General features: G+C 73.2%; 46 protein-coding genes (1 of these 46 running past the window's edge). 28 read left to right on the forward strand and 18 right to left on the reverse strand.

Translation table 11 applies throughout. From position 1 onward, the window contains the following. Both ACZ7GZ_RS05670 and ACZ7GZ_RS05675 read left to right on the forward strand, forming a co-directional pair. Positions 1-694: cytochrome c oxidase subunit I (locus ACZ7GZ_RS05670; RefSeq protein ID WP_471021262.1), on the forward strand; the 694-nt coding region annotated here is incomplete at its 5' end. Then, on the forward strand, positions 691-1,026 hold the full coding sequence (locus ACZ7GZ_RS05675; protein WP_471021264.1) for a hypothetical protein: 336 nt from the start codon (positions 691-693) through the stop codon (positions 1,024-1,026). The genes ACZ7GZ_RS05670 and ACZ7GZ_RS05675, both read left to right, overlap by 4 nt. Here ACZ7GZ_RS05675 and ACZ7GZ_RS05680 read toward each other — a convergent pair. Beyond that, the gene (locus ACZ7GZ_RS05680) at positions 1,023-1,211 is read right to left on the reverse strand and encodes a hypothetical protein (protein ID WP_471021265.1); all 189 of its coding nucleotides are present in this window, start codon (positions 1,209-1,211) and stop codon (positions 1,023-1,025) included. The two genes, ACZ7GZ_RS05675 and ACZ7GZ_RS05680, sit on opposite strands and share 4 nt — an antisense overlap. 25 nt (positions 1,212-1,236) lie before the next feature. Between ACZ7GZ_RS05680 and ACZ7GZ_RS05685 the strand changes: the two genes are divergently transcribed. The 3 genes from ACZ7GZ_RS05685 (at position 1,237) to ACZ7GZ_RS05695 (ending at position 4,929) form a co-directional block, all read left to right on the forward strand. After that, on the forward strand, positions 1,237-2,466 hold the full coding sequence (locus ACZ7GZ_RS05685; protein ID WP_471021720.1) for a glycosyltransferase: 1,230 nt from the start codon (positions 1,237-1,239) through the stop codon (positions 2,464-2,466). 180 nt (positions 2,467-2,646) lie between these two features. Further along, positions 2,647-3,372 (forward strand): dienelactone hydrolase family protein, encoded by a 726-nt coding sequence (locus ACZ7GZ_RS05690; RefSeq protein WP_471021266.1) that lies wholly within the window; start codon positions 2,647-2,649, stop codon positions 3,370-3,372. A gap of 456 nt (positions 3,373-3,828) precedes the next feature. Continuing rightward, on the forward strand, positions 3,829-4,929 hold the full coding sequence (locus ACZ7GZ_RS05695; RefSeq protein ID WP_471021268.1) for an FAD-dependent oxidoreductase: 1,101 nt from the start codon (positions 3,829-3,831) through the stop codon (positions 4,927-4,929). 40 nt (positions 4,930-4,969) lie between these two features. Here the strand turns inward: ACZ7GZ_RS05695 and ACZ7GZ_RS05700 are convergent, their stop codons facing one another. Both ACZ7GZ_RS05700 and ACZ7GZ_RS05705 read right to left on the reverse strand, forming a co-directional pair. Then, complete coding sequence (locus ACZ7GZ_RS05700; RefSeq protein WP_471021270.1) at positions 4,970-5,995, reverse strand: alcohol dehydrogenase; 1,026 nt, start codon at positions 5,993-5,995, stop codon at positions 4,970-4,972. Positions 5,996-6,138: 143 nt separating this feature from the next. Beyond that, entirely contained in the window at positions 6,139-6,801 is a 663-nt protein-coding gene (locus tag ACZ7GZ_RS05705; protein WP_471021271.1) for a TetR/AcrR family transcriptional regulator, read from the reverse strand. A 164-nt stretch (positions 6,802-6,965) separates the two neighbouring features. Between ACZ7GZ_RS05705 and ACZ7GZ_RS05710 the strand changes: the two genes are divergently transcribed. Then, positions 6,966-8,219, forward strand: coding sequence for a YncE family protein (locus tag ACZ7GZ_RS05710; RefSeq protein ID WP_471021272.1), 1,254 nt, complete (start codon positions 6,966-6,968; stop codon positions 8,217-8,219). 73 nt (positions 8,220-8,292) lie between these two features. On the opposite strand, the gene ACZ7GZ_RS05715 is transcribed toward ACZ7GZ_RS05710, so the two are convergent. Next, entirely contained in the window at positions 8,293-10,251 is a 1,959-nt protein-coding gene (locus tag ACZ7GZ_RS05715; RefSeq protein WP_471021274.1) for a cellulase family glycosylhydrolase, read from the reverse strand. An 84-nt stretch (positions 10,252-10,335) separates the two neighbouring features. After that, positions 10,336-12,591, reverse strand: coding sequence for a GTP-binding protein (locus tag ACZ7GZ_RS05720; RefSeq protein WP_471021275.1), 2,256 nt, complete (start codon positions 12,589-12,591; stop codon positions 10,336-10,338). 249 nt (positions 12,592-12,840) lie between these two features. On the opposite strand from ACZ7GZ_RS05720, the gene ACZ7GZ_RS05725 reads away from it, so the two are divergent. The 7 genes from ACZ7GZ_RS05725 (at position 12,841) to ACZ7GZ_RS05755 (ending at position 20,635) form a co-directional block, all read left to right on the forward strand. After that, positions 12,841-13,359: a (2Fe-2S)-binding protein gene (locus tag ACZ7GZ_RS05725; protein WP_471021276.1), complete on the forward strand. Its 519-nt coding sequence runs from the start codon at positions 12,841-12,843 to the stop codon at positions 13,357-13,359. Further along, on the forward strand, positions 13,356-15,842 hold the full coding sequence (locus ACZ7GZ_RS05730) for a xanthine dehydrogenase family protein molybdopterin-binding subunit (protein ID WP_471021277.1): 2,487 nt from the start codon (positions 13,356-13,358) through the stop codon (positions 15,840-15,842). The genes ACZ7GZ_RS05725 and ACZ7GZ_RS05730 overlap by 4 nt, the downstream gene beginning before the upstream one ends. After that, positions 15,839-16,693 carry an FAD binding domain-containing protein gene (locus ACZ7GZ_RS05735; RefSeq protein ID WP_471021278.1) on the forward strand — a complete coding sequence of 285 codons (855 nt, stop codon included), beginning with the start codon at positions 15,839-15,841 and terminating at the stop codon, positions 16,691-16,693. Before ACZ7GZ_RS05730 ends, ACZ7GZ_RS05735 begins: the two co-directional genes overlap by 4 nt. A 144-nt stretch (positions 16,694-16,837) precedes the next feature. After that, entirely contained in the window at positions 16,838-17,584 is a 747-nt protein-coding gene (locus ACZ7GZ_RS05740) for an AAA family ATPase (protein ID WP_471021280.1), read from the forward strand. Between the two features lie 104 nt (positions 17,585-17,688). Next, positions 17,689-18,879: a vWA domain-containing protein gene (locus tag ACZ7GZ_RS05745; protein WP_471021281.1), complete on the forward strand. Its 1,191-nt coding sequence runs from the start codon at positions 17,689-17,691 to the stop codon at positions 18,877-18,879. Beyond that, positions 18,872-19,975, forward strand: coding sequence for an XdhC family protein (locus ACZ7GZ_RS05750; RefSeq protein WP_471021721.1), 1,104 nt, complete (start codon positions 18,872-18,874; stop codon positions 19,973-19,975). The genes ACZ7GZ_RS05745 and ACZ7GZ_RS05750 overlap by 8 nt, the downstream gene beginning before the upstream one ends. Before the next feature lie 21 nt (positions 19,976-19,996). After that, positions 19,997-20,635 (forward strand): SRPBCC family protein, encoded by a 639-nt coding sequence (locus ACZ7GZ_RS05755; protein WP_471021282.1) that lies wholly within the window; start codon positions 19,997-19,999, stop codon positions 20,633-20,635. A gap of 109 nt (positions 20,636-20,744) precedes the next feature. Here the strand turns inward: ACZ7GZ_RS05755 and ACZ7GZ_RS05760 are convergent, their stop codons facing one another. Genes ACZ7GZ_RS05760 through ACZ7GZ_RS05780 form a run of 5 tightly spaced genes read right to left on the reverse strand, consistent with a single transcriptional unit; the run spans position 20,745 to position 27,937 of the window. Next, entirely contained in the window at positions 20,745-22,175 is a 1,431-nt protein-coding gene (locus ACZ7GZ_RS05760) for an MFS transporter (protein ID WP_471021285.1), read from the reverse strand. A 57-nt stretch (positions 22,176-22,232) separates the two neighbouring features. Beyond that, entirely contained in the window at positions 22,233-22,742 is a 510-nt protein-coding gene (locus tag ACZ7GZ_RS05765) for a metallophosphoesterase family protein (protein ID WP_471021286.1), read from the reverse strand. 9 nt (positions 22,743-22,751) lie between these two features. Continuing rightward, on the reverse strand, positions 22,752-23,762 hold the full coding sequence (locus ACZ7GZ_RS05770; RefSeq protein WP_471021287.1) for an SDR family oxidoreductase: 1,011 nt from the start codon (positions 23,760-23,762) through the stop codon (positions 22,752-22,754). A gap of 14 nt (positions 23,763-23,776) precedes the next feature. Next, positions 23,777-24,886, reverse strand: a complete 1,110-nt coding sequence (locus tag ACZ7GZ_RS05775; RefSeq protein ID WP_471021288.1) for an enolase C-terminal domain-like protein — start codon at positions 24,884-24,886, stop codon at positions 23,777-23,779. A gap of 9 nt (positions 24,887-24,895) precedes the next feature. Beyond that, entirely contained in the window at positions 24,896-27,937 is a 3,042-nt protein-coding gene (locus ACZ7GZ_RS05780; RefSeq protein WP_471021290.1) for an FAD-binding and (Fe-S)-binding domain-containing protein, read from the reverse strand. 126 nt (positions 27,938-28,063) lie between these two features. Between ACZ7GZ_RS05780 and ACZ7GZ_RS05785 the strand changes: the two genes are divergently transcribed. Together ACZ7GZ_RS05785 and ACZ7GZ_RS05790 are read left to right on the forward strand one after the other, a co-directional pair. Then, complete coding sequence (locus ACZ7GZ_RS05785) at positions 28,064-28,501, forward strand: MarR family winged helix-turn-helix transcriptional regulator (protein WP_471021291.1); 438 nt, start codon at positions 28,064-28,066, stop codon at positions 28,499-28,501. Between the two features lie 600 nt (positions 28,502-29,101). Further along, positions 29,102-29,686 carry a hydrolase gene (locus tag ACZ7GZ_RS05790; protein ID WP_471021293.1) on the forward strand — a complete coding sequence of 195 codons (585 nt, stop codon included), beginning with the start codon at positions 29,102-29,104 and terminating at the stop codon, positions 29,684-29,686. A gap of 159 nt (positions 29,687-29,845) precedes the next feature. On the opposite strand, the gene ACZ7GZ_RS05795 is transcribed toward ACZ7GZ_RS05790, so the two are convergent. Together ACZ7GZ_RS05795 and ACZ7GZ_RS05800 are read right to left on the reverse strand one after the other, a co-directional pair. Then, entirely contained in the window at positions 29,846-30,046 is a 201-nt protein-coding gene (locus tag ACZ7GZ_RS05795) for a hypothetical protein (RefSeq protein WP_471021294.1), read from the reverse strand. Positions 30,047-30,190: 144 nt separating this feature from the next. Next, on the reverse strand, positions 30,191-30,559 hold the full coding sequence (locus tag ACZ7GZ_RS05800) for a DUF6479 family protein (protein WP_471021297.1): 369 nt from the start codon (positions 30,557-30,559) through the stop codon (positions 30,191-30,193). 114 nt (positions 30,560-30,673) lie between these two features. Here ACZ7GZ_RS05800 and ctaD point away from each other — a divergent pair, with 114 nt between their 5' ends. Further along, entirely contained in the window at positions 30,674-32,338 is a 1,665-nt protein-coding gene (ctaD, locus tag ACZ7GZ_RS05805) for an aa3-type cytochrome oxidase subunit I (RefSeq protein ID WP_471021722.1), read from the forward strand. Further along, complete coding sequence (gene ctaF, locus ACZ7GZ_RS05810) at positions 32,335-32,718, forward strand: aa3-type cytochrome oxidase subunit IV (RefSeq protein WP_471021298.1); 384 nt, start codon at positions 32,335-32,337, stop codon at positions 32,716-32,718. The genes ctaD and ctaF overlap by 4 nt, the downstream gene beginning before the upstream one ends. On the opposite strand, the gene qcrB is transcribed toward ctaF, so the two are convergent. The 3 genes from qcrB to ACZ7GZ_RS05825 form a co-directional block, all read right to left on the reverse strand. Continuing rightward, entirely contained in the window at positions 32,654-34,147 is a 1,494-nt protein-coding gene (gene qcrB, locus ACZ7GZ_RS05815; RefSeq protein WP_471021300.1) for a cytochrome bc1 complex cytochrome b subunit, read from the reverse strand. The two genes, ctaF and qcrB, sit on opposite strands and share 65 nt — an antisense overlap. Next, a complete protein-coding gene (locus tag ACZ7GZ_RS05820) occupies positions 34,144-34,419 on the reverse strand; it encodes a hypothetical protein (RefSeq protein WP_471021301.1) in 276 nt (91 codons plus the stop codon). The genes qcrB and ACZ7GZ_RS05820 overlap by 4 nt, the downstream gene beginning before the upstream one ends. 434 nt (positions 34,420-34,853) lie before the next feature. Beyond that, positions 34,854-37,316: a SpoIIE family protein phosphatase gene (locus ACZ7GZ_RS05825; protein ID WP_471021302.1), complete on the reverse strand. Its 2,463-nt coding sequence runs from the start codon at positions 37,314-37,316 to the stop codon at positions 34,854-34,856. A gap of 199 nt (positions 37,317-37,515) precedes the next feature. Here ACZ7GZ_RS05825 and lanKC point away from each other — a divergent pair, with 199 nt between their 5' ends. The 4 genes from lanKC to ACZ7GZ_RS05845 all read left to right on the forward strand — a co-directional run bounded on the left by lanKC (position 37,516) and on the right by ACZ7GZ_RS05845 (position 44,316). Further along, entirely contained in the window at positions 37,516-40,128 is a 2,613-nt protein-coding gene (gene lanKC, locus ACZ7GZ_RS05830) for a class III lanthionine synthetase LanKC (protein WP_471021304.1), read from the forward strand. Between the two features lie 38 nt (positions 40,129-40,166). After that, positions 40,167-40,280, forward strand: coding sequence for a SapB/AmfS family lanthipeptide (locus tag ACZ7GZ_RS05835; RefSeq protein WP_471021305.1), 114 nt, complete (start codon positions 40,167-40,169; stop codon positions 40,278-40,280). Positions 40,281-40,379: 99 nt separating this feature from the next. Further along, a complete protein-coding gene (locus ACZ7GZ_RS05840; RefSeq protein ID WP_471021306.1) occupies positions 40,380-42,206 on the forward strand; it encodes an ATP-binding cassette domain-containing protein in 1,827 nt (608 codons plus the stop codon). A 265-nt stretch (positions 42,207-42,471) separates the two neighbouring features. After that, positions 42,472-44,316 (forward strand): ATP-binding cassette domain-containing protein, encoded by a 1,845-nt coding sequence (locus ACZ7GZ_RS05845; RefSeq protein WP_471021725.1) that lies wholly within the window; start codon positions 42,472-42,474, stop codon positions 44,314-44,316. A 32-nt stretch (positions 44,317-44,348) separates the two neighbouring features. Here ACZ7GZ_RS05845 and ACZ7GZ_RS05850 read toward each other — a convergent pair whose 3' ends face one another. Beyond that, on the reverse strand, positions 44,349-44,957 hold the full coding sequence (locus ACZ7GZ_RS05850; protein WP_471021308.1) for a LuxR C-terminal-related transcriptional regulator: 609 nt from the start codon (positions 44,955-44,957) through the stop codon (positions 44,349-44,351). 325 nt (positions 44,958-45,282) lie between these two features. On the opposite strand from ACZ7GZ_RS05850, the gene ACZ7GZ_RS05855 reads away from it, so the two are divergent. Then, complete coding sequence (locus ACZ7GZ_RS05855; RefSeq protein ID WP_471021727.1) at positions 45,283-47,433, forward strand: SpoIIE family protein phosphatase; 2,151 nt, start codon at positions 45,283-45,285, stop codon at positions 47,431-47,433. Positions 47,434-47,522: 89 nt separating this feature from the next. Here ACZ7GZ_RS05855 and ACZ7GZ_RS05860 read toward each other — a convergent pair whose 3' ends face one another. Then, positions 47,523-49,043 carry a S1 family peptidase gene (locus tag ACZ7GZ_RS05860; protein WP_471021728.1) on the reverse strand — a complete coding sequence of 507 codons (1,521 nt, stop codon included), beginning with the start codon at positions 49,041-49,043 and terminating at the stop codon, positions 47,523-47,525. Between the two features lie 201 nt (positions 49,044-49,244). On the opposite strand from ACZ7GZ_RS05860, the gene ACZ7GZ_RS05865 reads away from it, so the two are divergent. The 5 genes from ACZ7GZ_RS05865 (at position 49,245) to ACZ7GZ_RS05885 (ending at position 56,300) form a co-directional block, all read left to right on the forward strand. Beyond that, a complete protein-coding gene (locus ACZ7GZ_RS05865) occupies positions 49,245-49,658 on the forward strand; it encodes a PaaI family thioesterase (RefSeq protein WP_471021310.1) in 414 nt (137 codons plus the stop codon). 455 nt (positions 49,659-50,113) lie between these two features. Continuing rightward, the gene (locus tag ACZ7GZ_RS05870) at positions 50,114-50,329 is read left to right on the forward strand and encodes a type A2 lantipeptide (RefSeq protein WP_471021312.1); all 216 of its coding nucleotides are present in this window, start codon (positions 50,114-50,116) and stop codon (positions 50,327-50,329) included. Between the two features lie 103 nt (positions 50,330-50,432). Further along, on the forward strand, positions 50,433-51,239 hold the full coding sequence (locus ACZ7GZ_RS05875; RefSeq protein ID WP_471021314.1) for a hypothetical protein: 807 nt from the start codon (positions 50,433-50,435) through the stop codon (positions 51,237-51,239). Further along, complete coding sequence (locus ACZ7GZ_RS05880; RefSeq protein WP_471021316.1) at positions 51,236-53,473, forward strand: NHLP family bacteriocin export ABC transporter peptidase/permease/ATPase subunit; 2,238 nt, start codon at positions 51,236-51,238, stop codon at positions 53,471-53,473. Before ACZ7GZ_RS05875 ends, ACZ7GZ_RS05880 begins: the two co-directional genes overlap by 4 nt. Before the next feature lies 1 nt (position 53,474). Next, positions 53,475-56,300 (forward strand): NHLP bacteriocin export ABC transporter permease/ATPase subunit, encoded by a 2,826-nt coding sequence (locus tag ACZ7GZ_RS05885; protein WP_471021318.1) that lies wholly within the window; start codon positions 53,475-53,477, stop codon positions 56,298-56,300. Here the strand turns inward: ACZ7GZ_RS05885 and ACZ7GZ_RS05890 are convergent. Then, positions 56,297-57,115, reverse strand: a complete 819-nt coding sequence (locus tag ACZ7GZ_RS05890) for a ribonuclease BN (RefSeq protein ID WP_471021320.1) — start codon at positions 57,113-57,115, stop codon at positions 56,297-56,299. The two genes, ACZ7GZ_RS05885 and ACZ7GZ_RS05890, sit on opposite strands and share 4 nt — an antisense overlap. A gap of 237 nt (positions 57,116-57,352) precedes the next feature. On the opposite strand from ACZ7GZ_RS05890, the gene ACZ7GZ_RS05895 reads away from it, so the two are divergent. After that, positions 57,353-57,671: the start of an MGDG synthase family glycosyltransferase gene (locus ACZ7GZ_RS05895; protein WP_471021730.1), read on the forward strand. Its footprint extends 728 nt past the window's final position; 319 of the gene's 1,047 nt are visible here — the first part of the coding sequence; its start codon is at positions 57,353-57,355; its stop codon lies beyond the right edge, outside the window.

A 57,671-nucleotide genomic window follows, 5' to 3' on the forward strand; every position in this document is an offset into this window, starting at 1 on the left:
CTTCCTGATCGCCGTACCGACCGGTGTGAAGTTCTTCAACTGGATCGGCACCATGTGGAAGGGCTCGCTGTCCTTCGAGACACCGATGCTGTGGGTGATGGGTTTCCTGGTCACGTTCGTCTTCGGCGGGCTGACCGGTGTCATGCTCGCCTCGCCGCCGATCGACTTCGCGATCTCCGACTCCTACTTCGTGGTGGCCCACTTCCACTACGTCGTCTTCGGGACCGTGGTGTTCGCGATGTTCGCGGGGTTCCATTTCTGGTGGCCGAAGTGGACCGGCAAGATGCTGGACGAGCGCCTCGGCAAGATCACCTTCTGGATGCTGTTCGTCGGCTTCCACGGCACCTTCCTGGTCCAGCACTGGCTGGGCACGAACGGGATGCAGCGCCGGATTCCCGACTATCTCGCGGCCGAGGGACTCACCACGCTCAACACGGTCTCGACGATCTTCTCGTTCCTGCTCGGCTCCTCCATGCTCCCGTTCTTCTACAACGTCTGGAAGACGGCCAGGTACGGCGAGCGGGTCGGGAGCGACGATCCGTGGGGTTACGGCCGTTCGCTGGAGTGGGCGACGTCCTGCCCGCCGCCGCGGCACAACTTCGTCACCCTGCCGCGGATCCGCAGCGAATCCCCGGCGTTCGACCTGCACCACCCCGGAACACCGGCCCTCGACAAGGAGGTGAGCGCGCGATGACCGCGAAGGAGGAGTCGGCCCTCGTCCGGGAGATCGAGGGCCATCTGCTGCTGGCCGCCGCGCGCGCGGAGGGCCGTACGGCGGCGGCCCGGGTCGCCTCCCGGCTCGGCTGGCTCACCGACACCCAGCGCGCGGACCTGGTGGGGCAGTTCGAGGCGGAGTACCTGGCGCTGACCCGTGCGTCGTGGTGCCGTACCGCCGAACGCGCCGCGGAGCTGCAGCGGACGTACGAGCGGAGATACCGGGCGCTGCGCCTGCGGCTGGTGGCCTGGTGCGTGCTGGGCTGTGCCCTGCCGGCGGCGACGGGCCTGCTGGTGCTCGCCGCCGCCTAGAGGTGTAGAGGTGTCAGGTGCGGGAACTTCTGGTGGTCGCCGCCGTTGTAGCTCCACAGCACCAGCGACGTGCCGTTGCCAGGGGCGGCGTGGTAGGCGTCCGGGCACAGGCCGGCGTGCACGTTGGTCGTGAACCCGCCGTCGTGGGCGGTTCGTTGGGCGCGCGAGGGGCGGGATGCGGCCATACTGGCCGTCGTGCGCGTTGCGATCATGACGGCCGGATCCCGTGGGGATGTGGCCCCCTACACCGGGCTGGGACACCGGCTGGCCCAGGCCGGACACGAGGTCACCCTGGTCACCCACGCCCGCTTCGAGCCGCTGGTGGCGGGCTCCGGCATACGGTTCCATCCGCTGCCGGTCGATCCGCGGGCCGAGTTGGAATCCCCGCGCGGCCGGGGTCTGCACCGCAGCGCCAGCGGCGCCGGGAAGCTGCTGCGGGTGGTGGACCTGGCGCGGCGGCTGGTCGGGCTGATGACCGATGACCTCCTCTCGGCGGCCCGGGGCGCCGAAGTGCTGCTGCTGTCCGCCTCACTGGCCCCGCTCGGGCACGCGATCGCCGAGGGACTGCGGGTGCCGAGCATGGGCGTCTATCTCCAGCCCATCACGCCCACGCGGGAGTTCGCGCCGGCCGTGCTCGGCGGCGGCCTGTGGGGAGGGGCGGCCAACCGGCTCGCCGGACACGGGGTGAGCCTCGCCGTGGAGCATGTCTTCGCCGCGACCGTGCCCGTGGTGCGCGACCGGCTGGGGCTGCCCCCGCTGCGGGCCGGTGCGGCGCGGCGGACCCGGGAGCGGCGGCACTGGCCGGTGCACCACGGCTTCAGCCCCCTGGTGGTGCCCCGGCCCCGGGACTGGCGGCCGGGCCTCACGGTGAGCGGCTACTGGTGGCCGTACGCCCCGCAGACACAACTTCCCGACCACATCCGGGAGTTCATCGACGCCGGCCCGGCCCCGGTCTTCGTCGGCCTGGGCAGCGCCACCGTGCCGGACGCCGGCCGGCTCAGCGCCCAGGTGGTCGCGGCGCTGCGGCGGGCGGGGCTGCGCGGGGTGATCCAGCGCGGCTGGGGCGGGCTCGCGGCGGACGGCGACGACATGCTGACCATCGGCGACGTGCCGCACGCGCTGCTCTTCCCGCGGATGGCCGCCGTGGTCCATCACGCGGGTGCGGGGACGACGGCGGCGGGGCTGCGCGCCGGGGTGCCGGCCGTGCCGGTGCCGGTGCAGTTCGACGCCGGGTTCTGGTCCGCCCGGCTGGTCGCGCTGGGGGTCGCCCCGGACGTCGTGCCGTTGCGCCGGGTGACCGTGGACGCCCTGGCCTCCGCCCTGGTACGCGCCACCCGTGAGCCGGTGTACGGGGAGCGGGCGCGCTCGCTGGGCACCCGCATCCGCGAGGAGGACGGCGCCGCCCCGGTGGTGGCGGCACTGGACCGACTCGGCGGCTGACGAACGTCCACCTCCTGACCGACGACCAGAGCGCGGACAGGACCACCCGGGCCGGCAACCACCGGATGGGCGTGTGACGGCTCTTGTGAGCCATCGCCGCATCAGAGGCACACCCGCGGTGTTCTGCGGGCGGCAGAACACCGTGCCGACCGGGCTCGACGATCACTACCGTCCCGTCTCATGACGACGATCACAACGCGCACGGTCGAGTACCGGGCCGACGGCCTGACGATGATCGGGCACCTCGCGCTCCCGGCCGGTGTCGGCCGCCGGTCCGCGGTACTGCTCGGACCGGAGGGCATGGGGCTCGGCGACGTCGAGCGCCGTCGGGCCGATGCGCTCGCCGAGCTGGGACACGTGGCGCTGGCCTTCGACCTCCACGGCGGGCGCTATCTGAGCGACCCCGGGGACATGCTGGCCCGTTGTATGCCGCTGCTCGCCGACCCCGACCGGATGCGGGGCGTCGGCCATGCGGCGCTCGACGTGCTGCGCGCCGAACCGCGGACCGACCCCGACCGGATCGCCGCCGTCGGCTACGGCACCGGCGGCGCGATCGTGCTGGAACTCGGGCGCGGCGGCGCCGACCTGCGCGCGATCGGGACAGTCAACGCACTGACCACGGGCCGACCGGGCGAGGCGGCGCGCATTCGCTGCCCGGTGTGGGCCGGGGTCGGGTCGGAAGACCCGATCATGCCGACCGCGCAACGGGACGCGTTCACCGCCGAGATGCAGGCCGCGGGCGTCGACTGGCGCCTCGTGGTCTACGGCGGCGCCCTGCACGCCTTCCACCACCCGCCGGTCGACCACACCGTCCGCCCCGGCGTCGGCTACCACCCACGGCACGCGCAGCGAGCCTGGCGCGACATCGTCGACCTGCTCGCCGAGTGCCTGCCCGGGACGGTGTGACCTGGTCGGCGACCGCGATTCCGGGCCGAGCCCGATCAGCCGGCCATGGCGAGCTGGGCGCCGTGTCCGGGGATCAGCAGGGGACGTCCCCCCTGCAGCGCCACCGCACATCGTGCGGGTACGCGTGCGCGTTGGGTGAGAGCTGGTGCGCCACCCAGTTCTGCGTGTCCCCCAGCGCGAGGAGACCGTCGGCCTGATAGGCAGCTTGCGTACGGTGGACCGAGAAGTGCGGCTGCAAGTGCCACGAGGTGTCGGCGAAGCCGCCCCTCCCCCCGCAGCGCCCCTACGGGGCATCGGTGTAGACGGCACGCAAGCGGCACTGCGCACACCGGCCCCGTCCGCGATTCGCGGACGGGGCCGGTGTCGGCGGGCTGTCGGCGGCGGTCGGTGGTCTGTCGGTGAACTGTCGGTGGGCGCTGGGACATTGAGCTGGTCCACGCTCAGGAAGGAAGTCCCATGACCACTGACGTCACGATCATCGGTGCCGGGCTCGGCGGCCTCACGCTCGCCCGCGTCCTGCACGTCCATGGCATACCGGCCACGGTCTACGAGGCGGAGCCCTCAGCGGCTGCGCGTTCGCAGGGCGGGATGCTCGACATCCACGACTACAACGGGCAGCTCGCCCTCCAGGCGGCCGGCCTGATGGACGAGTTCCGGGACATCGTCCTGGAGGGTCGTCAGGCGATGCGGGTCCTCTCCCCGGACGGGACCGTCCTGCTCGACGAAGCCGACGACGGCACGGGCGGCCGCCCCGAGGTGCAGCGCGGCGAGCTGCGGCAGATCCTGCTCGACTCGCTCCCGGCCGGCACCGTCCGGTGGGGGCACAAGGCCAGGAGCATCCGTCCCCTCGGCGCGGGGCGCCACGAGGTGACGTTCGCAGGCGGCGGCACCGTCGTCACCAGCCTGCTGGTCGGCGCGGACGGCGCGTGGTCACGGGTGAGGCCGCTGCTGTCCACCGCCACACCCGAGTACGTCGGCAAGTCGGTCGTCGAGACGTACCTGTTCGACGCCGGCACCCGGCACCCGGCCGCCGCCAAAGCGGTCGGCGGCGGGTCGTTGATCGTGCCCTCGCCGGACAGGGAGATCTTCGCCCACCGGGAAAGGGACGACACCCTGCACGCCTACGTGGGGCTGTCCGAGCCGCTGGACTGGTTCGCCGCCATCGACTTCACCGATGCCGCCGTGGCCACCGGGCGGATCGCGGCAGAGTTCGACGGCTGGGCGCCGGAGCTCACCGCGCTGATCACCGACAGCGACACCGCACCGGTCCTGCGCCCCCTCTACGCACTGCCGGCCGGGCTCCGCTGGGACCGGGTGCCTGGGGTGACCCTGCTCGGCGACGCCGCCCACCTCTCGGCCCCCAACGGCGAAGGCGCCAACCTGGCCATGCTCGACGGCGCCGAACTCGGCAGGGCCCTCGCCGCGCGCCCCGACGACGTCGAGGCCGCGCTCACCGAGTACGAGCAGGCCATGTTCCCGCGCAGCACCGAGGCTGCCCATCTCACCGTGCCATGGGTCACGGAACCGGCTCCGGCAACGGCACGGCCCACAGTCTGATCACAGCGTTCGCCGTCCACCGGTACCTCCCCCGGCCGAGTCAGCCGTTGGCCAGCACCATGCGGAAGCGGGCCTTGCCGGCGAGCATCTTCTGATAGGCCTCGTTCGCGTCGCCCAGCGGGGCGGTCTCGGTCATCGGGCGGATGCCGTGCAGGGCGCTGAAGGCCATGGTGTCCTCCACGTCCTGCGAGGTGCCGGACGGGTGGCCGCGCACGACCCGGCCGGCCATGAGCAGCTGGGCCGGATTGATGCCCATCGGCTCGGCGTCCGCTCCGATGACCACCAGCTCGCCGCGCGGCGCCAGGCCGTCCACGGTGGCGGTGATGGCCTCGGAGTTGCCGGCGGTGGCCAGCACGACGTTCACACCGCCGAGGGACTGCAGGGCCTCGGCGACCGGAGTGCCGGAGGTGCTGTCGACATAGTGGTGGGCGCCCAACTGCTTGGCGAAGTCGGCCTTTTCCGCACCCCGGGCGATCCCCACGGTCTCGAAGCCCAGCGCCACCGCGTACTGCACCCCGAGGTGCCCCAGGCCGCCGAGGCCGAGCACCGCGACCCGGTCGCCGGACCGGGCGGAGCTGCGCCGCAGCCCGTTGAAGACGGTCACGCCCGCGCAGGCCATGGGTCCGGCGTCGCTCGCCGCCAGCGCGTCGGGAATCCTGGCCAGGGCGCCGACCGGCACGATCACCTTCTCGCCGAAGCCGCCGTCGTAGGCCCAGCCGGGGACCTTCAGCTCGGGGCACACGATGAAGTCGCCCTTGCGGCAGGACGTGCAGTGGCCGCAGCTGCCGCCGAACCAGCCGACCGCCACCCGGTCGCCGACCTGCCGGCCCCACTCCTGCGTGCCCTCGCCGAGCGCCTCCACGCGTCCGGCGATCTCGTGCCCGGGGACCTCCGGGAAGGTCACGCCGGGCAGGCCCCCGTTCACGAAGAACGCGTCGCTGTGGCAGATGCCGCAGGCCTCCACGGCGATCCGCACCTGACCGGGACCCGGCTCGGGCACCTCCCGCTCGACCAGCTCGAACGGGCCGCCCGCGGCCGTGACCTGCGCGACTCGATAGGTACTCATCTGGTTCTCCCGTAGGTGTCGGCCGGATACCGGAACACGGGTACGACGCCCCCGCACCAGCAGACCAGCTCCCGGCCCATCGCGCGCGCCGAGCCGCCCGGAACCGCCCTGACCTGCGCCGACGGGCTCGACAAGCCGCCCTGTCAGCCGGTCGCGGGACGCCAGCCCGCCGGCCGGAGCATGCCGAGCAGCAGCCGCACCAGTTCGTCCACCACCTCGTCCAGCGTGGCGTCCACCCAACCGGCGCTCCAGTCGTGCAGCAGGCCGTTGACGCTGCCGATGAACGCCGCCGCCGCGACCCGGTAGTCACGGGGGGCCGCCTCCCCGCGCACCACGGCCGCGTCCGCCTCGGCGCGGATCAGGTCGATCCAGCGGGCCCGGCGGGCCAGGCGCTGCTCCTCCAGGCGCGGGCTGACACCGACGATCTCCATGAAGGCGATGCGTACACGGCGCGGGTCGCAGGTGACGTCGCGGGCGTAGGCGTGGAAGAGCACGGCGGCCCGCTCGGCCAGCGGCAGCCCGTCCGCCGTGGCGAGGGCGTCCAGAACCGCCTGTTCCGCCCAGCCGTTGACCTCCAGGTGCAGCGCGGCGAGGACGTCCTCCAGGGTGCGGAACTCCTCGTAGAACTGGCGGGTCGACAGGGCGGCGGCCTGGCACAGCGCGGCGATCGTCGTCCCCCGGTAGCCCGGGCTGCCGCCGAACAGTTCCAGGGCCGCGGCCAGGAAACGGCGGCGCCGCTCGGCCTGTCGTTCCTCGGCGGACCGGCCGCCGTAACGTCCCGTCGGCGCCCTGAGCCTGCCCGTCATGCTTCCCCCCACTGTCACCCGCCGGTGACCCAATCTTGTCGTGCACACATCTTGTCGAGAAGGCGGCCCCGTCCTTACTTTTCAGTAAGTTCACTGTGAACGCGCCCGTGTTCAGATTCCCCGGCACTCCCCCGCCCCCGGTCCTCCGAGGAAAGAGAGCAGTCATGCCTGCCTCCAGAACCAGGCACCTGTGCTCCGTGGCCGCCGCCCTCGCCCTGACCGTCGCCGGTCCGGCGACCGCCGCCTCCGCCGCGGGCGGTGCCGCCGACGGCCTGCGCGAGGTGCTGTTCGTCGGCAACAACTGGGACGGCACCGCCGACGTCATCCACTCCTCCGGCGACTTCGCGAGGGTCGGCCGGATCAACGTCATCCCGGACAAGGCCGAGCGGCTCGCGGAGATCAACGCCGACCCGATCAAGTGGATCTACTACACGTCCGTCCGCAACGAGGTCGGCGAGGGACACGACCAGTACGCGGACGACATGTACTCCACGCCCGACGGCAGGTCCGTGGTCGTCTCCCGGCCCAGCTTCGCCGACGTGGTCTCCATCGACCTGGCCACCGGCAAGGTCAACTGGCGCTTCCCGGTGGCCGGTTACCGCGCCGACCACATGGCGGTCTCACCCGACGGCACGCGGGTCGCGGTCTCGGCCTCGACCGCGGACAAGGTGCAGGTGCTGGACATCGGCACCGGGAGGGAACTGGGTGAGTTCGGCACCGGCGACAAGCCGCACGAGAACTTCTTCACGAACGGCGGGAAGTACATCTGGAACATGTCCATCGGCGAGGTGACCACCTCCCTCGACGCCCCGGGCTGGGACTGGACCAAGGGCGACCGCCACATCACCGTCGTCGACGCCACCACGTTCAAGCAGGTCAGGACCATCGACATGCGGCAACGGCTGGACGCCGCCGGACTGAAGGACTTCTCCGACGCGGTCCGGCCCGCCGCCTTCACACCGGACTGGTCCAAGCTGTACTTCCAGGTGTCCTTCTTCAACGGCTTCCTGGAGTACGACGTGGCCACGGACAGGATCACCCGGGTGAAGACCCTGCCGGAGAACCCGGCGACGAATCCGGACCGCACCACCTGGCTGCTGGACTCGCGCCACCACGGCATCTCGATGAACCCCGAGGGCACCAAGCTGTGTGTCGCCGGGACGATGGACAACTACGCGACCGTCGTCGACCGGGCGTCCTTCGGCGTCGGCCCGCTCGTCACCGCGTCCACGCCGTACTGGGCGACCGTGAGCGGCGACGGCAGGGACTGCGTCATCTCAGAGGCCGGCGCCGACCAGGTCACGGCCATCGACTTCGCCACCGGCCAGAAGGTGCTGTCCGTACCGGTCGGCGACCATCCGCAGCGCGTCCGGCTGGGACATGTCCAGGCCGACTGGACGGGTCCGACCGGGAGTTGAGCGCCGTACGGTCTCCGGGGTGACCCCACTCTTCCCGGGGGCCGTACGGCTCCTGCCGCAAGGGCCCGGCCCTTCAGAAGTGCGCCGCCGCCCACGCGGCCAGCTCGGACCGGGCCGCGGCCAGCAGGTCCGCCGAGGGCGCCGTGGCCCCGTTGGTCACCAGCGCGAAGTGCCGGGCGCCGGAGTCCTGGTCGGTGAGCAGCAGGCGGCGGCTGCCCGTGCCGCCCGGTTCGGGGGCGACGGCGACCGGGGTGGAGGCACTGTAGGCGGGCGGGGCGAAGGCCGTGCCCAGGTCGGAGACGACGGTGGTCGACGATGCGGGGAAGGACGCCGGCAGGTGCAGTTCGGTGGGCGCGGTGCCGTCGCCGGAGCGCCAGACCAGCAGCCCGTACCGGCCGGAGCCCACCAGTCGGGAAACGTTCGGCAGGGAACTCGGCACCGGGTTCCAGGTGAGGGTCGTCGAGCCGTCGCGGGAGCGGTCCTCGTAGGTGAAGGCGAGGGTCGTGCCGGCCGTGGCGCTCGGGTAGAGGCGGTCCAGCAGCCGGGCGTCCTGGCGCAGTGTGACGTTCCCCGAGTCGTCCAGCCGTACGGCGGACAGGTCCTCGCCGTTCCAGGCGTCACCGGAGGTGAGCGCCTTGTCGGGGTTGCCGTTCATCAGCTCGTGGTGCCGGCCGTTGTAGAGGTCCCACTGCCACTGGGTAGCGGACAGCACCGGACCGGAGGCCGACGGGTTGCTCCACCAACTCGCGCCCGCGAGCCGGGAGTCGAGCGCCTGGTACATGGCCTTGAGGACGGTCGGGGCCTTGTCGGAGACCGTGCCGGACAGCGGATGGCCGAACTCGCTGACCACGGCGGCGGTACCGGCGGTCGCGGCGCGGTCGCGGACGGCGGCGAAGTCGGAGGCGTACTGGCCGTCGGCGGCCTTGCCCCACATCAGGATGCCGGAGATGGCCTTCTGGTCGTAGAAGTGGGTGTTGAAGGCATAGCCCGGACCGAGCGTGCCCGCGTCCAGCAGGCCGCCCTCCTGTTTCTGGGTGGAGATGTTGGCGTTCCAGAAGAGGTTGGGCTCCACGAAGGCGGGCTTGTCCTGCCAGCCGGCGGCGTCCATGCGGGCGCGGAACCTCTCGTAGAACGGCCACAGCAGGTCCTTCTCCCAGCTGCGGGAGGTCTGGCCGGAGTCGTAGCTGCCCGCGTAGGGCTCGTTGTACGGGTCGAAGCCGGCGATGTTCGCGAACTCCGCGCCGGTCAGGCTCTGGCGAAGGTAGGCCATGGCCGTCCGGGCGGTGGCGAGGAAGGCGTCCTGGAGACCGTGGGCGTTGTGCCAGAAGTCGTCCTGCGCCTGCCGCACGGCCGCGTTCTGGGTGATGTTCTGGCCCCAGAACAGGCAGATGCCGCAGGACTCGGCCGGGTAACTCCCGGCGTCGACCGCCCACTTGGGGGCACCGTCACCCGTGTACCAGCTGCCGCCGGTGAACAGGTGGCGGGAGTACAGGTCCTGGTGGAAGTCCGGGAAGACGCGGATGCCCGCGTCCAGGAAGGCACGCATCTGCGCGGTGACGGCGGCGAGGTAACCGGTGTCCACCTGGCCGCGTGCGGGTTCGGCGTGCGCCCAGGAGAGCAGGAAGCGGACCGTGTTCGCGCCACCGAGGGCGCGCAGCGCGGTCGCGGACTTCCGGGCGTCGGCGACCGAGGCGAAGGGCAGGCCGCCGTTCTCCTCCAGCTTGGTCTCGCCGGAGACGTTGTAGCCGCGCAGGACGACCTCGCGTCCTTGACCGTCGGTGAAACGGCCGCCCTGCACGGTGAGCGGGGCGCCGTCGAACCAGAGGGAGTCGGCGGGGACGGCGGTGGGGAGGGCCGGGGTGGCGGCGGAAAGGGCCGGGGTGGGGGGGGGGGGGGGGGGGGGGGGGGGGGGGGGGGTGGGGGGGGGGGAGGGGGGGGCGGGGGGGGGGGGGGGGGGGGGAACCCCCCCCACCGCCAGGAATCCGCAGAGGACGACCAGGACAACCAGCAGACGCACCCGGATATTCGGCATGTCCACCACAGTCCGGCCCCGGCCCGGACAGCGTCAATACCACCCGACTCGCAGGTAAGTTGACTATCAGTCATCCCACCGCGCTCAGTCGCTCACTCTGCGTGTCACATTGAGCAGGTACTCCTTCCGGTTCAGCGGGTTGTGGTCGGTACGCGGCCGCTCGGGGACCGTGCCGCGGGTGACCGGCGCGTAGTGGTCGAAGGCCGTCTCCAGCTCCCCCTCACCCCGGGTGAGACCGGGCAGCCGCTGCTCCAGCCCGTGCACCCGGGCGGCCGGCACCGTGCCCTCCAGCACGACGGCCGCGCCGAGTGCGGCGGTGGTCTCCGCTACGCCACCCAGCCGGGCGAGCACCGGGAGCAGCGCGCCGAGCGTGTCGGCCGGGGCCTCGAGCCGGAAGCGGTGCAGGGGCTCGTGCACCAGGGTGCCGGCCCGGCGCAGCGCCTCGGTCAGGACCAGCGGGGTCAGGCCCCGGAAGTCGTAACCGGTGCTCGACATGCTCTTGTCGAAGCCCTGGTGGGCGTGGCTCTGCCGGGGCGAGTAGCCGGAGTGGGTCATGGTGACCGTGCAGTCGGGGACCTGCCAGCCGTGCAGTCCCTGGCCGAGCGTCTCGCGGACGGTGTCCTCGACGGCCTTGAAGAAGGCGTACGGCATCGAGCCGAGCTCCACCTCCAGCCGGAACCGCACGCCGGAGCCGGGCGGTGCGGGTTCGACGCGCAGGCCGACGGTGGCCAGGAACGGGTTGGCGTCCTTCTTGTTGAACTCCACGGCGTGCCCGGTTCCGGCCGGCCGTTCGATGCACAGGGTCGTCGTCTCACGGAAGGTGACGTCCAGGCCGTACTCCTCGGCGAGGGTGGCCTGGATGACCTCCTTCTGCACCTCGCCGTACAGCGACACGGCGGTCTCCCCGCGCAGGTCGTCGTGCCGGACCGCGATGAGCGGGTCCTGTTCGGCGAGCTGGGTGAGGGCGAGGTGCAGGGAGCGCCGGTCCGTGCCGGCGCCGGGGACGACGACCGTCTCCAGCGTGGGCGGCGCGAAGTGGTGCACGTACGCCGTGCCGGGCCGGCCGAGCGCATCACCGATGCGGATTTCACCGAGACCCCACACCTTGACGATCCGCCCGGCCCCGGCCCTGTCCCGCCGCACGTGCCCACCCCGCTCGAAGACACTGATCCCGGTGACCCGCCCCTCCGCCCGTCCCCGGGCAGCCCGGCCCGCCGGGTCCGTGTCGAGGCGCCGGCCGCTCCCACGGCCACCGAGGGCCGGCGCGGGCGAGTCGCCGTCGATGCCACGGGCCTCCGGCCCCCTGTCGCGGCCTCGGCCGCCACCGGCCTCCGCCGCCGGGCGACCGTTGGGGGCCTGCGCCTCCACCCGGCTGCCGCCGACCCGGCCCTGCGCCTCCACCCGGCTGCCGCCGACCCGGCCCAGCGCCCCGCCCCCGCCGCCCCGGCGCCTGTCGTCGGCCGTGGTGTCCTCCTCGCCCGCGCCCCCGAACGGGATCCGGGCGCGGACGTGCAGGGTGCCCGAGAAGATGCGGGCATAGGCCACCTTCTCTCCGGACGGGCCGCGTTCGACCTTGAAGACCGTGGCCGACAGGGGGCCGGCCGGGTCGCCGCCGGCGGTGGGCAGCAGGTGTTCGATGCCGCAGATCAGCTCCGGTACGCCTGCGCCGGTGACGGCGGAGCCGAAGTACACCGGATGGACCAGTGCCCGCCGGGTCTGGGCGGCCAGCGCGGCGCGCAGGCGGGCCGCGGGCACACCGCCGTCGAGGTACGCGGCGAGCAGGTCGTCGTCGTGGTCGGTGAGAGCGTCCAGCGCTGCCGGGCCGAGGCCGGGCGCGAAGCCGGCGGCGGGGGTGCCGAGACCGGCGGTCCGGCCCATCGGCACGAGAGGTACGGCCAGCCGGTGGGCCATCTGGCGGAGTACCGCCTCCTCGCGGGCGCCCCGCCGGTCGATCTTGTTGACGAAGACCAGGGTGGGGATGCGCAGCCGGCGCAGGGTACGCATCAGCACCCGCGTCTGCGCCTGGACGCCCTCGACGGCCGAGACGACCAGGACGGCGCCGTCGAGCACACCGAGCACCCGCTCGACCTCGGCGATGAAGTCCGGGTGACCGGGGGTGTCGAGGAGGTTGACGGTGACGCCGTCGAGCGGGAACGACACGACGGCGGACTTGATGGTGATACCGCGCTGCCGCTCCAGCGCGAGGGTGTCGGTGGTGGTGCTGCCGGCGTCTACGCTGCCGACCTCGTCGATCACTCCGGCGGTGTGCAGCAGCCGTTCGGTCAGGCTGGTCTTACCGGCGTCGACATGCGCGAGAATTCCGAGGTTGAGCAGATGCACTGAGCGTGATGTCCTTCGGCACGGGGTGGGTTCCTTCCTGGGCGGACATGCACGCAGCGCGCATCGCTGGTCCTCTCTGTGTGACGACGGGTACCGCGCAGTGCATCAGACACCGGCACCCGCCAGCAATGGATTAACGCTCAACAGAAGCCGGGGCGCAGCACTCGCCGCACCCAGAGCACGGTCGTAGGGTGACGTACATCACGCCAGGTGGCTGAAAAACCCTCTTCCGCACGGCCTGGAGGGCCCATGACCCGCATCTCGGTGAACGTGGACGGCACGACGTACGAGGACGACGTGGAACCCCGTCTCCTCCTGGCCCACTACCTCCGCGACCGCCTCGGCCTGACCGGCACCCCGATCGGCTGCGACACCTCCAACTGCGGAGCGTGCACGGTCGACCTGGACGGGGCGAGCGTGAAGAGCTGCTCGGTGCTCGCCGTCCAGGCGGACGGGTGCGAGGTGACGACGATCCAGGGGCTCGCGCGGGACGGTGAGTGGACGCCGCTGCAGCGCGCCTTCCACGAGCATCACGGCCTGCAGTGCGGCTACTGCACCCCGGGCATGATCATGGCGGCGCGCGATCTGCTCCGCGAGAACCCGCACCCCGGCCCGGATGAGGTCCGCAAGGCCCTGGAGGGGAACCTCTGCCGTTGCACCGGCTACCAGAACATCGTCCGCGCGGTCCTCGCCGCGTCCGGACAGCAGGACGCTTCCGGGCGGCAGGACACCTCCGGGCGCCAGGTCGACGAGGAGGTCACGGCATGACCGACCAGGCCGTCGAACACGAGGTCGGCCGCGCCCGCCTGCGCAAGGAGGACGCCCGGCTGATCACCGGCCAGACCAACTGGACCGACAACATCCAGGTGGCAGGGCTCCTGCACCTGGCGATCCTGCGCAGCCCCATGGCCCACGCCCGCCTCACCCGCGTCGACGTCTCCCCCGCCCTCGAACGGCCCGGTGTCGTCGCGGCGTTCAGCGGCGCCGACCTCGCCGAGGGGCTGGGCTCACTGCCGTGCGCCTGGCCCGTGACCGAGGACATCGTGCTGCCCGACCATCCGCCCGTCGCCGTCGACGAGGTCCGCTACGCCGGCGACCCGGTGGCGGTCGTGGTGGCCCGCGACCGGTACGCCGCCGCCGACGCGCTGGAGGCGGTCGAGGTCGACTACGACCCGCTGCCCCCGGTCCTCGATCCGGAGGCCGCGCTCGCGAAGGACGCCCCGCTGGTCCACGCGGACAAGGGCACCAACCGCTGCTACACCTGGCCGCTCGCGACCGGCGAGAACTTCGACGCGGTGCGGGAACGCGCCGAGGTGACGCTGAAGCGCCGCTACCACCAGCAGAGGCTGATCCCCAACGCGATGGAGCCGCGCGCGGTGGTCGTCACCCCGCTCGCCGCCTCCGGCGAGTACACGGTCTACTCGGCGACCCAGATCCCGCACATCCTGCGGATCATGCTCGCCACGGTCACCGGGATCCCGGAGCACAAGCTGCGGGTGATCGCCCCGGACGTGGGCGGCGGATTCGGCTCCAAGCTCCAGGTGTACGGCGAGGAGGCCCTCGCGCTCGCGGTCGCCCGGAAGCTCGGGCGGCCGGTGAAGTGGACCGAGTCCCGCTCCGAGGGCGCGCTCGCCACCCACCATGGCCGCGGCGTGATCCAGGACATCGAGATCGCCGCCACCCGGGAGGGAAAGCTGCTCGGCCTGAAAGTGGACCTCATCGCGGACATGGGCGCCTACCTGATGCTCGTCACCCCGGGCATCCCGATCCTCGGCGCCTTCATGTACCCGGCGATCTACAAGATGGACGCCTACGCGTTCACCTGCACCGGCGTGTTCACCACCCGCACCCCCACCGACGCCTACCGCGGTGCCGGACGCCCCGAGGCGACCTTCGCCATCGAGCGGATCATGGACGAGCTTGCGGTCGAACTCGCGCTGGACCCGGTCGAGTTGAGGCGCCGCAACTGGATCCGGCACGAGGAGTTCCCGTACACCTCGATCGCCGGACTGACCTACGACAGCGGCAACTACGAGGCGGCCACCGAGAAGGCGCTCGCCCTGTTCGACTACGACGGCCTGCGCGCCGAGCAGCGAGAGCGCAACGAGCGCGGCGACCCCGTGCGGCTCGGCATCGGCGTGTCGACGTACACCGAGATGTGCGGTCTCGCGCCCAGCCGGGTGCTGCGCGACCTCCGGTACGGGGCCGGCGGCTGGGAGGCGGCGAGCATCCGCATGCTGCCCACCGGCAAGGTCGAGGTCGTCACCGGCACCAGCCCGCACGGGCAGGGCCACGAGACCTGCTGGAGCCAGATCGCGGCCGACGTGCTGGGCGTGCCCTTCGAGGACATCGAAGTCCTGCACGGCGACACCAAGGCGGCCCCGCAGGGCATGGACACCTACGGCTCACGGTCGCTGGCCGTCGGCGGCGAGGCCGTGCACCGGGCCGCGAGGACGGTCGTCGACAAGGCCCGGAAGGTCGCCGCCCACCTGTTGGAGGCCAGCGAGCAGGACCTGGAGTTCAGCGGCGGCGTGTTCTCCGTGAAGGGCTCGCCCGAGGCGCGGAAGACCATCCAGGAGATCGCCTTCGAGGCGTTCACCAACCACGACCTGCCCGACGGCGTCGAACCCACCATCAACGCCGAGCACGTCGTGGACCCGGAGAACTTCTCCTACCCGCACGGCACCCACCTGTGCGCGGTCGAGGTCGACACGGAGACCGGGAAGACGAGGATCCGGTCGTACGTCTGCGTCGACGACGTGGGCCGTGTCGTCAACCCGATGATCGTCGAGGGACAGGTGCACGGCGGGCTCGCGCAGGGCATCGCACAGGCGCTGTACGAGGAGGCCGTGTACGACGCCGACGGCAACCTCGTCTCCGGCACCCTGGCCGACTACCTCGTGCCGTCGGCGGCCGACCTGCCGGACTTCACGACCGACCGGACGGAGACACCGGCGACCTCGAACGCCCTGGGCGTCAAGGGAGTCGGGGAGGCGGGGACGATCGCGTCGACGCCCGCCGTGGTCAACGCCGTCGTGGACGCGCTCAGGCCGCTCGGCGTACGGGACGTACGGATGCCGTGCTCGCCGCACCGGGTGTGGCAGGCCGTTCAGGAGGCACGGTCCGGAGGGACCGGCACGGCCGGCGCGCCCGGCGGCACGGGTCAGGCACGGTCCGGGCAGTCGGGACAGGCCGCACAGTCCGGCGAGCTGGGCCAGTACGGTCAGCCGGGTGAGGAGGGTTCGGCATGATTCCCCCCGCGTTCGAGTACACCCGTCCCACGAGCGTGGACGAGGCGGTCCGCGCGCTCGCCGACGCGGGCGAGGAGGCGAAGGTGCTGGCCGGCGGGCAGAGCCTGCTGCCGCTGCTGCGGCTCAGGCTGGCCTTCCCGGAACTCGTCGTCGACGTCGGCCGGATCCCCGAGCTGCGCGGGGTCCGCGAGGACGGCGACACGCTCGTCATCGGCGCGCTGACCACGCACCACGAGGTGGTCCACGACCCGCTGGTGCGCGAGCACGCCGGGCTGCTGGCCGAGGCGACGGCCACGGTCGCCGACCCGGCCGTCCGGCACCGGGGCACCCTCGGCGGCTCGCTCGCGCACGCCGACCCGGCCGGGGACCTGCCCGCCGTGGCCCTGGCCCTGGACGCCGAACTGGTCGTCACCGGTCCGGGCGGCCGGCGCACGATCCCGGCCCGGGAGTTCTTCGTCGACTACCTCCAGTCCGCACTCGCCCCCGACGAGCTGCTGACGGAGGTCCGGATCCCGAAGACCGGCGGCTGGGGCTTCCACTACGAGAAGTTCCACCCGGTCGCCCAGTCCTGGGCCATCGTCGGCGTCGCCGCGCTGGTACGGCGCGACGGCGGGCGCGTCGGAGAGGCCCGGATCGGGCTGACCAACATGGGCTCGACCCCGCTGCGGGCCACGGCGGCCGAGGAGGCGCTGTCCGGCGCCGACGGTCCCGAGGCCGTGGCACGGGCCGCCGAGGCGGCGGCCGAGGGCACCCGGCCGTCCCAGGACCTGTCCGCCTCGCCCGAGTACCGGCGGCACCTGGCGCGGGTGCTGACCCGGCGGGCGGTGCTGACCGCCACCGGAATGGGGTGAGCGCCGATCATCCGGACCGACGACCCGGAGCAGGTACGGGCCCGCCTGGAGGAGACGGGGTATCTCGTCGACGAAGGGCTGGCCGTCACCTGTTACCTGGCCCTGAGGCTGCACCGGCCGCTGTTCTGCGAGGGCGACGCCGGTGTGGGCAAGACCGCGCTCGCCGCCGCCCTGGCCCAGGCGCTGGGGGCACCGCTGATCCGGCTGCAGTGCCACGAGGGCATCGACGCCTCGCAGGCCCTGTACGACTGGGACTTCCCCCGTCAGCTGCTGCACCTGAGAGCCGCCGAGGCGGCCGGGGTCACGGACGCGGACCGGCTGGAGAGCGAGCTGTACGACCGGCGCTTCCTGATCGCCCGGCCGCTGCTGCGTGCGCTGCAGACGCAGCCGTCGGTGCTGCTGGTCGACGAGATCGACCGGGCCGACGACGAGTTCGAGGCGTTCCTGCTGGAGCTGCTGTCCGAGTACTCGGTCACGATCCCGGAGCTGGGCACGCTGCGCGCCGAGGATCCGCCGGTCGTCGTCCTGACCTCGAACCGCACCCGCGAGGTGCACGACGCGCTGAAGCGGCGGTGCCTGTACCACTGGTTCGACCATCCCTCCTTCGCCCGCGAACTCGCCATCGTGCGGCGCCGGCTGCCCGGTGTGTCGGCGCGGCTGGCCGAGCAGGTCACGGCGCTGGTGCAGGCGCTGCGGGGCGCCGCCCTGCTCAAGCCGCCCGGCGTGGCCGAGACCCTGGACTGGGCCGAGGCCCTGGACGCGCTGGGGGCGAGCGAGGTGGACGCGGAGCTGGCGGTGGCGACGCTGGGTTCGGTACTGAAGTACCGGGAGGACACGGACCGGGCAAGGGGGCTCGATCTCGCGGCGGTCCTCGCGGCCCGGGGCGGGTGAGGGCGATGGATACGACCGGCAGCGGCGCGAACCCACCACCGGGAGGGGACGCCGTACCGCACGACGGTGGCTCAGGACCGCACCCCGCCCCTGCGGATCTGCGCGTGACGGACGCGGAGCGGCCTGGGGCGGGCGCCGAACCGCTCGGGGCGGACGCCGTGTTGCTGGGCTTTGTGCGCGCGCTGCGGGCGGCGGGCGTCGACGCGGGCAGTGAGCGTCTGTACGCGTTCCTGCGTGCCGTGAGCGCCCTGCGGCCCGGGGTGCGCGCGGACGTGTACTGGGCGGGGCGGGCGACGCTGTGCGGCGGCCACGACGATCTGGAGCGGTACGAGCGGGTGTTCGCCGCGTACTTCGGCCCCCGCGGCGCGCGGGCTCCGCACCCGGTGCACGCCGCTCCCCCGCCCCGCCTCCGGCTCGTCGCCCGTCAGGCACCCCACGGCCCGCCCGCACCGGGCGAGCGGGAACCGCCGGGGCCGCCGGTCGCCGCGCTCGCCAGCTCGGCGGAGGTGCTGCGGCACCGCGACGTGGGCGAGCTGGACGCCGCCGAACGTGCCCAACTGCGCCGTCTTCTGGCCGCGTTCGCGCTGCACGGGCAGACCCGGCGCTCGGCGCGACGCGGGCCGGCCCGGCGCGGCGAGGTCGATCCGCGCCGTACCGTACGGGAGTTGCTGCGGCGGGGCGGGGAGCCGGCCCGGCTGCGGCGGCACACGCGGGTGCAGCGGCCCCGCCGGGTGGTGCTGCTCGTCGACGTGAGCGGTTCGATGGCGCCGTACGCCGACGCGTTGCTGCGGTTCGCGCACGCGGCGGTGCGCGGGGGCCGTACGGAGGTGTTCACCATCGGCACCCGGCTGACCCGGGTGACCCGGGAACTCTCGCACCGCGACCCCGACCTGGCGATGGCGGCCGTCGCGGCGGCCGTGCCCGACTGGCGCGGCGGCACGCGGCTCGGTGAGCTGGTGCGCGAGTTCCTGAACCGCTGGGGGCAGCGCGGGATGGCGCGCGGGGCGATCGTCGTGCTGCTCTCGGACGGCTGGGAGCGCGGCGATCCGGAGCTGCTCGGGCAGCAGATGCGCCGTCTGCACGCCCTGGCCCACCAGGTGGTCTGGGCGAACCCGCGCAAGGCGCGCCCCGGTTACGCGCCGCTGGCCGCCGGGATGGCGGCGGCCCTGCCCAGCGTGGACGCGTTCGTCGACGGGCACAGCCTGGCGGCGCTGGAGCGGCTGGCGGCGGTGGTGCGCGGCGCTCAGGCCGGTGCGGTCCCGGTGGTCCCGGTGAGAGGAGCGGATGGTGCGTGAGATCCTGCCGGCGCTGGCGCGCTGGCACGCCTGCGGTGTTCCGTTCGGGCTGGCCACGGTCGTCGCGGTCAGCCGCAGCGCGCCGCGCGGCCCCGGTGCCGCCATGGCGGTGGGCCCGGACGACGAAGTCGTGGGAAGCGTGTCCGGGGGCTGTGTGGAGGGCGCGGTGTTCGAGCTCGCCCAGGAGGTGGTGGCGAGCGGCGAGGCCCGCCTGGAGACGTTCGGCTACAGCGACGAGGACGCCTTCGCGGTCGGGCTCACCTGCGGCGGTGAGATCACTCTGCTGGTACGGCCGGTGACATCGCGGTCGGACCCGGAGTTCGGCGCGGTCGCCGCGTCGGTCGCCGGGGGCGAGCCGGTAACGGTGGCCACGGTGGTGGACGGACCCGCGCCGCGCGGCGCCACGCGCGCCGTCTGGCCGGACCGGGCGGCGGGCACGCTCGGCACGAGCGGCCTCGACGTCGCCGTCACCGCCGACGCGCGCGGCGAACTCGCGCTCGGCGCCTCCCTCCTGCGGCACTACGGTCCGCACGGCGAGCGCCGCGAGGACGCCGTGACCGTGTTCCTCCAGTCGTTCGCGCCGCCGCCGCGCATGCTGGTCTTCGGCGCGATCGACTACGCCGCCGCCGTGGCCCGGATCGGCGACTTCCTCGGCTACCGGGTGACCGTGTGCGACGCCCGCCCGGTCTTCGCCACGCCCAAGCGTTTCCCGGCGGGCGTCGAGGTCGTGGTCGACTGGCCGCACCGGTATCTCGCCGGCACGCAGACCGACGACCGCACGGTGGTCTGCGTCCTGACCCACGACCCGAAGTTCGACGTGCCGCTGCTGGAGGAGGCGCTGCGCCGCCCGGCCGCCTATATCGGGGCGATGGGCAGCCGGCACACCCACGAAGAGCGCCGCGAACGGCTTACAGAGGCCGGTCTGACCGAGGCCGAGCTGTCCCGGCTGCGCTCCCCGCTCGGGCTCGACCTCGGGGCCCGTACGCCCGAGGAGGTCGCCGTCTCCGTCGCCGCCGAGATCGTCGCCCTGCGCTGGGGCGGCAGCGGCGCGCCGCTGACGACGACCGCCGGGGCCATCCACCCGACCCCCGTCTGACGGGTCCGGAAGGAGCAGGTCATGGAACTGCACCACGAGTTCACCGTCCCCGTCCCGGTCGACGGCGCCTGGCACGCGCTCCTCGACATCGAACGGGTCGCGCCCTGTCTGCCGGGCGCGGTGGTGGAGGACTACGACGGCAGGACCGTGACCGGATCGGTGAAGGTCAAGGTCGGCCCGGTCACGGTCGCCTACCGGGGCACGGCGGTCTTCGAGGAACAGGACGCGGTGGCACACCGGATGGTGCTGGTGGCGAACGGCCGGGAAACCCGGGGCCAGGGCACGGCCCGCGCGAAGGTCACCGGCACCCTCACCGAACGCGACGGCGCCACGACGGTGTCGGTCCGGACCGACCTGACGGTGACCGGCCGCCCGGCACAGTTCGGCCGGGGGGTGCTGGCGGAGGTGGGCGACCGCCTGGTGGGCCAGTTCGCCACCTGCCTGGCGGACCGGCTGGCCGAGCAGGCACCGGCACCGGCCACCGCCGAGGAGCAACCGCAGCAGCGGGTGCGGACGGAGCCGGAACCGCTCGACCTCCTGCGCACGGCGGGGCTGCCGGTGGCCAAACGGGTGGCCGGCCTGGCGGCAGCGATCGGCGCCCTGGCATGGGTGGTGGTGCGGCTGTGGCGGCGAAGGGGACGCGCCAGACGGCGCCGGTGACGGCGACGCCCTGGCGGCGCGGGGCTGATCGCTGTGCCGCCCCGCCGCGGGCGCGATCGGTCACGAACGAGTCACCGGCAGCCGCCGCCGGACCTTTCCCGGCAGACGACTAGGCGTCCCGCCGCCCGCCGGGCGACGCGCCCGGCAGCAGAGCAAGAGCAAGCACCGCCGCGGCCACGTACAGACAGGCGGAGCCGAAGGCCACGGCATGGAAGCCGGAGAGAAACCGCTGCTGGTCCACGGGCGGGCCGACAACCGCGCCGGCCACGGCGATCCCGACCGCCCCGCCCGTCTGCCGCGCCGTGTTGTTGACGGCCGACGCCAGCCCCGCCCGCGCATCCGGCACCGCAGTGATCGCGGCAGCCACCACCGCCGGGGTGAGCAGCCCGACGCCCAGCCCCCACAGCAGGAACGCGGGGAAGAGCAGCGCGAGGCCGGAGTGCGCCGTGGCCCGGGTCAGCAGCAAGAGCCCGGCGGCGGCGACGAGCAGCCCGGCGGCGGCCGGGACACGGGCGCCGATACGGCTGGTGATCCGGCCGCCGAGCAGCGCGAACACGGCGAGCGGGGTGAACAGCGGCAGCAGCGTCAGGCCCGCCTCGAAGGCGGAGCGGTGCTGCACCGACTGCAGGTACAGCGGCAGGACGAACAGGGTGCCGAGGGTGCACAGGTTCATGATCCCGGCGGTGGTGTTGGCCGCGCCGAACGCCGGCCGGCGCAGCAGGGCCGGTGGCACCATCGCCGAGTCGCCGCGCCGCCACTCGGCCAGGGCGAGCCCGGCCAGGGCTGCTACGGCGACGGCGGCGGCCGTGAGCACCGGCGCAGCCGTGGCCCCGTCCCGGCCGCCCTCGATGAAGGCGTACGTCGTCGCCAGCAGGGCCAGGCCGCCGAGGACCAGGCCCGGCAGGTCCAGCGGCGCGGCGTGCTCGTCCCGGCTCTCGCGGACGACGGCCATGGACCAGAGCAGGGCGAGCAGCACGATCGGCACGTTGATCAGGAAGATCGCCCGCCAGCCGAGGCCGTCGGTGAGGGCGCCGCCGAGCAGCGGGCCGGCCGGCAGGGCGAGGCTGCCGATGCCCGCCCAGACGCCGATCGCACGGGCCCGCTCGGCGGAGTCGGGGAAGGCGCGGCCGATGAGGGCGAGGGTGCCGGGCAGCAGCAGCGCGGCGCCGACGCCCTGCACCACGCGGGCGGCGACCAGCACGGGCACCGTGGGGGCGAGGCCGCAGCAGAGCGATCCGGCGCCGAACACGGCCAGCCCGGCCAGCACGACGCGCTTGTGGCCGTACCGGTCCCCGGCCGTGCCGCTGGTGAGCATGAGCGAGGCCAGCGCCAGTGCGTAGCCGTCGACCACCCACTGGAGTCCCCCGACGTCCGTGCCGAGCCCGGAGCCGATGGCGGGCAGGGCGACGTTGACGATCGTGACGTCGAGCAGCACCAGGAAGTACCCGGCGCACATGACGACGAGCACGGTGTACGGGGAACCGGCGCGGGAGGCGGGTCGCACCGCGCGCCGCAGGAGGGTTGCCGGTGTGTGAGCCATACCTCCACGGGTACCACCTGGCACCGGCAATCCCCGTGTGCGCCGCCCGGTCCCCGGTCACACCCCCTGTCGCGGTGGCAGCCGGTGCAGGGTCACGTCGGTGAGCGTGCCGTCGGTGAGGGTCGCGGTGAGGTAGGTGCAGTGGGGCTGGCGGCGCCGGTCGGTGGGTGAGCCGGGGTTGAGCAGGCGCAGGCCGGTCGGGGCGGTGGTGTCCCAGGGGATGTGGCTGTGGCCGAAGACCAGGACGTCGAGGTCGGGGAAGCGGGCGGCGCAGCGGGTCTCGCGGCCCTGGGCGGGGCCGGTCTCGTGCACGACGCCGAAGCGCAGCCCGTCCAGTTCGGCGTACGCCACCTCGGGGAGCCGGGCGCGCAGCTCGGGGCCGTCGTTGTTGCCGTAGACCCCGATGAGCCGGCGACTGCGGCTCTCCAGCAGGTCGAGGGTGGCGGTGTCCACCCAGTCCCCGGCGTGGAACACGACGTCCGCGTGCGGGAGTTCGGCCAGCAGCGGCTCGGGGAGCAGCTTGGCGCGCTTGGGCAGGTGCGTGTCGGACATCAGCAGGAGGCGCACCGGGCCAGCCTAGGTCGTCCGGGAGGTCAGCCGGCGCAGGCCGGTGACCGCGCCGAGTACGGCGGCGCCGGTGCCGAGGACCGTGGCGGCGGGGTGCCGGACCAGGGTCTCCTGGAAGGAGCGGGCGTGGGCACTGTCGTCGAAGGAGCCGTGGGCGCCCTGGTCCTCGGACGGTTCCTGGTCCACCGGTTCGAAGAGGTTGTCCAGGCCGGCCGGCGGGACACGGTCGGTCTGCTGGGAGTCGAAGCCGGTGCGGGCGAGGTAACGGTCGAGGAGGGCCGGAGCCAGGCGGTTGGCCCAGATGGTGGCCACGGTGCTGGCACCGACGTAGTACTGCTTGCGGCGCGGATGGTCGGCCGCGTGCACCACGCCCCGCGCGGCGACCTCCGGCTGGTAGATCGGCGGCACCGGCATAGGGTGTTCGGACAGCCGGGAGCGCACCCATTCGAACTGGGGTGTGTTGACCGCGGGCATCTGGACGACGGTGACGTGGACGTTGCTGCCGCGGTGCAGCAGTTCCGTGCGCAGGGACGAGGTGAAGCCGTTGATGGCGTGCTTGGCGCCGCAGTACGCCGACTGCAGCGGGATCGAGCGCTCCCCGAGCGCCGAGCCGACCTGCACGATCGTGCCGCGGTCGCGGGGCAGCATGCGCCTGAGGGCGGAGCGGGTGCCGTTGACGAAGCCGAGGTAGGTCACGTCCGTGATCCGCCGGAACTCCTCGGGGGTGATCTCGTCGAACGGCGCGAACACCGACGAGAACGCGCAGTTGATCCAGACGTCGATCGGGCCGAACTCCTTCTCGGCGGCCTCGGCGACGGCCTCCACCCGGGCCGCGTCGGCCACGTCGGCCGCCTGCACGAGCGGGCGTCCGCCGAGCGCGGCGACCTCGTCGGCCGCCGCCTCCAGGCCGCCCTCGCCGCGCGCGACCAGCACGACGTTCGCGCGGCGCCGGGCGTACAGACGGGCGGTGGCGCGGCCGATGCCGGCGCTGGCGCCGGTGATGACGACGGTGGGGGGCATGTTCCTCTCTCCTCCTACTGCGTTCGGTACTGCCGGGCCCGCTCCTCGGCGAGGGTCAGCCCCAGTCCGGGTGCCCCGTCGGCGCCCGGTGTGATGCTGCCGCCGCCCGGGTCGAGGACGCCGTCGAAGAGGAGCCGCTCGATACGGACGTGGTCGTGGAACCACTCCAGATGGCGCAGATTGGGTACGGCCGCGGCGGCATGTGCGTGGGCGTGCGGTGCGCAGTGGCCGGAGACGTCGATCCCGCGGGCGTGGGCGAGGGCGGCGGCCCGCAGCCAGACGGTGATGCCGCCGCAGCGGGTGACGTCCGCCTGGAGGCAGTCGACCGCGTGGGCGGCCAGCATGTGCTCGAAGTACGGCAGCGTGTAGCCGTACTCGCCGGCGGTGACGTCCATCGGGAGGCGGCTGCGCACGTCCGCGAGCAGGGCGAGGTGGTCGGAGGAGACCGGTTCCTCGTACCAGGTGACGCCGTGGTCGGTGAGCGCGTCGCCGATGCGCAGGGCCTGTCCGCCGGTGTAGCCGCCGTTGGCGTCCACGTACAGCTCGACCGCGTCGCCGACGCTCGCCCGGGCACGGGCGACCCGTTCCAGGTCGCGGGACTCGCGGCTGCCCCACGACTCACCGATCTTGATCTTGACGCGGGGGATGCCGTCGTCCTCGGCCCAGCCGCGCAGCTGACGGTCCTGGCGCTGGGCGTCGTAGGTGGTGAAGCCGCCGCTGCCGTAGACGGGCACGTCGTCGTGGGCGGCGCCCAGCAGGCCGACCAGGGGCAGGCCGAGCAGGCGGGCCTTGAGGTCCCACAGGGCGATGTCGACGGCGGCGATCGCCTGGGCGGCCACGCCGGGCAGTCCGGCGTTGCGCACCGCCCGGCACATCCGCTCGTTGGCGCGCGGCACGTCGAGCGCGGCCAGGCCGGTGACCGTGCCGGCGAGGAGTTCGCGCACGACGTCGGCGGTGGCCGCCGGGGCATAGGTGTAGCCGAGGCCGGTGGTGGTGCCGGAGCGGACGGTGGCCAGGACGAGGGTGGTCCTGTCCCAGGCGAGGGTGCCGTCCGCCTCGGGGATATCGGTGGGGACGGTGTAGACGGCGGTCTCGACCGCGTCGACGGTCGGCTGGTCGCTCATGACGCCTCCTCAGCTCCGGCGCCGGACCAGCCGCAGCCCCAGCGCGGCGCCCGCGGGAAGGGCCGCCGCGGCGGCGGTCGTCGCCCAGCGGGCCGTGCGCGAGGGCTCGGGCGGGCGGTCGGCCAGGCGTTCCGGGTGGTCGCTGGGCAGGTTGCCGTCGAGACCGAGTGCGAGGACCTCGGCGAGGTGCAGGGCGCGGCGGCCGGTGCCGCCCTCCTCGATCTGGGTGCGGCAGCTGAAGCCGTCGGCGAGGACCAGGCTGCCGGGCGCCGCTCCGCGGACGGCGGGCAGGACGCCCTGTTCGGCGACGGCCATGGAGACCTCGTGGTGGCCGCGTTCGAAGCCGAAGTTGCCGGCGAGCCCGCAGCAGCCCTCGTCGAGGACCTCGGCGTCCAGGTGGGCGCGGCGCATCAGTTCGCGGTCGGCGTCGAACTTCATGATGGCGTGCTGGTGGCAGTGGGTCTGCACGGTCGCCTGCCGGGCGAGCTGCGGGGGCCGCCAGTCGTCGGGGGCGTGGTGGACGAGCTGCTCGGCGAAGGTGCGGACCTGTCCGGCCAGCCGCCGCACGTCCTGGTCGGCCGGCATCAGCTCGGGGGCGTCGGCCCGGAAGACGGCCGTACAGGAGGGTTCGAGGCCGATGATCGGGGTGCCCGCCTCCAGGTAGGGGCGCAGCACGCCCAGGGTGCGGGTCAGCACCTTCTTGGCGACGCGGAGTTGGCCGGTGGAGATCCAGGTCAGACCGCAGCACACCGGCTCGGTGGGGACGGCGACGCGGAAGCCCGCGTCCTGAAGGACCCGTACGGCCGACTTCGCGATGGAGGGGTGGAAGTAGGTGCTGAAGGTGTCCGGCCACAGCACCACGGTGCGCGGGTCGGCGGGGTCCGGCTCCTCCCGGTCGCGGGACCGCCACCACTGGACGAAGGACTCCTCGGCGAACACGGGTGCCGAGCGGGACTCGTCGATGCCGGCGAGCCGCTTGCCGAGGCGGGCCAGGCCGGGCGCGTGGAGCGCGGAGTTGACCAGGCCGGGCGCGGAGCGCGACAGCCGGGCCCACAGCGGGAGCCAGCCCATGGAGTAGTGGGCCATGGGCCGTAGCCGGCCCTCGTAGTGGTGGGCCATGAACTCCGCCTTGAGGGTGGCCATGTCGACGCCGGTCGGACAGTCGGACTTGCAGCCCTTGCAGGCCAGGCACAGGTCGAGCGCGTCGCGTACGGCGGTGGAGCGCCAGCCGTCCTTGACCGCGGAGTCGGCGTGTCCGTCGAGCATCTCGAACAGCAGCCGGGCCCGGCCGCGGGTGGAGTGCTCCTCCTCCATGGTGGCCCGGTAGGAGGGGCACATGACGCCACCGGAGTGGCTGCGGCAGTTGCCGATGCCGACGCAGCGCATCACCGCGCGGTTGAAGGAGTGCTCGTCCTCGGGGAAGCCGAAGTGGGTCGAGGGGGTGGCCGGCCGCCAGGAGGGGCCGAGCCGCAGCTGGCCGTCGACGGGGTGGGGGTGGACGACCTTGCCGGGATTCATCCGGTTCTCGGGGTCGAAGAGCCCCTTCAGCTCGCCGAAGGCGGTCACCAGCCGCTCGCCGAACATCCGGGTGAGCAGCTCGCCGCGGGACTGGCCGTCGCCGTGCTCGCCGGACAGGGAGCCGCCGTAGGAGGCAACGAGGTCGGCGGCGCGCTCCACGAAGCGCCGGAAGTGCGCGACACCCTCGGCGGTACGCAGGCCGAACGGGATACGGGTGTGCACGCAGCCCTGTCCGAAGTGGCCGTACAGGGAGGGGTGGTCGTAGTCGAACTCCTCGAACAGCCTCTTCAGGTCGCGCAGATAGTCGCCGAGGCGATCGGGAGGCACGGCGGAGTCCTCCCAGCCCTCCCAGGTCTCGCGGTCGTCCGGCGGGCGCGCGGTGACGCCTAGTCCGGCCTCGCGGGCCTTGAGCATCTTCTGTTCGCGTTCGGGGTCGTCGGAGAAGGCGACGGTGCTCTCCTTCTCGTCGCGGCCGATGGCCCGGAGCAGGGCGCGGGCCTGCTCGTCGACGTCCTCCTGGCTGTCGCCGCTGTACTGCACCATCAGCCAGCTGTCGCCCTCCGGCAGCACGTGGAGGGAGTCGAGGTAGGCGCCCTCCTCGCGCATCAGCTCGGCCATGCGGCCGTCCAGTGCCTCCAGCTGGCTGGGCGAGCAGTGCTCCAGCAGCCGGGGTACGTCGTCGGCGGCGGCGCAGATGTCCTCGTAGCCGAGGACGAGCAGCGACTGGTACGGCGGCACGGGCACGAGGTCGAGTTCGGCGCGCAGCACGGTGACCAGGGTGCCCTCGCTGCCGACGAGCGCCTTGGCGACGTCGAAGCCGTTCTCGGGCAGCAGGGAGTCGAGGTTGTAGCCGGAAACACGGCGCGGGATCTTCGGGTAGCCGCGGCGGATGTCGGCGAGGTACTCGGTGGCGATGCGGTCGAGGCCGGCGTAGATCTCCGCGAGCCGCCCGCCACCGGTGACGATCCGGTCGCGTTCGTCGGGCGGGGTGGGGCCGACCCAGGCGCGCTGTCCGTCGTAGGTGAGGATCTCCAGGCGCCGGACGTTGTCGACGGTCTTGCCGTAGGCCTGCGCGGAGGCGCCGCAGGAGTTGTTGCCGATCATGCCGCCGAGCGCGCAGTGGCTGTGGGTGGAGGGTTTCGGCCCGAACTGCAGCTTGTGCCCGGCCAGTTGCCGGTTGAGTGCGTCGAGCACGATCCCCGGCTCCACCACGCAGGTGCGCCGCTCGGGGTCGAGCGAGATCAGCCGGGTGCAGTACTTGCTCCAGTCGATCACCACGGCGGTGTTGGTCGACTGTCCGGCCAGGCTGGTGCCGCCGCCCCGGGAGAGGACGGGGGCGTCGAAGCGTGCGCACACCGCCAGGGCCCGGGCGCCCTCCTCCACCGTGTGGGGCACGACGACGCCCAGGGGGACCTGCCGGTAGTTGGAACCGTCCGTGGCGTAGGCACCGCGGCTGCCGGCGTCGAAGCGGACCTCACCGTCCACCTCGGCGCGCAGCGCCGCCTCCAGGCCGGACATGTCCGCAGGGGTCATCTGCGCTCCCTTGAGTTCACCGACGTGCTGCCCTGTCCGAGGACGGGCGAGTACCCGGCAATTACCCAGACAAAACTGAACAGTCGGAGCTGGACAGTTCAGACTGCCGGCCCTAGGATGGACGGCATGGCTGACATCTCCGACTCCGCCGCCCGCACCGCGCGCGATCTGCGCGTGGTGTTCAGCCGGCTGCGGCGCCGCATCCGCGAGGTCGCCCAGGACACCGACCTCAGCCCCTCCCAGGAGTCGGCGCTCACCCTGGTCGGCAAGCACGGAGCCGCCACGGCCAGCGCACTCGCCGCCGCCGAGGGCGTACGCCCGCAGTCGATGGCGACCACACTGGCGGCCCTGGAGCAGCACGGCCTGATCCGCCGCGCCCCCGACCCGGACGACGGCCGCCGCCAGCTGATCACCCTGACCGACGCCGGGCTGGCCCGCATCGAGGGCAACCGGCAGGTCCGCGAGGAGTGGCTGGCCCGCGCCTTCCAGGACCGCTACACGGAGGAGGAACGGCAGACCGTCCGCAGGGCACTGGAGCTGTTGGAACGGCTGTCGCAGCCGTGACACCGGTGCGCACCGGACGCACGGGGACGGCCATCCGCACCTTCCCCGCCGGATCCGGCGGCCGGCGGATCCCGCCGGTGCCGGCCGGCTCCTCGGTGATCGCCGTGGCCCTGGCGCCGATCGGTGCCGCCTCTCGGGGCCCCGCCCAGCGAGGCCGACCGGCAGGTCTCGGCACTCCGTCCGGCCGCCGGGCAGCCCGCCATCGGCCGCCTGACGGCCGTGTACGGCCCGCGCCGGCCCGACCTCGCCGAAGCCTCCCTGGCCGCCCTCGACGGCCTGCTGGGCGCCGTCCCGCGCTCGCCGGGCGCGCTGATCGCGGCGCGAGTCCTGCCGGGCGCGGGAACGTCGGCGGCCTACCCGGCGGCCATGCGGCTGTCCGCGGCGAGACCGGAGACACCGGCCGGGACAGCCCCACGGGAACGTCGGCCGTCACCACCACGGCGCTCCACCCGCACCGCGCCGACACGGCCGGGCCACCCGGCCTGGCCCTGTTCAACCTCGCCGGCTCCGCCGTGCAGCCGGCGACGACCCTGCCGGACCGCTCGCTCGGCCGGCTCACCACCGCACGGACGACCACCCCTCGAAAGGTCTGACCGATTCATGTCGCTCACCACGCTCGACCCCCGTACCGCCCTCGTGGCCATCGACCTGCAGCACGGCATCGTGGGCATGCCCGTCAAGCCGTACGCGGCGGCGGATGTCGTCTCCCGCACGGCCGAGCTTGCCGACGCCTTCCGCTCGCGGGGACTGCCGGTGGTCCTGGTGCGGGTCTCCTTCGCGCCGGACTGGGCCGACGCGGTCCCCGGCCGCACCGAGCACCAGGCACGCGGACTCGCTTTCCCGGAGGGCTGGGACGTCATCGTCGACGAGCTGTCCGGCCATGATGGCGACATCCACGTCACCAAGCACAACTGGAGCGCCTTCCACGGCACCGACCTGGACGTGCAGCTGCGCCGCCGGGGCATCACCCAGATCGTGCTGACCGGCATCGCCACCAGCATCGGCGTGGAGTCCACCGCCCGCGACGCCTACGCCCACGGCTACCACGTCACCCTCGCGACCGACGCGATGGCCGACGCCGTCCCCGAGGCGCACGCGAACAGCGTCGAGCGGATCTTCCCTCGACTCGGCGAGAGCGGTACGACCGCCGAGGTCCTGGAGCTGCTCGCCAAGACCCACAACTGACCGGCAGGCGAGGGGGGCTTGGGAGCGGATGCGTTCAAGGTCGGCCCCGTCGCCCCCCTCGCCCAGGCCAACTGCCCGGTGTCCGGGCGCACCCCCCTGGATCCGGCCCGCCCCGCAGGAGCCGCCGGAGAGCACCGGAGCCAGGGGCGTTCGGTCGCGTCAGTCCTCGCCGCGCACGATGTTGTCCTCGCAGGCGGTTCCCCGCTGCTGCACGGATCCGCGCTGCACGGGTCCGCGCTCCAGGATCGCGGGGAGACAGGTCCGCACTCCCCGCCCTCGCCGACGGCGGGCCTTCGCCCAGCCGGTCTCGGCGTAGGGCAGGGCGGGTTTCTCACTGGGATGCGCGGTCACGTCGTCCATCTTCCTTCTGCGTTCCTGCGCCGGCCGGGGCCGGGCCGCCGGCCCCGCGCGGGCGCGTGTGCGATCTGTGCCTCGCCGGGGCCTGTGTGCGATGTGTGCCTCCCCGGGTCCCCGGGGCTCCAGGCCCGCAAACTCGACGCACCCTCAGGTCCGGCCGCCGCCTCCGCCGCCGAAGGATCCGCTGGAACCGGGCGACCAGCGCGGGCGGCGCTGGTCGTCGGCGCGCCTGGAGCGGACGTTGCCGAGCTGGTAGGGGGTGAGCCGATCGCTGTCGTCCGCGGCCCGGGGCACCTCCTCGGGTTCGCGCATCTCATGGATCTCGCGGACCGGGCCGGTCGGTGGCACCGTGGGGTGCTCGTCGGGTCGCGGCGGGGCCGGTTCGCGCTCGCGCACCTTGAAGCCGAGCCGGAAGGCCCAGATCAGTCCGGCGACGCAGGCGACCCCGGCCAGCAGGATGAGGACGTATCCGAAGACCTGAGCACCCGCTGCTGCTACGTACATGGCGACGTTCATGGGACACCGGGTACCCGGCCGAGCGGCGGATACGACCCCCGATGCGAGGCGTGGCGCGCCGGAGGCCGCAGGTCGCGCGGAGTAGCGTCACCCGCGATGACGGAACTACCCGAAATGCCGGACACACACGAGATCGCCGCCCGCTACACGGCACCCGCCCCGCGTCCGGGCCGCGCTCTGCTGCGCTGGGTCTCCACCGCCGACCACAAGGTGATCGGCCGGCTGTACATGGTCACGGCGTTCTGCTTCTTCCTGCTCGCGGGGCTGCTCGCCCTCGGGATGCGAGCGGAACTCGCCCGTCCGGGTCTGCAGTTCCTGAGCGAGCACGGCTACGACCAGTTCTTCACGGTCCACGGCACCATCATGATGCTGCTGTTCGCGACCCCGATGTTCGCCGGGTTCGCCAACGCCGTGATGCCGCTGCAGATCGGCGCGCCCGACCTGGCCTTCCCGCGGCTGAACGCGCTGTCGTACTGGATGTACCTGTTCGGCGGACTGATGGTGGTCTCCGGCTTCCTGGTGCCCGGCGGGGCGGCGGCGTTCGGCTGGTTCGCCTACGCGCCACTGAACAGCGCCTACTTCTCCCCCGGCGCGGGCGGCGACCTGTGGGCGATGGGTCTGGTGGTCTCGGGCGTGTCGACGACGCTCACCGCGGTGAACTTCATCGCCACGATCCTGTCCCTGCGCGCGCCGGGCATGACGATGTTCCGGATGCCGATCTTCACCTGGAACGTGCTGTTCACCTCGATCCTGGTCCTGCCCGCCTTTCCGGTGCTCACGGCGGCGCTGCTGTCACTGGAGGCGGACCGGAAGTTCGGGGCGCACGTCTTCGACGCGGCGAACGGCGGCGCACTGCTGTGGCAGCACCTGTTCTGGTTCTTCGGGCACCCCGAGGTCTACATCGTGGCGCTGCCGTTCTTCGGGATCGTCTCCGAGATCATTCCGGTGTTCTCCCGCAAGCCGCTGTTCGGCTATCTGCCGATGATCGGGGCGACGATCGCGATCACCATGCTGTCGGCGGTGGTGTGGGCGCACCACATGTTCGCCACCGGCGCGGTGCTGCTGCCGTTCTTCTCGATCATGTCGTTCCTGATCGCGGTGCCCACGGGCATCAAGTTCTTCGCGTGGATCGGCACGATGACCAACGGCTCGATCTCCTTCGAGACCCCGATGCTGTGGTCCATGGGCTTTCTGGTGTCGTTCCTCCTCGGCGGGCTGAGCGGGGTGCTGATCGCCTCGCCGCCGCTGGACTTCCATCTGACCGACACCTATTTCATCGTGGCGCACCTGCACTACGTCCTGTTCGGCACGGTGGTGTTCGCGATGTTCGCCGGGTTCTACTTCTGGTGGCCGAAGTTCACCGGGAAGATGCTCGACGAGCGGCTCGGCAAACTGCACTTCTGGCTGCTGTTCCCGGGGTTCCAGCTGACGTTCCTGGTGCAGCACTGGCTCGGCGAGGCCGGCATGCCCCGCCGGTACGCGGACTACCTGCCGACGGACGGCTTCACCCTGCTCAACACCCTGTCGTCGGCGGGCGCGTTCCTGCTGGGTCTGTCCACGCTGCCGTTCCTGTACAACGTGTGGCGCACCGCCGCCAAGGGCGAGAAGGTCACCGTGGACGACCCGTGGGGGTGGGGGCGGGGCCTGGAGTGGGCGACGTCGTGTCCGCCGCCCCGGCACAACTTCGTGGCGCTGCCCCGGGTGCGCTCGGAGTCGCCCGCCTTCGACCTGCACCATCCGGAGGTCGAGAGCCCGGCCGGGGAGGAGCGGACGCGATGAAGGCGGAGGCGATGCTGTTCGGCGGGGTCGCGCTGTTCTTCGGCGGGTCCGCCGCGCTGTACGGGGTGTGGTCGGGAGAGGAAGCGGGCACGGTCGCGCTGGTCGTCGCGTGCGGGATGGGCGGACTGGTCGCGTTCTTCTGCCTGATCCAGTACCGGCGCCGGGGGGCGCGGGCGCAGGACCGCACCGAGGCGGAAGTGGCGGACGCGGCCGGGCCGGTGGCGTTCTTCCCCGACGAGAGCCCGTGGCCGATCGTCACCGCGCTCGGTTTCGCGCTGACGGCGACCGGCGTGGTCTTCGGGCTGTGGCTGTTCCTCATCGGCCTGGGCGTTCTGGCGCGCGGGGTGTTCGGGATGGTGTTCCAGTACGCGTACCGGTGAGCGGCCTGCGCGGGGCTCCCTGCCGGAACGTCTCCACGGGCTCGTGGTCGGTCTCGTAACCGCCGGTGACGCTCTGCCTGATCTCGCCCGTGGGCACGCCCTCGGCCAGCCGCTCGTTCTCGGCCGCCGTCAGGGCCCGGCACAGCCACCGGGTCACCAGGAAGGCGAGGACCGGTGCCACGACCAGGGCGATGCGCAGCACCCAGGTGATGGCGTTGACGGAGATCCGGAAGGTCTGGGCGATGACGTCGTTGCCGCCGGCCAGCAGCAGCACGCCGTAGAACACGGTGCCCGCCACACCGAGTCCGGTGCGGACGGGCCGTTCGCGGGGCCGGTCGCACAGGTGCCGCTCGGCCCACCCCTCCCCGGTCAGCCGCTGTTCCACGAAGGGATAGGCGTACAGCACGGCGAACAGCAGACCCGGCAGGACGACCGCCGGGAGCAGGACGTTCCACATGAGGGTGTGCCCCGCGACGTTCGTCTCCCACGGCGGGACCAGCCGCAGCGCGCCCTCCAGGAAGCCGACGTACCAGTCGGGCTGGGAGGCGGTGGAGACCTGGTCGGGGCGGTAGGGGCCGTAGTTCCACACCGGGTTGACCTGGGCGATGCCCGCCAGCAGCACCAGCACGCCGGCGACGATGACGGCCAGACCGCCGGAGGAGCCGGTGAACTGCGGGAGGAACGGTTTGCCCACGGCGTTGCGCTGGGTGCGTCCCGGACCGCGCCACTGGGTGTGCTTGAGATGCACCACCAGGATCAGGTGCACGGCGACCAGGGCGAGGAGGAGGCCCGGGAGCAGCAGGATGTGCAGCGGATACAGGCGGGTGATGATGTCGTGGGACGGGTACTGGCCGCCGAAGGCGAAGAAGGCCACGTACGTGCCGACGACCGGGAGCGAGAGCATGATGCCCTGGGCGATGCGCAGTCCGGTACCGGAGAGCAGGTCGTCGGGGAGCGAGTAGCCGGCGAAGCCCTCGGCGAGCGAGACGACGAACAGGGTCACCCCGATCGTCCAGTTCAGCTCGCGGGGCCGGCGGAATGCGCCGGTGAAGAAGATCCGCAGCAGGTGCGCGCCGATCGCGGCGACGAAGACCAGCGCGGCCCAGTGATGGGCCTGCCGCATCAGCAGCCCGCCGCGCACGTCGAAGCTGATGTGCAGGGTGGAGTCGAAGGCGGCCGACATCCGCACCCCGCGCAACGGCACATACGAGCCCGCGTAGACGACCTCGCGCATCTCCGGCTGGAAGAAGAGGGTCAGCCAGACCCCGGTCAGGATCAGCACCAGCAGGCTGTACAGCGCGAGTTCGCCGAGCAGGAACGACCAGTGGTCCGGGAACGCCTTGCGCAGCAGCGGGCCGCCGTCCAGGACGGGGAGCCGGGCGTCCGCGGCGTCCACGAGCCGCTCGGCGCGGCGCCCTGCACGGCTCATGCGGTCTCCGGCTCCGCCGCCGCCCGGGCCACCTCGGCCTCCACGTCGGGGCGCGGCCGGCCCGTCTCCTTCGCGTACTCGCTCACCGCGGACTGCACGTCCCGGGCCAGGTCCCGCCACGCGCGCAGCGCGGTCTCGTAGGTGCCCGACTGGGTGCCGGTCATCCGCCGCTCGGCCGGCGGGCCGTAGGCGTTCCGCAGCTCCTCGACCATGGCGTGGGCCGCGTCGGCCGCGCGCTGCTTCTGCACGAGTTCTTCGAAGGTGTGTGCCACACCAATCGACCCTAGGCACCGCGTCCGGGATACGCCTCTCCAACCTGCCCAAACGCACCCATGTGGCGGTCAGCCGCGGGGTACGGGGCCACCGTGACGGTCAGCCGCAGGTGCACGAGACCCGGCCGAGACCGAGGCGGTCAGGCGCCGGTCCGGCCGGCGGGCACGGTCCGGCTCTGACGGGTCGCCCGGGCGGGCGGGGAAGGGGCTGCGGCGGGTCGGCCTCCGCGCACGAGCCGAACCGCTACGGCGTCAGGGCAGACAGGAGGCCAACCACAGCGGCGTCGGACCACCGGCAGACCCGACCGCGCCAGCATCGGACCACCGGCAGACGGCGTCGATCCCCGGTACACCCCCGACCACGACGGGGTCGCCGGGCACCAGGTCGGCCACGACGGCCCCGGACACCGGACGCGCGCGCCCGGCCGTGGCCGTCAGTCGTGCGGTACCAGGTCGGCCCAGACCTGTTTGCCGCCGCTGACCGGGAGGGTGCCCCAGGCCGCCGAGACCGCCTCGACCAGGATGATGCCCCGGCCGCCGGTGGCCTCCCAGCCGATGCTGGCGGGCTTGACGGGGCTGCGCGGGGAGGAGTCGGCGACGGCGAGCCGCAGCCGGTGGTTGACCAGGCTGAGGTCGAGGCGGACCTGCCCGCCGGTGTGCACGAGGGCGTTGGTGACGAGTTCGGAGACCACCAGCAGGGCCGTGTCGAGGGTGTCCTGCGGAACCTCCCAGGCACGCAGCGTGCGCCGGGTGAAGCGGCGGGCGTGCCGCACCGCCTCCGGCACCCGCCACACCGTCCAGCTCTCCCGCAGCGGACGCACGGCCATGCCGTCGTAGCGCATCAGCAGCAGGGCGACGTCGTCGTCGCGGTGCGCGCCGGTGAGCAGCGCGTCGGCGACCAGGCCGAGGTGGGCCGGGTCGGCGGCGGACAGTTCGCGGGCGAACCGGTCCATGCCGACGTCGATGTCCTCGTCCGGTGACTCCACCAGGCCGTCGGTGGTCAGCGCGATCACCGTGCCGGGCTGCAGAGGCAGCGGGGTCATCGGGAACTCGGCCTGGTCGAGCACGCCGAGCGGCGGGCCGCCCTCCGCCGGGACGATCTCGGCGGTGCCGTCCGGGTGGCGCAGTACGGGGTGGAGGTGGCCGGCGCGCACGCACCAGGCGGTGCCCTGCTCCATGTCGACGTCGACGTAGGCACAGGTGGCGAACAGGTCCGTCTCCATGTCCAGGAGGAGCCGGTTGGCGTGGGCCACGACCACGTCCGGGGTGTGTCCCTCGGCGGCGTAGGCGCGCAGCGCGGTGCGCATCTGGCCCATCAGGGTGGCGGCGCCCGCGTTGTGCCCCTGGACGTCGCCGATGACGAGAGCCACGTGGTTGTCGGCGAGCGGGATCACGTCGTACCAGTCGCCGCCGACCTCCAGCCCGGCGGTGGTGGGCAGGTAGCGGGCGACGGCGACCGCACCGGGCAGCCGGGGCAGGCGGCGCGGCAGCAGGGTGCGCTGGAGCATGCCGACGAGTTCGTGCTCGGCGTCGAAGGCGTGGGCGCGCAGCAGGGCCTGGCCGGTGAGACCGGCGCAGGCGGTCAGCAGGGCGCGTTCGTCGGGGCCGAAGTAGCGCGGGCGGTCCCAGCCGATCAGGCAGGCGCCGGCCATGCGGCCGCCGGCGGGCAGCGGCAGCACCGCGAGGCCCCCGGGGCCGACCTCGGCGAGGGCGGGTTCCAGCGCGGTGCCGGCCGTCCAGATCCGGGCGCGGCCCTCGCGCAGCGCGGCGGCCAGGGTGGGCATGGCGCGCACCGGCGCGTCGGGCCACTCGGTGCGCCACTCGCTGCGCCACACCTCGGGCCAGGCCTCGGGCTGGGGCGGGTCGAGGACGGTGACGACGAGCCGGTCGTTCTCCAGTTCGGCGAGCGCGATCCGGTCGGCCTGCAGCGGCCCGCGCAGGGCGGCGACGACGGCGTTGCCGACGTCCTTGACCGTGCCGGCGGTGGCGAGGGCGGCGGCCAGGCGCTGCACCCGGGCCACGTCGGTGACGTCGGAGCGCAGGGTGGAGGCGTCGGCGACGGTGCCGACGAGCCGGGCGGAGCGGCCCTCGCCCGCGGGCAGCAGCCGGCCGCGCAACCGCAGCCACCTCGGCGCGCCGGAGGGCTGGAGGATACGGAACTCCAGCTCGCGCTCGCCGATGGACATGTGGTCCGCCTCGACCACGGACATCAGCGCGGGCAGATCCTCGGGAACGGTGCGCCCGAGCAGGGTCTCGACCCGGCCGTCGAAGGCGTCCCGGGCGAGCCCGAACAGGCGCAGGATCTCGTCGCCGACCTCGACCCGGCCGCTGTCCATGGCCAGGCTGAAGGCGTCCGGCGGCAGCTCGCCGCGGTCGCCGGCGGGGGCGGCCGCGACGGGTACGGCGACGGCGCGGGCGATCAGCTCCAGGCAGGCGCGGTCGTCGGTGCCGAAGCCGCTGGGGCGCTCGGTGACGGCCAGCAGACAGCCGCCGCCCGCCGGGCCGAGCGGCAGGGCGGCCAGGGAGAAGTCCGGGGACGGGGTGCGCCGTGCCTCGGGGCAGCCGGCCAGCTCCTCGGGACCGAGCCAGAGCGGGCGTCCCCTGCGGTGGGCCTCGGCGACCGGGGAACCGCCGGTGGCCGGGTAGGCGTCGCGGAGTCCGTACAGGGTGCGGGGCAGGCCCGCGGATTCGGCGAGGAACACCTCGGACGGGTCGTCGCCGGGTATGTACACCCCGGCGAAGGACGCCCCGGCGAAGACCAGCGCCTGTTCCAGGACCCGGTGGAGCCGGTCGGGCGTGTCGGGGGCCGCGGTGAGCGTGTCCAGGGCGGCTTCGGCACGCTCCGGCGCCGTACGCGTTCCGCTGATCGCAGCGCCCTCACTCACCACGTTCGCCATTACAGCGCGTACTGGCCTTCGGCGCAGCCCCTGTGGGCGCTCCGGGTGCTCCGGGCGCGCGCCCTTTCCGTTCGAAAGCCGCCGAACGCATCTTGACGCATGAGTTCCGCACGGTGTCCTCGTGACAGGCGTGACTGTCCGCGCCCGCCCGGCTCCTGCGAGTGTCGTTTCCGGTCACACGACGAGGGGCGGGAGGCGCATGGACAAGCGGTACGAGGTGTACGCGCTCGCCGACGGGCACTTCTACGACACGCCCGACCGGCTTCCGGGGGCGGACGGGGCGCCCGCGGCGCTGTTCGCGACGGCGCGTCGCACCGTCCCGGAGGGCTGGCACGCGGCACGCTCCGGCGACTGGCTGACGCTGACCCCGCTCGACGCCGACGGCGCGCCGCTTCCGTCGCCGGCGCAGGGCTGGAAGATCCACTCCTCGGCGACCGCCGCGAACGCGGAACGGATCGCGGGCCTCGTGTGGGACTACTGCGTACCGCGCCGCATCCCGTTCAAGTTCGTGCCCGGCCCGCACCTGCTGCACCTGCGCAACGCCAAGTACGCGGGCCGCGACACCAGCGGCAAGTTCGTCACCGTCTACCCGGCGGACGAGGAGCGGCTGGAGCAGGTCCTGCGGGAGCTGGGCGCGCTGCTGAAGGGCTGCGAGGGGCCGTACGTCCTGACCGACCTGCGCTGGCACGACGGCCCGCTCTACGTCCGCTACGGCGCCTTCGCCCGCCGGTACGTCGTCGACGAGCGCGGCTCACTGGTCCCGGCGGTGACCGACGGCACGGGCCGGCTGGTACCGGACCGGCGGGCGCCGTCCTTCCAGGTGCCCGAGTGGGTGACGCTGCCGGAGTTCCTGCGGCCGCACCTGGAGGCGCGCAACACCACGACGGTCGGCGAGCTGCCGTACCGCATCGAGAAGGCGCTGCACTTCTCCAACGGTGGCGGGGTGTACGCGGGTACCGACACCCGGGACGGGCGCCGGGTCGTGCTGAAGGAGGCCCGGCCGCACGCGGGGCTGGCCGCCGACGGCGCGGACGCGGTGGCCCGGCTGGAGCGGGAGAAGGCGGCGCTGGAGAGGGTCGCCGGGACGGGCGTGGTGCCCGAGGTGCGGGACTGGTTCACGCTGGGCGAGCACCGGTTCCTGGTGATGGACCATCTGGCAGGCCGTCCGCTCAACTCCTTCTTCGCCGAACGGCATCCGCTGCTCACGCCCGACCCGGACCCGGCGAAGGTCGCCGCGTACACGGCGTGGGCACTGCGGATCCACCGGGCGGTGGAACGGGCCGTGGAGGCGGTGCACGCGCGCGGGCTGGTCTTCAACGACCTGCACGTCTTCAACGTCATGGTCGCGCCGGACGAGGAGACGGTACACCTCATCGACTTCGAGGCGGCCGCCCCCGCCGCGGAGAACGGCCGGCAGACCGTCGCCCACCCGGGCTTCTTCGCCCCGCCGGACCGCCGCGGCACCGACGTCGACCGCTATGCGCTGGCCTGTCTGCGGCTCGCCCTGTTCCTGCCGGTGACCACGCTGTTCGTGGTGGACCGGGACAAGGCCGCACATCTCGCCGAGGTGATCGCCGAGCAGTTCCCGGACGTGCCGCGCGCCTTCCTGGACGAGGCGGTCGCGGAGATCACCCGGGATGCGGCGGGCGGACGGCGCAGCAGGCCGGCCCCGCCGGTGGTGCCCGGCGACTGGCCCTACAGCCGGGACTCGATGGTGAAGGCGATCCTCGCCTCCGCCACCCCGGAACGCGACGACCGGCTCTTCCCCGGTGACATCACCCAGTTCTCGGACGGCGGCGGCCTCGGCCTCGCGCACGGTGCGGCCGGGGTGCTCCACGCCCTCCAGGCGTCCGGGGCCGGCCGCTACGACGAGGGCGAGCGCTGGCTGCTGGCCCACACCGCCCCGCCGCCGCCCGGCACCCCGCTCGGCCTGTACGACGGCCTCGCCGGCGTCGCCCTGGTCCTCGATCAACTCGGCCACCGGCAAAGGTCGTTGGAGCTGATCGACGGTGTCCTGCGGGAGAACTGGCGCAACCTCGCCTCCGACCTGCACGGCGGACTCGCCGGGCTCGGCCTGGTCCTCGGCCGGCTCGCGGACACGACCGGCGAGGCCGCCCTGCGGCAACACGCCGCCGAGGCCGCCGACATCCTCGTACGGCGACTCGCCGAGCCGCTCCCGGACACGCCGCGCCGGCGAGCCGGGCTGTTGCGCGGCGCGACCGGACCCGCGCTGTTCCTCCTGCGCTGGTACGAACAGACCGGTGAGGACCGCTTCCTGACCGCGGCGGCCGAGGCGCTCCGCCGTGACCTGGACTGCTGTGTGACCCAGGAGGCCGGCGGCGGCCTCGAGGTGGACGAGGGCTGGCGGACGCTGCCCTACCTCGGCGACGGCAGCGCGGGGATCGGGCTGGTCCTCGACGACTACCTGGCGCACGCGGACGGCGGGGAGTTCGAGCGCGCCCGGACCGCCATCCTGACCGCCGCCACCTCGCGTTTCTACGCCCAGCCGGGTCTCTTCCAGGGCCGCGCGGGAATGGTCCTGCACCTGGCCCGCAGCACCGCGCCGGGCGCCACCCGGGAGCGGCTGGAGGAGCAGATCGCCGGTCTCGGCTGGTTCGCGATGGACTACCAGGGCCAACTGGCCTTCCCCGGCCACCAGATGATGCGGCTCTCCATGGACCTCGCCACCGGCACGGCAGGCTGTCTGCTCGCGCTCGCCGCGGCACGCGAGGACGCCCGCACCGCGCACCTGCCCTTCCTCCCGCCGCCGCCGGCGGCCCACACACGCGGCTCCGCACCAACGGAGCCGTGACGCACCACCCCCGTCCCCAACCGAGAAAGGACACCACCATGGCACTGCTCGACCTGCAGACCCTCGAGTCCGAGGAATTCACCCACGGCGGCGCGAGCACCGCGAGCCTGCTCTCCTGTGTCTCCGCGGCGAGCGTTCTGCTCTGTCTCTGACCGGCCGGTGAGTCCACGGCTCCGGACGGCACCGTCCCTTGTGGGCGGGGCCGGCCGGAGCCTCCCCGTTCCCGCCCGACCCGAGCGAGGCCGCAGCCGATGAACTCCCGCCCGGAAAACGTGCCTTCGGCGGCCGGGCGCGCCTTGTCGCGCGCGGTGCTGCGCCAGGGCGGCGCCCGCTGCGCCGCGCTGTGCGCGGTGAGTACGGCGGCCACGGCGGCCGGCCTGCTGCTGCCCGCCCTGCTGGGGCACACCCTGGACCTCCTGCTGGCCCGCGCCCCGGCCGCCCCCTGGCTCGCCTGCTGCGCCGGGCTCGTGGTGCTGCTCGCCCTGCTGGACGGCTGCGCGGGCGTGCTCACCGGCACCGCCGACGCGCAGGCCACCGCATGGCTGCGCCGCCATCTCACCGGGCACGTCCTGGCGCTGGGCCCGCGTGCGGCGGCCAGGTTCGGCGCCGGGGATCTGGTGGCGCGGCTGGTCGGCAACGCGGCGCAGGCCGGGACGGCGCCGGGTGCGCTGGCCGCCCTGCTCGCCGCGCTCGCGGGTCCCGTCGGCGGCGTGGTGGCGCTCGCCCTCATCGACCCCTACCTGGCGGCGGTGTTCCTCGCCGGGGCACCGGTCCTGGCCCTGCTGCTGCGCGCCTTCACCCGGGACACCTCGGCGTGCGTGGCCGACTACCAGCGGGTGCAGGGCCGGATCGCCGGCGCACTGGCGGAGGCGGTCGGCGGTTCCCGTACGATCCGGGCCGCGGGCGTCGAGGACCGCGAGACCGCCCGGATCCTCACGCCACTGCCCGAACTGTCGCGTGCCGGGCACCGCATGTGGCGGGTGCAGGGGCGGGCCGCCGCGCGGGCGGTCACCGTGGCCCCCCTGCTGAACCTGGGCGTGCTGGCCGTGGCGGGGCTGCTGCTGGCCCGGCACCGCCTGTCGGTGGGCGAGGTGCTGGCCGCCTCCCGGTACGCGGTGCTCGTCACGGGCGTCGGCGCACTGGTCGGGCAGCTGGCCGCACTCGCACGGGCCCGCGCGGCGACCGGCCGGCTCGCCGAGGTACGCGCCGAGCCCGCGCCCGGACACGGCACACGCCGCCTGCCGCCGGGCAACGGCCGGCTGGAGCTGCGGGCGGTCACCGCGCTCCGGGGCGGACGCACCGTCCTGGACGGCATCGACCTGGCCGTCCCCGGCGGCACCACCCTGGCGGTCGTCGGCCGTTCCGGCGCCGGCAAGTCCCTGCTCGCCCAGATCGCCGGCCGGCTCACCGACCCCGACACGGGCGAGGTCCTCGTCGACGGCGTCCCGCTGCGCGACCTCGCCCACGCGGAGCTGCGCCGCGCGGTCGCCTATGCCTTCGAGCGCCCCGCCCTGCCGGGTACGACCATCGAGGACGCCATCGCCTTCGGGCTCACGCCCGCGACACCTGCCGCCGTCCGCGCCGCGGCCCGGCGCGCCCACGCCGACGAGTTCGTACGGCGCCTTCCCGACGGCTACGCCACCCGCACCGCCGACGCGCCCCGCTCCGGCGGCGAGTCCCAACGCCTCGGCCTGGCCCGTGCCTTCGCCCACGGCGGCCGGCTGCTGATCCTCGACGACGCCCTGTCCAGCCTGGACACGGTCACGGAACACCACATCAGCCGGACCCTGCTGGCCCCGGACCCGTCCCACACCCGCCTGCTGATCGCCCACCGCGCGACGACCGCGGCCCGCGCGGACCGGGTCGCCTGGCTCGACGCCGGCCGCGTCAGGGCGGTCGGGACCCACCGGGAGCTGTGGCGGGAGGCGGAGTACCGGGCGGTGTTCAGCGGCGACGGCGACCGGGAGGGGGAGGGCGCGGCGGGGGCGGCGCGGGCCACCGGCACACGGACGCGACGGAAGGCCCGGGCGGGGCGCGAGAACAGGAGCGACAGCGGGTCCGGGACGGAGGGGTCCTGATGGCGGGCGGGTACGCGGGACGGACGGACCGGATCCATCCGGCGAAGGCCCGGACGCGCATCACGAGGCGAGGGGCCGCCCGTCACAGCGGTCTGCGACCACGCAAACCGGACGGCCACAGAAACGGAGAGGCCCGGAACGGTGCCTGCCGCTGCGGGAGCCGGAGTTGACGAGCATGCCGGGCCGGGACCGGGAGCCGGCTGAGACACCGGACCAGGACCGGAAGCCGACACACACATCACAACGGGAGCGGAAGTTGGCGAGCATGCCGGGCGGGGACCGGGAGGCGGCGGGGGTGCCGGGCGGGGGACGCCGGTCCCGACCAGCCGGTCGGTCGGGCGTCGTGGCCCCGGGCCGGATCCCCGGGCACCCGGCGCCCGCCCGCACCCGAGCGGGCCGGTTCGTGCGGGAGCGGTGGCGGGTGCTGGTCCGGCTCGGCGCGTGGTCCGTACTGGAGGCGGGACAGACCTTCCTCGTCGGATACGCCCTCGCGCGGGCCCTGGACGCCGGGTTCCTCGCCGGGAACGCCCGGACCGGGCTGCTGTGGCTGGGCGCCGCGGGACTCGCGGTGTGTGCCGGGGCGTACGGGACCGGACGGGTGTACGGCGTGGTCGCCGCGCTGGTCGAGCCGGCCCGGGACCGGCTGGTGACGGCGGTGGTCGCACGCGGGGTGCGGGAGGCGGACACGGGTGCGCTGTCCGGGCTCACCCAGCAGGTGGAGATCGCCCGGGACACGCTCGCGGGTGTGGTGATGGTGACCCGTTCCTTCCTGTTCACCGCCGCCGGCGCCCTGATCGGCCTGGTCTCGCTGGCCCCGCTGCTCCTCGCGGTCGTCCTGCCGCCGCTGCTCGCCGGGGTGGCCCTGTTCGCCGCGACGCTCGGACCGCTGGCCCGCCGCCAGGAGGCGTTCCTCGTCGCCGACGAGGCACTGGCCCGGGAACTGGGCGCGCTGTTTCCGGCACTGCGGGACGTCACCGCGGCCGGCGCCGAGCAGCGGGTCGCCGACGCCGTCGGGGAACGCACCGACGCGGAACTGCGGGCCGCCCGCTCCCTGGCCCGCTGGAGCGTGGCCCGCGTGGCCGCCCTGGCGGTCGGCGGCGAACTGCCGGCGGTCCTGCTGCTGGTCACCGCGCCCTGGCTGCTCGGCCACGGCGTCACCCCGGGCGCCCTGGTCGGCGCGCTCGCCTACGTCACCCAGTCCCTGCTCCCCGCCCTGCACACCCTCGTCCACGGCCTGGGCACCAGCGGCTCCCGTCTGACGGTCGTACTGCGCAGACTGACCCGGGACTCCCGACCGCGAGCGGCACAATGCCCCGAGGGGCGCGGGGGACCGCGCGTCCAGCCGCAGCAGACCGGCACCCGCCCCACGACCGCGTCCGCGCGTTCCTCATGCCCCGCCCTCTCCCTTTCCTCCCTCACCTTCGCCTACGGCCCCGCCAGTGAACCCGTCCTGGACGACCTCGACCTCACCCTCCCGGAAGGTGCCCACCTGGCAGTCGTGGGGCCGAGCGGAATCGGAAAGTCGACACTCACCGCCCTCGTCGCCGGTCTGCTCACCCCACAGCACGGCACCATCCGGGTATACGGCCACCCCGTCCCCGCGCCGCGGGCAACCGTGCTCATCCCCCAGGAGGCCTACGTCCACACCGGCACCCTGGCCGAAAACCTCACCCTCTTGCGCGACGGTCCCGTGCCGGAGGCCGAACTTCTGGCAGCCGCCGACGCGGTGGGACTCACCCCGCTGCTGAAAACACTGGGCGGACCCGGTGCCACGGTCGTCCCGGCGGAGCTGTCCACAGGCGAGCGGCAGCTGATCGCGCTGGCCCGCGCCTACCTCTCCCCCGCCCCGCTGGCCCTGCTGGACGAGGCGACCTGCCATCTCGACCCGGAGGGGGAAGCGCGTGCCGAACGGGCCTTCGCGGCACGTCCGGGCGGCACGCTGATCGTCGTCGCGCACCGGATCAGTTCGGCCCGCCGCGCGCAGCGGATCCTCGTCATGGACGGCGCGCGCACCGCCTGCGGCACCCACGGCGAACTCCTGCGCACCTCGGACCTGTACCGGGACCTGGCCGGCGGCTGGACGACGCACCCGGCGCCGCTGCCCGGCTAGTCACAGCCACCCCCGCACGCTCACCCTCCGCCTCACACCCACCCCTCGCCCTGCGATATGCGAATCGCGTCGATCCGGTTGCGTGCGCCGGTCTTGCGGGTGATCGACGCCATGTAGTTGCGGACCGTGCCGAGGGACAGGTGCAGACTGCCGGCGATCTCGGCGACGGAGGCGCCCGCAGCCGCGAGGGAGAGCACGCTCAGCTCTCGTCTGGTCAGCGGCATCTGGGCCGCCTTGAGGAAGCCGAAGCCCAGCGAGGCATCGACGAAACGTTCCCTCTCGGCGACGGACCGGATGGCACCCACCAGCCGGTCCGGTGAACCCGCCTTGTCCACGAAGCCCAGCGCACCCGCCTCGGCGGCCCGCTTCAGCAGTCCCGGCCGGGTCGCCTGGGCCAGCACCACGAGCGCCGGAGGCCTGCCGCCGGCGCCGGGCGGGCACAGGTCGCCGAGCGGCGGCATCCCCTGGCCGTCCGCGCAGTCGAGGTCCGCAGCGCACACGTCCGGACATAAGGACCGCACCCGGGCGGCGGCACCCTGCCACGGCGTGTCGTCCACGTCCAGCCCCGGCTCCCGGCGCAGCCACTCCGCCAGGACCGATCGCACCAGACTCACGTCGTGCACCAGAAGCACCCGGATCACTGCCCGCCCCCTCGGCTGTTCGTCCTGCACCCGTTCTCGTCACCGCCCGTGCCATGGCCACGACACGGAACAGCGCGTGCCCATTCTTGGGGGCCGTTACCGTTCACGGGCGCGGAGATCCGGCCATCGGGATGCGCGGGGGCGCACGCGAGGCGCCCGTACGCCGCCCGCGCTTCCACCGCAGGGGCATGGAGGCGGGCGGAGCGGGTATCCGGAGGCATCCACCGCTGAGGACCACCGCTCGCGGCCGGAGCGCTCGCCGTGCGGGGGGCGCCCCCGCGAGGGAATCTTGTCCCCAGGATGCGTGGCGCGGCCGTACGAGGAGGTGGTCGGCGTGTCCGACGGGCCGGGCCCGGGACCGGCACCGGCGGCCGACTGGATGCCGGCCGCCCAGCCGGTGCTGTCGCTTGCGCTGGTCTCGATGATTCAGGCGGTGCGCGCGCACTCCGGCGCGGTGTACCTGCTCAGGTCCGACGAGCCGGTCCTGGAGATGGCGGTGATGGCGGGCATGCCCCGCGCTTTCGCGGCGCCCTGGCAACGGGTCGGGCTGAGTGCGCCGATCCCCGTCGCCGACGCGGCACGCGAGCGGCGGCTGGTGTGGGTGGGCGGCGAGGAGCAGATGGCCCGCTGCTATCCGCGGATCGCGGTGGTGCTGGCGTACCCGTTCGCGCTCGCCGCGTTGCCGGTGGCGACGGAGCGCCGGCTGTACGGCGCGGTGTTCGTGACCTGGCCGGGTGCGCACGCGCCGGAGCTGTCCGACCGGGAGCGGGACCATCTGTGGGCGGCCTGCGACCGGCTGGCGCTGCGGCTGGAGCGGGCCGCGCGGGACAACCGGCCGCTCGGGCAGGAGGCCGATGTGATGGCGGATCCGGTGGCGGGCGTGGCCGACACGCTGGGCTCGGCGGAGGCGGCCCGGATGGTGTCCCGGCTGCCGTACGGGCTGGTGTCGCTGGATCTGCACGGCCGGATCGGGTTCGTCAACGCGGCCGCCGCCGAGCTGCTCGGCAGACCGGCCGGGGAACTGCTCGGCACGCTGCCGTGGGTGTCGGTGCCCTGGCTCAAGGACCCGATGTACGAGGACCGTTACCGGGGGGCGCTGCTCAGCCAGGAGGTGACGTCGTTCGTGGCACTGTGTCCGCCGGGCGAGTGGCTGTCGTTCCGGATGTATCCGAGCACGACCGGGCTGACCGTGCGGATCAGCCGGGCGCGTGCGGTGGCGGAGATGGCGCGCGGGGCGCCGCAGGCGGACGCCTCCCCCTCCCGGCTGGTGACGATCTCCCAGGTGCTGAGCCTCGCGGGCGCGCTGACCGAGGCGGTCGGGGTGCAGGACGTGGTGCAGCTGGTCTGGGACGAGGTGGCCCCGGCGGTCGGCAGCCAGGCGATGGTGATCCTCGGCTCGCAGGGCGGGCGACTGCACGTGCTCGGGCATCGCGGGTACGGCGACCCGCACACCGTGCAGCGGTTCCACGGGCTGTCGCTCACCGAGCGGACTCCCGGTACCCAGGCGCTGAACAGCGGGGTGCCCGCGTTCTTCGACTCCCGGGAGGAGCTGGAACGGCTGTATCCGCGTCGGCACGAGCCGCCGGACGGCTTCGCGGCCTGGGCGTATCTGCCCCTGATCGCGTCCGGGCGCCCGGTGGGCACGTGTGTGCTGGCGTACGCCGAACCGCATGTCTTCCCGGCCGACGAGCGGGCCGTGCTGACGTCGCTGGGCGGGCTGATCGCGCAGGCGCTGGAGCGGGCGCTGCTCTACGACGCCAAGCACCGGCTCGCGCACGGGCTCCAGCAGGCCCTGCTGCCGCACTCACTGGCCCCGCCGCCCGGCATCGAGGCGGCCGCCCGCTATGTGCCGGCCACCCATGGCATGGACATCGGCGGCGACTTCTACGACCTGGTGCCGACGCTGCCGCTGGCGGCGGCGGTGATCGGGGACGTCCAGGGGCACAATGTGACCGCGGCGGGCCTGATGGGGCAGATCCGTACCGGGGTCCGGGCGTACACCACGGTCGGGCAGGCGCCGCACGAGGTGATGAGCAGCACCAACCGGCTGCTGATCGACCTGGGCACCGAGCTGTTCGCCAGCTGTCTGTATCTGCGGCTGGACCCGGCGCGCGGGCGGGCGGTCATGGCCCGGGCGGGGCATCCGCCGCCGTTGCTGAGACGGCCGGACGGGCGGGTGCGGGTGCTGGACCTGGCCGGCGGCCCGCTGCTCGGGATCGACGCGGCCGCGGTGTATCCGACGACCGAGATCTCCTTTGCTCCCGGTTCGGTGCTCCTGCTGTACACCGACGGTCTGGTGGAGGCGCCCGGCATCGACATCGAGGACGCGCTGGTCGGCCTCGGCGGGCTGCTGTCGGCGATCGGGGACCAGCCGCTGGAGCAGCTGGCGGACGAGGTCGTCCGGCACAGCGCGGCGGCGCGGGAACGGGTCGACGACGTGGCGGTGCTACTGCTGCGGGCCCGCGAGGGCGCCTGACGGATCGGACGGGAAAGGCCCGGCCCTCCCGCAGGAGGGCCGGACCACCCCCGGCCGACCGGAACCGCTGGTGAGGCCGGCCGGAGCGCTCAGCGCGTGCTGGTCAGGGACGACCCGTCGTTCGCGGAGCCGGCGCCGGACTGGTCGCTGCCACTGCCGGACTGGTCGCCGGAGCCGGCGCCGTTGCCCGACTGGTCACCGACGCCGTTCCCGGACTGGTCACCGGCCGAAGCGGACGGGGCGGCGGAACCGGACTGGTCCCCCACACCGGACTGGTCGCCCGCACCAGACTGGTCCCCCGCACCGGACTGGTCGCCCGCCGAGGCCGACGGGGCGGCGGAACCGGACTGGTCGCCAGCGCCGTTGCCGTTGTTGTCCGCGCCGCCATTGCCGTTGTTGCCGGCGCCGCCATTGCCGTTGTTGTCCGCGCCGCCGTTGCCGTTGTTGCCGGCGCCGCCGTTCCCGGCGTTGCCGCCGTTGCCGAGGGTCGCGCCGGTCGCCTGCAGGGCGGCGGTGACCGGCTGGAAGAAGGTCTCGCCGCCGTTGGTGCAGTCGCCGCTGCCGCCGGAGGTCAGACCGACGGCGCCGCCGTCCTGGGTGAACAGGGAGCCGCCGCTGTCGCCGGCCTCGGCGCAGACGTTGGTCTGGATGAGGCCGTTGACGGTGTCGACGCCGCCGGGGTTCGTCTCGCTCTGGAAGTTGACGGTGGCGTCGAGCCCGGTGACCTGCCCGTCGTGCAGGCCGGTGGTGGAACCCATGCGGAACACGGTCTCGCCGACGGTCGCGTCGGCGGCCTGGGTGATCTGCACGGTCTGGCCGTTGCCGGTGTTGACCTCGCTGGGCGCCTGGGTGGTCGCGTCGTTGTACTTGACGAGCGAGAAGTCGTTGCCCGGGAACTTGGCCTGGTCGACGGTGGCGATCGGCTGGCCGTTCTGGGAGTCGGACCAGTCCTTGGCGGCGACGCCGCAGTGACCGGCCGTCAGAAAGGCGGGGCTGCCGTCGGAGGCGGTGACGTTGAAGCCGAGGGAGCAGCGCACGCCGCCCTGCTGGGTCTGGGAGAAGATGGCGTCGCCGCCCGAGGCGAAGGTCTTGAAGGTGCCGGCGGACTTCTTCAGGGTGGCCATGCCGGAGCCGAGGCTCTGCACGGTCGACTGCAGTCTGTTCCACCGGGCGCCGGTGACGGTGGAGTCGGCGGTGACCAGGATCTTGTCGGTGCGCGGGTCCACGGCCCAGGAGGTGCCGGGGATCGTCGCCTTGGTCTTCAGCGTTCCGGCGGCCGCCTTGAGCGCGCGGGTGCTGTTCTTCACCTGGCGGACGACCGCGCCGGCCTTCTTCGCCTGGGCGATCGTGTTGCCGTCGCCGCTGACCACGTTGACGACGAGTTGCTGCCTGCCGCTGTCGAAGTACGACCCGGCGAAGGCGTCACCGAGGGTCTTCTGGAGCTGGGCGGCGAGGTTCGAGGCCTGGGTGGCCTTCAGCGTCTTCGCGGTGCCGGTGGTGCCCGACGCCTGGTTGCCGTCCTGCGACGCGTTGGCGTGCGGCAGCAGGAGGGCCGCTGCTCCGAGCGCCGCGACACCGCCCACCGCTATCGCGGCTTTCCGCTTGGGCATTCGCTTGTGACTCAAACTTCTCGACCTCCTGGGGACGGGGGGTTCTGCCGCTGACGGGCAGTTCGTTTCGGGGCGCCTGGATGGCCGTACGTACGCACCGGCTCCGCGGTGTGTTCAATTCCGTTTCCCAACAGCCGTCGCGGGCGGGCGAATCGGCCATGCTCCGCGTGTTGTGGGAGGCCGGCGGGAACAATCCCCCATATGACGATGACCCCCGCCGAAGCCGACAAGATCCTCTCCGCCAACTTCGCACCCTGGGTGCTCGATCTCGGGCTGACCGTCGAGACGGTGGGCGAGGACCGGGCGGTGCTGCGACTGCCCTGGTCCGAGCGGCTGGCCCGGGAGGGCGGCGCGCTGTCGGGGCAGGCGCTGATGGCCGCCGCGGACACGGCGACGGTGATCGCGGTGTCCTCCGCGCGGGGCGGCTTCGTGCCGATGACGACGGTTCAGCAGTCGACGTCGTTCCAGCGTCCGGTGACCGGTTCGGATGTCCGGATCGAAGCGGTCCTGACGAAACTGGGCCGCCGGATGGCGTTCGCGGACATCACGCTGAGCGACGCCGGTTCGGGGGAGCTCGCGGCGCGGGCGAGCACGGTGTACGCGATTCTGGGCTGACACGTTCCGCTACCGATCAGTAACGGTCCGTTCCGGGCGCGAAGTGGAATCCCTCCTTCAGGGAATCTACACATTGAATACTCAACCAAGTCACCGCCGACCAGGGATCTGCACATCCGCGCGCACCCCGGCACTCCTTTGGCGTGGAGTGCCGGATTCGCCGTCCGCCGGGCAAGGGGCCGGGTGCGCCGATGCGGTGCCGCATGTGAAGGAGTCGCCGACACGGCGTGCACACGCCTGCACGGATGAACCCGTTCGGCAGTCAAGTGCCCAGGTGAGAGCCCTGGTTGATTGGAAGGGCGCCCCGCGTGCGTGCTTTGATCCATTGCACCGCGGGGGTCGCGGCGGGTTCCTGGAGACGGGGGCCCGGCGCCCGCGGTCGCGGCCGTCCGTCTGTCCCCAGAGGGGGCCGCTCTCCCCCTTGTGAAATGTTTATCAGGAAGGGAAGTTCCACCATGAACTCCACCCCCCAGGTTGAGACCGTCGAGATCTCGGACGCCGAGCTGGACAACGTCTCCGGCGGTCTGTCCGTGAACGCCCTCAACACCGTGACCGGTGCCGTGAACGGCGTCGCCCCGGTTTCCGGCGTGGCCGACACCGCCATCGGCACCGTCGAGGGTGTCACCGGCCTGAACGTGCAGCCGGTCACCGACCTGGTCGCCGGTCTCTGATCGCACGCCTTGTCGCAACCGAAGTCCCGGAGTCGTTTTTCGGCTCCGGGGCTCTCGGATGCCCTGAAACACCAGCGTCTCTCCCACAGGTGAGGGAAGTTCCGTGCAGTTCCGCCAACAGGCCCTCGCCAAGCTCCAGTCGCCCGAAGAGCTGGACCTTCCGGTACGGCTGGCCCGCCCGCAGGGCTGGCTCGCCCTGGGTGTCACCGTCGTCGTCATGGCGGCGGCCTCCGTCTGGGCCGTGACCGGTTCGGTCGCCTCCACCGTGGGCGCACCGGCCGTCCTCACGCATGGGCAGGGCAGTTATGTGCTGCAGAGCCCGGTGTCCGGCCAGGTGACGGCCGTGCTCGCCAAGCAGGGCGAGCGGCTGCCCGGGAACGCGCCCGTCCTCAAGGTCCGTACGCCGCAGGGCGATTCCGTGGTCCGCACGGTCGCCGCGGGCCGCGTCACCACGCTCGCCGCCACCATCGGGCAGATCATCCGGACCGGCACCGACGTCGCCGCGGTGGAGAAGGTCGCCCACGCCTCCGACCCGCTGTACGCGACCGTGTACGTCCCCGCCGAGAACGCCGCCGCCATCCCGGCGCACGCCGCCGTCGACCTCACCGTCTCCTCGGTGCCGACCCAGACGTACGGTGTGCTGCGCGGCCATGTGAAGTCCGTGGACCGTGCCGCGCAGTCCGCCCAGTCGATCTCCGCGTTCCTCGGCGACAGCCAGCTCGGCGAGCAGTTCACCCGCAAGGGCCGCCCGGTGGCCGTCCTGGTCGCGCTCGACAGGTCGACGGCCACCCAGAGCGGCTATCGCTGGTCCACCACCGACGGGCCGCCGTTCCGGCTCGACTCCATGACGCTCGCCTCCGGTTCGATCAAGCTGGCCGACCAGCACCCCGTCGATTGGCTCCTCCCGTGACCGTTTCGACCGAAGGCCCGCAGGCTGCCCGCAGCCGCAGACGCGCCGCCCCGGCCAAGCGGCGGCCGGTCCCCAAGCCCCGTGGCGGCACGGTCCGTACACCCACCGTGCTCCAGATGGAGGCCGTCGAGTGCGGCGCCGCCTCCCTGGCGATGGTCCTCGGCCACTACGGCCGGCACATCCCGCTGGAGGAACTGCGGATCGCCTGCGGTGTCTCCCGCGACGGCTCGCGCGCCTCCAACCTGCTGAAGGCCGCCCGCGGTTACGGCCTGACGGCCAAGGGCATGCAGATGGACCTGGCCGCCCTCGCCGAGGTGCGGGCACCGGCCATCCTGTTCTGGGAGTTCAACCACTACGTCGTCTTCGACGGCATGGGCCGCCGCTTCGGCCGGCGCGGCGTGTACATCAACGACCCCGCCAAGGGCCGCCGGTTCGTGCCCATGGAGGAGTTCGACGGCAGCTTCACCGGTGTGGTGCTGGTGATGGAGCCGGGCGACGGCTTCACCAGGGGCGGGCGGAAGCCCGGCGTGCTCGGCGCGATGCCGGCCCGGCTGCGCGGCACCGCCGGCACCCTGCCCGCCGCCGTGCTGGCCAGCCTGCTGCTGGTCGCGGTGGGCGCCGCGGTACCCGCGCTCAGCCGCACCTACATCGACACGTTCCTCATCGGCGGCCAGACCTCCCTGCTGGGCGTGCTGTTCGCCTCGATGGCGACCTGTGTCCTGCTCACCCTGGTGCTGACCTGGCTCCAGCAGGCCAACCTGCTGCACGGCCGGATCATCTCCTCCACCCTCTCCAGCGCCCGCTTCCTGCGCCATCTGCTGCGGCTGCCGGTGACGTTCTTCGCCCAGCGCTCCCCCGCCGACCTGGTGCAGCGCCTGCAGTCCAACGACCAGGTCGCCGAAACCCTCGCCCGCGACCTCGCGGCGGCGGGCGTCGACGCGATCGTCGTCGTGCTGTACGCGGTGCTGCTCTACACCTATGACCCGCAGCTGACGTTCGTCGGCATCGGCGTGGCCCTGTTCAACGTGGTCGCCATGCGGCTGGTAGTACGGCTGCGCGCGACCCGTACGGCGAAGCTGCGCGCGGACACGGCGCGGCTGACCAACACCTCGTACACCGGTCTGCAGCTGATCGAGACGATGAAGGCGACCGGCGGCGAGGACGGCTACTTCCGCAAGTGGGCCGGACAGCACGCCACCACGCTGGAGGAGCAGCAGCGGCTCGGTGTGCCGAGCGCCTGGCTGGGCGTGGTCGCCCCCACCCTCGCCACCTTCAACAGCGCGCTGATCCTGTGGATCGGCGGCCTGCGTGCGGTCGAGGGGCACATCTCGGTGGGTCTGCTGGTCGCCTTCCAGGCGCTGGTCACCCGCTTCACCGCACCGCTGACCCGGCTCAACGGCGTGGCGGGCCGCATCCAGGACTTCGCGGCCGACGTGGCCCGGCTGAAGGACGTGGAGAACTTCCAGGCCGACCCGCTCTACGCCCGCCCCGGCGGCGCCGACTCCACGCGCCGGCTGCACGGGCACGTCGAGCTGGAGAACGTCACCTTCGGCTACAGCCCGCTGGACAAGCCGCTGCTGAGCGGCTTCGACCTGACCGTGGGCCCGGGTCAGCAGGTGGCGCTGGTGGGCGGCTCGGGCAGCGGCAAGTCCACCGTGTCCCGGCTGATCTCGGGCCTGTACACCCCGTGGGACGGGGTGATCCGCATCGACGGCCGCCGGCTGGAGGACATCCCGCGCGGCGCGCTCGCCGCCTCCGTCTCCTTCGTCGACCAGGACGTGTTCCTCTTCGAGGGCTCGGTCCGCGACAACATCGCCCTGTGGGACCCGTCGATCCCGGACGAGGCGGTGGTGGAGGCGCTGAAGGACGCGGCCCTGTACGACGTGGTGATGCGCCGGCCCGGCGGCGTCCACAGCAAGGTCGAACAGGACGGCCACAACTTCTCCGGCGGCCAGCGCCAGCGGCTCGAAATCGCCCGGGCCCTGGTCCGCCGGCCGAGCATCCTCGTCCTGGACGAGGTGACCAGCGCGCTGGACGCGGAGACCGAGCTGGTCGTGATGGACAACCTGCGCCGGCGTGGCTGTGCCTGCGTGGTGATCGCGCACCGGCTGAGCACGGTCCGCGACAGCGACGAGATCGTCGTGCTCCAGCACGGCACGGTCGTCGAGCGCGGGCGGCACGAGGAGCTGGTGGCGCGCGGTGGCGCGTACGCCGCGCTGGTCAGGGAGCGATGAGATGACGGCCGTTCAGGAGGGTTACGAGGGCGACCTGGTGCTCGGTGCGCTGGGTTCCCTGGGCGCACGCATCGACTGCGCCGGTTTCAACCGCCTCGACCTCGAAGGCCCGCAGGTGCTGTGGCTGGTCGCGGCCGGCGCCCTGGACCTGTTCGCGGTCGACGCCGGCCAGCAGGGCCACTGGCACCACCTGGGCCGGCTGGAGGCGGGAGCGCTGCTGCTCGGCCCGGTCGCCGGACCCCAGCACACCCTGGTGGCCCGTCCGGTGCGGGACTGCGTCGTCCACCGGATCAACCTGCGTGAGCTGTACCAGCCCGCCAACACCCAGACCTGGTCGTACGACGAGTACGGCAACCCCCAGTACGTACCGCCCGCCACCAGCCCGCTGGAGTACGCGGTCGCGCTCGGCGTCGGCCGGGGCCTGTCCGTGCTGTTCCAGGCGCCGATGGCTGAGGACCGGTCCGCCACGCCCACGGACGACGACGTGTTCTGGATGCAGGTGCCGCCGGGCAGCGTCCAGTACGGCTCGCTGTACGGCGCGGAGGCCGCCGCCGACCTGCTGATGGACCCGGCGCTGTGGCAGTCCATGGTGGACCAGCAGTACCGGCTGCTGACCGCGCTGGACCGGTGGATCGAGCAGCTGGAGCGCACCCACGAGACCCGCACGGCCGCCGGGATCAAGGCCGGTGAGGCGGTGCGCGCCGAAGCCGACCAGACCCTGCTGGCGTCCATCGGCAAGCGGTCGGCCCGCCGGACCACGACCGCCGACGCCGACGCCGGTTACGCCGCCTGCAGGCTGGTCGCCGAGGCGGCCGGGATCAAGCTCGCGGAGCCCGCGCAGAGCGGCACCGAGAGCGAGCGCCTCGACCCGGTCGAACGGGTGGCGCTCGCCTCCCGGGTGCGCACCCGGGCCGTGCGGCTGCAGGGGCGCTGGTGGCGGGAGAACGTGGGCCCGCTGGTCGGGCACCGGGCGCTGTCCGGGGCGCCGGTCGCGCTGCTGTGGCGGCGCGGCGGGTATGTGGCCGTCCATCCGGGCACCGGCCGCGAGACCCCGATCGAGAAGGCGAACGCGGAGGAGTTCGAGCCGCGCGCGGTGATGTTCTACCGGCCGCTGCCCGACACGGCGCTCTCGCCGTTCGGCCTGCTGCGGTTCAGCCTGCGGGGCACCCGCAGTGACCTGCTCGGTCTGCTGTTCGCCGGGCTGGTGACGGTGGCGATCGGCGCGCTGGTGCCGATCGCGACGGGCAAGGTGCTCGGCGAGTACGTACCGCGCGCGCAGGAGGGCCTGATCGTCCAGGTGTGCCTGGCCGTGATGGTCAGCGGGGTGGTGGCGGCGGCGTTCACCCTGCTGGAGAACCTGTCCATCCTGCGCCTGGAGGGCCGTATCGAGGCCGCGCTGCAGCCGGCCGTCTGGGACCGGCTGCTCAGGCTGCCCACCCGGTTCTTCACCCAGCGCTCCACCGGTGAACTCGCCAGTGCCGCCATGGGCATCAGCGCGATGCGGAGGCTGCTGGCGGGCGTCGGCCCGGTGGTCGCACAGTCGGTGACCGTCGGCGCGATGAACCTGGGCCTGCTGTTCTGGTACAGCCCGTCGATGGCCCTGGCGGCGATCGGCATGCTCGTCGTCATCGCGGCCGTGTTCCTGGGGCTCGGGCTGTGGCAGGTGCGCTGGCAGCGGCGGCTGGTGGTGCTCGGCAACAAGCTGAACAACCAGGCCTTCCAGACCCTGCGGGGGCTGCCCAAGCTGCGGGTGGCGGCGGCCGAGAACTACGCCTACGCGGCCTGGGCGCGGGAGTTCGCGCGCAGCCGGGAGCTGCAGCAGAAGGTCGGCCGGATCAAGAACCTCACCACGGTGCTCGGCGGGATCTATCTGCCGGTGTGCACGCTGCTGATGTTCATGCTGCTGGCGGGCCCGGCCAAGGGCGCGATGTCGGCGGCGGACTTCCTCACCTTCAACACCTCGGTGACGATGGTGCTGACCTCGGTCACCCAGCTGACCGGCTCGTTCGTGTCGGCGGTGGCGGCGCTGCCGCTGTTCGAGGAGATCAAGCCGGTCTTCGAGGCGACCCCCGAGGTGCGTACGTCGAGCACCCGGCCGGGTCCGCTGTCCGGCGCGATCGAGACGCGCCGGCTCTCCTTCCGGTACGCCGACGACGGCCCGCTCGTCCTGGACGACGTGTCCTTCGCCGTCCGGCCGGGCGAGTTCGTGGCGGTCGTGGGACCGAGCGGCTGCGGCAAGTCCACGCTGCTCCGCCTGCTCATCGGCTTCGACAAGCCGGTCTCCGGCAGCGTCCTGTACGACGGCCAGGACCTCGCGGCGCTCGACCAGTCGGCGGTGCGCCGCCAGTGCGGGGTGGTGCTCCAGCACGCGCAGCCGTTCACCGGCTCCATCCTGGACGTCATCTGCGGCACCGAGCCGTACACGCCGGAGGAGGCGATGGCGGCGGCGGAGCTGGCGGGTCTCGCCGAGGACATCAAGCGGATGCCGATGGGCCTGCACACGATCGTGGCCGGCAACGGGGCGGTCTCCGGCGGTCAGCGGCAGCGCCTGATGATCGCCCAGGCGCTGATCCGGCGCCCGCGGATCCTGTTCTTCGACGAGGCCACCAGCGCCCTGGACAACGACACCCAGCGCATCGTCATCGACAGCACCCGCAAGCTGAACGCCACCCGTGTGGTCATCGCGCACCGGCTGTCGACGGTCCTGGACGCCGACCGGGTGATCGTGATGGAGGACGGCAAGGTCGTCCAGCAGGGCACCCCGGCCGAACTTCTCGCCGACACCACGGGCCGGCTGCACGAGCTGGTGCGCCGGCAGATGGCCTAACCGGGCTCCTCGTCGGCTTCCGGGTGGTCGTCGTGGTGCGGCATCCAGTGGTGTTCGCAGAACCAGCGGCCGAACAGGGCACCGCCGTAGATGACGAAGCCGACGCCGATGAGCCAGGACTCCACCACGAGCACGGTGCCGACGGCGCCGTAGCTGAGCGCGTTGGTGACGATCAGCGGGGTGAAGACGAGGTAGGAGAAGGCCCGCAGGCCGGCCAGGCCCAGGACGGTGGCGAGCGCGCCCGGCAGCAGCGAGCGCCAGTGGATCTGGCCGCCCAGCAGGAAGCGCTGCCCCCACCAGAAGAACAGCACGCCGCTCACCGTGGACAGCGCGATCCGCTGGCCCCCGTGCAGCGCGCTCTTGGTCGCCACCTCCTGGTAGAGGTAGGCGGTGAGCACCACCAGCCAGGTCGCCTGCCGCCAGACCCGGTGCCAGGGGCCGGAGGCCAGGCCCCAGATCCGTTCGTAGGCGTTCTGCACACTGCCGCCGAAGGACACGCCGAAGACGGCCAGCAGGACACCGCCCCAGACACTGGTCGTGCCGATGACGCTGCGCGGCGGGCTGATGACGTCGGTGATCACACGGGCGGAGCGGCCGGACAGGCCCATGCCGTCGGTGAGCCACGAGGCGAAACCGCCCCGCACCAGGGGATCGGCGGCGGCGACCACGATGAGCAGCGGTGCCAGCGTCACCAGCGCCAGCGTGGCGAAGCCCATGGCCCGGTGCATCAGTTCGAGCTCGCGGCCGTGTTCGAACAGGACTCCGACCCTGAGCCACTCCCAAGCGCGGTGCAGGCCGCGCCGCAACCGCCTCACGGCTCCTCCCGTGCTCGCCGCCCACACGCTCTCCTGTGCCGATTCATCCACCCCGGCGCGCTCCGGGCAACTCACGCCGGTGCCGTGTCGCGTGGCCGCGCTGTGACACGGCGGCGGAGTGCACGGTTTGCGGCGGTGCGCACCGGAGAATCGGAACCCGTGCGTACTCCTGCCGAGGTGCCCTCCCCGGAACCAGCCGTGCCGGGCGTCCGGCGCCCGCTGATCCTGAGCGCGAGCATGGGGGCCGGTCACGACACCGTGGCCGCCGAACTGGCGCGCCGGGCCGCGGCGCACGGACACGAGCCGCGGGTGGCCGACGTCCTGCGGCTGCTGCCGTACGGCCTGGGCGGCGGGCTGCGCCGCTCGTACCAGGCGTCGGTACGGCACTTTCCCTGGCTGTACGCCGGTGTCTACGGCGCGTTCCTGCGCGGCGGCACGGGGCCGCGCCCCAGCGGGGTGCCGCTGGCCCGGCTCGCCGGTGACCGGCTGACGGACCTCGTGCGGCAGCTGGACGCCGACGTGGTGGTGTCCGTCTTCCACCTGGCCGCGCAGCTCA

This window comes from Streptomyces sp. NPDC037288 (assembly GCF_055603265.1).

Coding starts and splice junctions, on each gene's coding strand:
- ACZ7GZ_RS05675 (WP_471021264.1), top strand. CDS start 691: ATGACCGCGAAGGAGGAGTCGGCCCTCGTCCGGGAGATCGAGGGCCAT.
- ACZ7GZ_RS05680 (WP_471021265.1), bottom strand. CDS start 1,211: ATGGCCGCATCCCGCCCCTCGCGCGCCCAACGAACCGCCCACGACGGC.
- ACZ7GZ_RS05685 (WP_471021720.1), top strand. CDS start 1,237: ATGACGGCCGGATCCCGTGGGGATGTGGCCCCCTACACCGGGCTGGGA.
- ACZ7GZ_RS05690 (WP_471021266.1), top strand. CDS start 2,647: ATGACGACGATCACAACGCGCACGGTCGAGTACCGGGCCGACGGCCTG.
- ACZ7GZ_RS05695 (WP_471021268.1), top strand. CDS start 3,829: ATGACCACTGACGTCACGATCATCGGTGCCGGGCTCGGCGGCCTCACG.
- ACZ7GZ_RS05700 (WP_471021270.1), bottom strand. CDS start 5,995: ATGAGTACCTATCGAGTCGCGCAGGTCACGGCCGCGGGCGGCCCGTTC.
- ACZ7GZ_RS05705 (WP_471021271.1), bottom strand. CDS start 6,801: ATGACGGGCAGGCTCAGGGCGCCGACGGGACGTTACGGCGGCCGGTCC.
- ACZ7GZ_RS05710 (WP_471021272.1), top strand. CDS start 6,966: ATGCCTGCCTCCAGAACCAGGCACCTGTGCTCCGTGGCCGCCGCCCTC.
- ACZ7GZ_RS05715 (WP_471021274.1), bottom strand. CDS start 10,251: ATGCCGAATATCCGGGTGCGTCTGCTGGTTGTCCTGGTCGTCCTCTGC.
- ACZ7GZ_RS05725 (WP_471021276.1), top strand. CDS start 12,841: ATGACCCGCATCTCGGTGAACGTGGACGGCACGACGTACGAGGACGAC.
- ACZ7GZ_RS05730 (WP_471021277.1), top strand. CDS start 13,356: ATGACCGACCAGGCCGTCGAACACGAGGTCGGCCGCGCCCGCCTGCGC.
- ACZ7GZ_RS05735 (WP_471021278.1), top strand. CDS start 15,839: ATGATTCCCCCCGCGTTCGAGTACACCCGTCCCACGAGCGTGGACGAG.
- ACZ7GZ_RS05755 (WP_471021282.1), top strand. CDS start 19,997: ATGGAACTGCACCACGAGTTCACCGTCCCCGTCCCGGTCGACGGCGCC.
- ACZ7GZ_RS05760 (WP_471021285.1), bottom strand. CDS start 22,175: ATGGCTCACACACCGGCAACCCTCCTGCGGCGCGCGGTGCGACCCGCC.
- ACZ7GZ_RS05770 (WP_471021287.1), bottom strand. CDS start 23,762: ATGCCCCCCACCGTCGTCATCACCGGCGCCAGCGCCGGCATCGGCCGC.
- ACZ7GZ_RS05775 (WP_471021288.1), bottom strand. CDS start 24,886: ATGAGCGACCAGCCGACCGTCGACGCGGTCGAGACCGCCGTCTACACC.
- ACZ7GZ_RS05780 (WP_471021290.1), bottom strand. CDS start 27,937: ATGACCCCTGCGGACATGTCCGGCCTGGAGGCGGCGCTGCGCGCCGAG.
- ACZ7GZ_RS05785 (WP_471021291.1), top strand. CDS start 28,064: ATGGCTGACATCTCCGACTCCGCCGCCCGCACCGCGCGCGATCTGCGC.
- ACZ7GZ_RS05790 (WP_471021293.1), top strand. CDS start 29,102: ATGTCGCTCACCACGCTCGACCCCCGTACCGCCCTCGTGGCCATCGAC.
- ACZ7GZ_RS05795 (WP_471021294.1), bottom strand. CDS start 30,046: ATGGACGACGTGACCGCGCATCCCAGTGAGAAACCCGCCCTGCCCTAC.
- ACZ7GZ_RS05800 (WP_471021297.1), bottom strand. CDS start 30,559: ATGAACGTCGCCATGTACGTAGCAGCAGCGGGTGCTCAGGTCTTCGGA.
- ctaD (WP_471021722.1), top strand. CDS start 30,674: ATGCCGGACACACACGAGATCGCCGCCCGCTACACGGCACCCGCCCCG.
- ctaF (WP_471021298.1), top strand. CDS start 32,335: ATGAAGGCGGAGGCGATGCTGTTCGGCGGGGTCGCGCTGTTCTTCGGC.
- qcrB (WP_471021300.1), bottom strand. CDS start 34,147: ATGAGCCGTGCAGGGCGCCGCGCCGAGCGGCTCGTGGACGCCGCGGAC.
- ACZ7GZ_RS05825 (WP_471021302.1), bottom strand. CDS start 37,316: ATGGCGAACGTGGTGAGTGAGGGCGCTGCGATCAGCGGAACGCGTACG.
- lanKC (WP_471021304.1), top strand. CDS start 37,516: ATGGACAAGCGGTACGAGGTGTACGCGCTCGCCGACGGGCACTTCTAC.
- ACZ7GZ_RS05835 (WP_471021305.1), top strand. CDS start 40,167: ATGGCACTGCTCGACCTGCAGACCCTCGAGTCCGAGGAATTCACCCAC.
- ACZ7GZ_RS05840 (WP_471021306.1), top strand. CDS start 40,380: ATGAACTCCCGCCCGGAAAACGTGCCTTCGGCGGCCGGGCGCGCCTTG.
- ACZ7GZ_RS05845 (WP_471021725.1), top strand. CDS start 42,472: ATGCCGGGCGGGGACCGGGAGGCGGCGGGGGTGCCGGGCGGGGGACGC.
- ACZ7GZ_RS05860 (WP_471021728.1), bottom strand. CDS start 49,043: ATGCCCAAGCGGAAAGCCGCGATAGCGGTGGGCGGTGTCGCGGCGCTC.
- ACZ7GZ_RS05865 (WP_471021310.1), top strand. CDS start 49,245: ATGACGATGACCCCCGCCGAAGCCGACAAGATCCTCTCCGCCAACTTC.
- ACZ7GZ_RS05870 (WP_471021312.1), top strand. CDS start 50,114: ATGAACTCCACCCCCCAGGTTGAGACCGTCGAGATCTCGGACGCCGAG.
- ACZ7GZ_RS05885 (WP_471021318.1), top strand. CDS start 53,475: ATGACGGCCGTTCAGGAGGGTTACGAGGGCGACCTGGTGCTCGGTGCG.